The sequence below is a fragment of the Pseudomonas sp. EB271-G4-1 genome (assembly GCF_058791355.1).
In genome coordinates, this window is the sequence record NZ_JBYTEO010000025.1 from 11,072 (window position 1) to 68,742 (window position 57,671).

Annotated in this window: 52 protein-coding genes (1 of these 52 cut by a window edge); 33 read left to right on the forward strand and 19 right to left on the reverse strand. The window is 58.4% G+C overall.

Going from position 1 to position 57,671, the window contains the following annotated elements; translation table 11 throughout:
- Positions 1–224 precede the first annotated feature (224 nt).
- Complete coding sequence (locus tag AC3WWR_RS14310; RefSeq protein WP_033043465.1) at positions 225–1,109, forward strand: sugar nucleotide-binding protein; 885 nt, start codon at positions 225–227, stop codon at positions 1,107–1,109.
- Positions 1,102–2,031: an NAD-dependent epimerase/dehydratase family protein gene (locus tag AC3WWR_RS14315; protein ID WP_033043466.1), complete on the forward strand. Its 930-nt coding sequence runs from the start codon at positions 1,102–1,104 to the stop codon at positions 2,029–2,031. The genes AC3WWR_RS14310 and AC3WWR_RS14315 overlap by 8 nt, the downstream gene beginning before the upstream one ends.
- A 160-nt stretch (positions 2,032–2,191) precedes the next feature.
- Here the strand turns inward: AC3WWR_RS14315 and AC3WWR_RS14320 are convergent, their stop codons facing one another.
- From AC3WWR_RS14320 to AC3WWR_RS14340, 5 genes are all read right to left on the reverse strand, one after another.
- Complete coding sequence (locus AC3WWR_RS14320) at positions 2,192–2,890, reverse strand: OmpW/AlkL family protein (protein WP_020796267.1); 699 nt, start codon at positions 2,888–2,890, stop codon at positions 2,192–2,194.
- Between the two features lie 144 nt (positions 2,891–3,034).
- Positions 3,035–3,550 carry a DUF3299 domain-containing protein gene (locus AC3WWR_RS14325; RefSeq protein WP_020796268.1) on the reverse strand — a complete coding sequence of 172 codons (516 nt, stop codon included), beginning with the start codon at positions 3,548–3,550 and terminating at the stop codon, positions 3,035–3,037.
- A gap of 10 nt (positions 3,551–3,560) precedes the next feature.
- On the reverse strand, positions 3,561–4,826 hold the full coding sequence (locus tag AC3WWR_RS14330) for an ABC transporter permease (protein WP_020796269.1): 1,266 nt from the start codon (positions 4,824–4,826) through the stop codon (positions 3,561–3,563).
- Between the two features lies 1 nt (position 4,827).
- Complete coding sequence (locus AC3WWR_RS14335; RefSeq protein WP_033043467.1) at positions 4,828–5,538, reverse strand: ABC transporter ATP-binding protein; 711 nt, start codon at positions 5,536–5,538, stop codon at positions 4,828–4,830.
- Between the two features lie 137 nt (positions 5,539–5,675).
- Positions 5,676–6,260, reverse strand: a complete 585-nt coding sequence (locus AC3WWR_RS14340) for a DUF2796 domain-containing protein (RefSeq protein WP_033043468.1) — start codon at positions 6,258–6,260, stop codon at positions 5,676–5,678.
- A 136-nt stretch (positions 6,261–6,396) separates the two neighbouring features.
- On the opposite strand from AC3WWR_RS14340, the gene AC3WWR_RS14345 reads away from it, so the two are divergent.
- Positions 6,397–6,735 (forward strand): hypothetical protein, encoded by a 339-nt coding sequence (locus AC3WWR_RS14345; RefSeq protein ID WP_020796272.1) that lies wholly within the window; start codon positions 6,397–6,399, stop codon positions 6,733–6,735.
- A 107-nt stretch (positions 6,736–6,842) separates the two neighbouring features.
- On the opposite strand, the gene trxA is transcribed toward AC3WWR_RS14345, so the two are convergent.
- The 3 genes from trxA to AC3WWR_RS14360 form a co-directional block, all read right to left on the reverse strand.
- Entirely contained in the window at positions 6,843–7,715 is an 873-nt protein-coding gene (gene trxA, locus AC3WWR_RS14350; protein ID WP_008065763.1) for a thioredoxin, read from the reverse strand.
- 128 nt (positions 7,716–7,843) lie between these two features.
- Positions 7,844–8,497 (reverse strand): class I SAM-dependent methyltransferase, encoded by a 654-nt coding sequence (locus tag AC3WWR_RS14355; protein WP_033044777.1) that lies wholly within the window; start codon positions 8,495–8,497, stop codon positions 7,844–7,846.
- Positions 8,494–8,952, reverse strand: coding sequence for a YbaY family lipoprotein (locus AC3WWR_RS14360; protein ID WP_020796274.1), 459 nt, complete (start codon positions 8,950–8,952; stop codon positions 8,494–8,496). The genes AC3WWR_RS14355 and AC3WWR_RS14360 overlap by 4 nt, the downstream gene beginning before the upstream one ends.
- Positions 8,953–9,079: 127 nt before the next feature.
- On the opposite strand from AC3WWR_RS14360, the gene nrdR reads away from it, so the two are divergent.
- The 12 genes from nrdR (at position 9,080) to AC3WWR_RS14420 (ending at position 17,858) form a co-directional block, all read left to right on the forward strand.
- Positions 9,080–9,544 carry a transcriptional regulator NrdR gene (nrdR, locus tag AC3WWR_RS14365; protein WP_003228656.1) on the forward strand — a complete coding sequence of 155 codons (465 nt, stop codon included), beginning with the start codon at positions 9,080–9,082 and terminating at the stop codon, positions 9,542–9,544.
- The gene (gene ribD, locus AC3WWR_RS14370; protein ID WP_020796276.1) at positions 9,541–10,674 is read left to right on the forward strand and encodes a bifunctional diaminohydroxyphosphoribosylaminopyrimidine deaminase/5-amino-6-(5-phosphoribosylamino)uracil reductase RibD; all 1,134 of its coding nucleotides are present in this window, start codon (positions 9,541–9,543) and stop codon (positions 10,672–10,674) included. Before nrdR ends, ribD begins: the two co-directional genes overlap by 4 nt.
- A 47-nt stretch (positions 10,675–10,721) precedes the next feature.
- Positions 10,722–11,387 carry a riboflavin synthase gene (locus AC3WWR_RS14375; protein ID WP_020796277.1) on the forward strand — a complete coding sequence of 222 codons (666 nt, stop codon included), beginning with the start codon at positions 10,722–10,724 and terminating at the stop codon, positions 11,385–11,387.
- 31 nt (positions 11,388–11,418) lie between these two features.
- Positions 11,419–12,510: a bifunctional 3,4-dihydroxy-2-butanone-4-phosphate synthase/GTP cyclohydrolase II gene (ribBA, locus tag AC3WWR_RS14380; RefSeq protein WP_020796278.1), complete on the forward strand. Its 1,092-nt coding sequence runs from the start codon at positions 11,419–11,421 to the stop codon at positions 12,508–12,510.
- A gap of 91 nt (positions 12,511–12,601) precedes the next feature.
- Complete coding sequence (gene ribH / locus AC3WWR_RS14385; protein ID WP_003228649.1) at positions 12,602–13,078, forward strand: 6,7-dimethyl-8-ribityllumazine synthase; 477 nt, start codon at positions 12,602–12,604, stop codon at positions 13,076–13,078.
- The gene (gene nusB, locus AC3WWR_RS14390) at positions 13,075–13,575 is read left to right on the forward strand and encodes a transcription antitermination factor NusB (protein ID WP_008000432.1); all 501 of its coding nucleotides are present in this window, start codon (positions 13,075–13,077) and stop codon (positions 13,573–13,575) included. The genes ribH and nusB overlap by 4 nt, the downstream gene beginning before the upstream one ends.
- A 28-nt stretch (positions 13,576–13,603) precedes the next feature.
- Complete coding sequence (gene thiL / locus AC3WWR_RS14395) at positions 13,604–14,569, forward strand: thiamine-phosphate kinase (RefSeq protein WP_020796279.1); 966 nt, start codon at positions 13,604–13,606, stop codon at positions 14,567–14,569.
- A complete protein-coding gene (locus tag AC3WWR_RS14400) occupies positions 14,566–15,069 on the forward strand; it encodes a phosphatidylglycerophosphatase A family protein (RefSeq protein ID WP_020796280.1) in 504 nt (167 codons plus the stop codon). Before thiL ends, AC3WWR_RS14400 begins: the two co-directional genes overlap by 4 nt.
- A gap of 23 nt (positions 15,070–15,092) precedes the next feature.
- Entirely contained in the window at positions 15,093–15,830 is a 738-nt protein-coding gene (locus AC3WWR_RS14405) for a substrate-binding periplasmic protein (protein ID WP_033044775.1), read from the forward strand.
- Positions 15,831–16,024: 194 nt separating this feature from the next.
- The gene (ribA, locus tag AC3WWR_RS14410; protein WP_008059515.1) at positions 16,025–16,642 is read left to right on the forward strand and encodes a GTP cyclohydrolase II; all 618 of its coding nucleotides are present in this window, start codon (positions 16,025–16,027) and stop codon (positions 16,640–16,642) included.
- On the forward strand, positions 16,639–17,058 hold the full coding sequence (locus tag AC3WWR_RS14415; RefSeq protein ID WP_020796282.1) for a hypothetical protein: 420 nt from the start codon (positions 16,639–16,641) through the stop codon (positions 17,056–17,058). The genes ribA and AC3WWR_RS14415 overlap by 4 nt, the downstream gene beginning before the upstream one ends.
- Positions 17,058–17,858 (forward strand): cobalamin-binding protein, encoded by an 801-nt coding sequence (locus AC3WWR_RS14420; protein ID WP_033044774.1) that lies wholly within the window; start codon positions 17,058–17,060, stop codon positions 17,856–17,858. The genes AC3WWR_RS14415 and AC3WWR_RS14420 overlap by 1 nt, the downstream gene beginning before the upstream one ends.
- 54 nt (positions 17,859–17,912) lie before the next feature.
- On the opposite strand, the gene AC3WWR_RS14425 is transcribed toward AC3WWR_RS14420, so the two are convergent.
- From AC3WWR_RS14425 to AC3WWR_RS14440, 4 genes are all read right to left on the reverse strand, one after another.
- On the reverse strand, positions 17,913–19,796 hold the full coding sequence (locus AC3WWR_RS14425) for a TonB-dependent receptor domain-containing protein (RefSeq protein ID WP_033044773.1): 1,884 nt from the start codon (positions 19,794–19,796) through the stop codon (positions 17,913–17,915).
- A 173-nt stretch (positions 19,797–19,969) separates the two neighbouring features.
- A complete protein-coding gene (gene dxs / locus AC3WWR_RS14430) occupies positions 19,970–21,868 on the reverse strand; it encodes a 1-deoxy-D-xylulose-5-phosphate synthase (protein WP_020796285.1) in 1,899 nt (632 codons plus the stop codon).
- 91 nt (positions 21,869–21,959) lie between these two features.
- A complete protein-coding gene (gene ispA, locus AC3WWR_RS14435; RefSeq protein ID WP_020796286.1) occupies positions 21,960–22,847 on the reverse strand; it encodes a (2E,6E)-farnesyl diphosphate synthase in 888 nt (295 codons plus the stop codon).
- Positions 22,844–23,086, reverse strand: coding sequence for an exodeoxyribonuclease VII small subunit (locus AC3WWR_RS14440; RefSeq protein ID WP_007970180.1), 243 nt, complete (start codon positions 23,084–23,086; stop codon positions 22,844–22,846). The genes ispA and AC3WWR_RS14440 overlap by 4 nt, the downstream gene beginning before the upstream one ends.
- Positions 23,087–23,550: 464 nt before the next feature.
- Here AC3WWR_RS14440 and AC3WWR_RS14445 point away from each other — a divergent pair, with 464 nt between their 5' ends.
- From AC3WWR_RS14445 to AC3WWR_RS14480, 8 genes are all read left to right on the forward strand, one after another.
- Positions 23,551–24,339 carry a YfaP family protein gene (locus tag AC3WWR_RS14445; protein WP_033045477.1) on the forward strand — a complete coding sequence of 263 codons (789 nt, stop codon included), beginning with the start codon at positions 23,551–23,553 and terminating at the stop codon, positions 24,337–24,339.
- Positions 24,340–24,375: 36 nt separating this feature from the next.
- Positions 24,376–26,103, forward strand: a complete 1,728-nt coding sequence (locus AC3WWR_RS14450) for a DUF2138 domain-containing protein (protein WP_492598813.1) — start codon at positions 24,376–24,378, stop codon at positions 26,101–26,103.
- Complete coding sequence (locus tag AC3WWR_RS14455) at positions 26,088–26,738, forward strand: DUF1175 domain-containing protein (RefSeq protein ID WP_033045475.1); 651 nt, start codon at positions 26,088–26,090, stop codon at positions 26,736–26,738. Before AC3WWR_RS14450 ends, AC3WWR_RS14455 begins: the two co-directional genes overlap by 16 nt.
- On the forward strand, positions 26,735–31,297 hold the full coding sequence (locus tag AC3WWR_RS14460) for an alpha-2-macroglobulin family protein (RefSeq protein WP_492598814.1): 4,563 nt from the start codon (positions 26,735–26,737) through the stop codon (positions 31,295–31,297). The genes AC3WWR_RS14455 and AC3WWR_RS14460 overlap by 4 nt, the downstream gene beginning before the upstream one ends.
- A gap of 1 nt (position 31,298) precedes the next feature.
- Complete coding sequence (locus AC3WWR_RS14465) at positions 31,299–32,930, forward strand: DUF2300 domain-containing protein (protein WP_492598815.1); 1,632 nt, start codon at positions 31,299–31,301, stop codon at positions 32,928–32,930.
- A gap of 3 nt (positions 32,931–32,933) precedes the next feature.
- Entirely contained in the window at positions 32,934–33,746 is an 813-nt protein-coding gene (locus tag AC3WWR_RS14470; protein ID WP_492598816.1) for a YfaP family protein, read from the forward strand.
- A gap of 319 nt (positions 33,747–34,065) precedes the next feature.
- Complete coding sequence (locus AC3WWR_RS14475) at positions 34,066–36,366, forward strand: ATP-dependent nuclease (RefSeq protein ID WP_131672099.1); 2,301 nt, start codon at positions 34,066–34,068, stop codon at positions 36,364–36,366.
- The gene (locus tag AC3WWR_RS14480) at positions 36,363–38,252 is read left to right on the forward strand and encodes a UvrD-helicase domain-containing protein (protein ID WP_131672098.1); all 1,890 of its coding nucleotides are present in this window, start codon (positions 36,363–36,365) and stop codon (positions 38,250–38,252) included. Before AC3WWR_RS14475 ends, AC3WWR_RS14480 begins: the two co-directional genes overlap by 4 nt.
- A 306-nt stretch (positions 38,253–38,558) precedes the next feature.
- Here AC3WWR_RS14480 and AC3WWR_RS14485 read toward each other — a convergent pair whose 3' ends face one another.
- A complete protein-coding gene (locus AC3WWR_RS14485) occupies positions 38,559–39,470 on the reverse strand; it encodes a LysR family transcriptional regulator (protein WP_131672097.1) in 912 nt (303 codons plus the stop codon).
- A 133-nt stretch (positions 39,471–39,603) separates the two neighbouring features.
- Between AC3WWR_RS14485 and AC3WWR_RS14490 the strand changes: the two genes are divergently transcribed.
- On the forward strand, positions 39,604–40,635 hold the full coding sequence (locus tag AC3WWR_RS14490; protein WP_131672096.1) for a Rieske 2Fe-2S domain-containing protein: 1,032 nt from the start codon (positions 39,604–39,606) through the stop codon (positions 40,633–40,635).
- Between the two features lie 181 nt (positions 40,636–40,816).
- Positions 40,817–42,010: an FAD-dependent urate hydroxylase HpxO gene (hpxO, locus tag AC3WWR_RS14495; protein WP_131672095.1), complete on the forward strand. Its 1,194-nt coding sequence runs from the start codon at positions 40,817–40,819 to the stop codon at positions 42,008–42,010.
- A gap of 790 nt (positions 42,011–42,800) precedes the next feature.
- On the opposite strand, the gene AC3WWR_RS14500 is transcribed toward hpxO, so the two are convergent.
- From AC3WWR_RS14500 to AC3WWR_RS14510, 3 genes are all read right to left on the reverse strand, one after another.
- Positions 42,801–43,883 (reverse strand): BMP family ABC transporter substrate-binding protein, encoded by a 1,083-nt coding sequence (locus AC3WWR_RS14500; RefSeq protein WP_131672094.1) that lies wholly within the window; start codon positions 43,881–43,883, stop codon positions 42,801–42,803.
- 81 nt (positions 43,884–43,964) lie between these two features.
- Positions 43,965–44,963 (reverse strand): isopenicillin N synthase family dioxygenase, encoded by a 999-nt coding sequence (locus tag AC3WWR_RS14505; protein ID WP_131672093.1) that lies wholly within the window; start codon positions 44,961–44,963, stop codon positions 43,965–43,967.
- Between the two features lie 95 nt (positions 44,964–45,058).
- Positions 45,059–46,006 carry a LysR family transcriptional regulator gene (locus tag AC3WWR_RS14510; protein ID WP_131672092.1) on the reverse strand — a complete coding sequence of 316 codons (948 nt, stop codon included), beginning with the start codon at positions 46,004–46,006 and terminating at the stop codon, positions 45,059–45,061.
- Positions 46,007–46,375: 369 nt separating this feature from the next.
- On the opposite strand from AC3WWR_RS14510, the gene AC3WWR_RS14515 reads away from it, so the two are divergent.
- From AC3WWR_RS14515 to AC3WWR_RS14535, 5 genes are all read left to right on the forward strand, one after another.
- Positions 46,376–47,461: an apurinic/apyrimidinic endonuclease family protein gene (locus AC3WWR_RS14515; protein ID WP_131672091.1), complete on the forward strand. Its 1,086-nt coding sequence runs from the start codon at positions 46,376–46,378 to the stop codon at positions 47,459–47,461.
- A gap of 52 nt (positions 47,462–47,513) precedes the next feature.
- Entirely contained in the window at positions 47,514–48,362 is an 849-nt protein-coding gene (locus AC3WWR_RS14520) for an aromatic ring-hydroxylating oxygenase subunit alpha (RefSeq protein ID WP_131672090.1), read from the forward strand.
- Positions 48,363–48,385: 23 nt separating this feature from the next.
- On the forward strand, positions 48,386–50,143 hold the full coding sequence (locus AC3WWR_RS14525) for a Rieske 2Fe-2S domain-containing protein (RefSeq protein WP_232964657.1): 1,758 nt from the start codon (positions 48,386–48,388) through the stop codon (positions 50,141–50,143).
- Positions 50,144–50,153: 10 nt separating this feature from the next.
- Entirely contained in the window at positions 50,154–50,798 is a 645-nt protein-coding gene (locus AC3WWR_RS14530) for a glutathione S-transferase family protein (RefSeq protein ID WP_131672089.1), read from the forward strand.
- Positions 50,799–50,918: 120 nt separating this feature from the next.
- Complete coding sequence (locus tag AC3WWR_RS14535) at positions 50,919–51,908, forward strand: isopenicillin N synthase family dioxygenase (RefSeq protein WP_131672088.1); 990 nt, start codon at positions 50,919–50,921, stop codon at positions 51,906–51,908.
- A 94-nt stretch (positions 51,909–52,002) separates the two neighbouring features.
- Here AC3WWR_RS14535 and AC3WWR_RS14540 read toward each other — a convergent pair whose 3' ends face one another.
- Together AC3WWR_RS14540 and AC3WWR_RS14545 are read right to left on the reverse strand one after the other, a co-directional pair.
- Positions 52,003–52,803, reverse strand: coding sequence for an outer membrane protein OmpK (locus AC3WWR_RS14540; RefSeq protein ID WP_131672087.1), 801 nt, complete (start codon positions 52,801–52,803; stop codon positions 52,003–52,005).
- 364 nt (positions 52,804–53,167) lie between these two features.
- Positions 53,168–54,511: a nucleobase:cation symporter-2 family protein gene (locus tag AC3WWR_RS14545; RefSeq protein WP_131672104.1), complete on the reverse strand. Its 1,344-nt coding sequence runs from the start codon at positions 54,509–54,511 to the stop codon at positions 53,168–53,170.
- Positions 54,512–54,827: 316 nt separating this feature from the next.
- On the opposite strand from AC3WWR_RS14545, the gene AC3WWR_RS14550 reads away from it, so the two are divergent.
- Positions 54,828–55,490, forward strand: coding sequence for a GntR family transcriptional regulator (locus tag AC3WWR_RS14550; RefSeq protein WP_131672086.1), 663 nt, complete (start codon positions 54,828–54,830; stop codon positions 55,488–55,490).
- 333 nt (positions 55,491–55,823) lie between these two features.
- Here AC3WWR_RS14550 and AC3WWR_RS14555 read toward each other — a convergent pair whose 3' ends face one another.
- Positions 55,824–56,720 (reverse strand): AraC family transcriptional regulator, encoded by an 897-nt coding sequence (locus AC3WWR_RS14555; protein ID WP_492598817.1) that lies wholly within the window; start codon positions 56,718–56,720, stop codon positions 55,824–55,826.
- A gap of 138 nt (positions 56,721–56,858) precedes the next feature.
- Between AC3WWR_RS14555 and AC3WWR_RS14560 the strand changes: the two genes are divergently transcribed.
- On the forward strand, positions 56,859–57,602 hold the full coding sequence (locus tag AC3WWR_RS14560; RefSeq protein WP_492598818.1) for an SDR family NAD(P)-dependent oxidoreductase: 744 nt from the start codon (positions 56,859–56,861) through the stop codon (positions 57,600–57,602).
- A 34-nt stretch (positions 57,603–57,636) separates the two neighbouring features.
- On the forward strand, positions 57,637–57,671 hold the 5' portion of the coding sequence (locus tag AC3WWR_RS14565) for a VOC family protein (RefSeq protein ID WP_492598819.1). Its footprint extends 367 nt past the window's final position; the window shows 35 of its 402 coding nt (coding positions 1–35); it begins with the start codon at positions 57,637–57,639; its stop codon lies off the right edge, out of view.

Genomic DNA, 57,671 nt, shown 5'->3' on the forward strand with positions numbered 1-57,671 from the left:
GGTTCGCTCCCACATTGGGCCGGTGTACACAATTTCATTGTGGGAGCGAGCCTGCTCGCGAAGAGGCCAGTAGCTGCACTACAAATCCCGGACATCTACACTTTACGGATGACGGTTGCGCACTAAACCCGCAAAATGCAACGATTCCGGCAACTATCGACGACATTGCCCGCGGGCGCCGTCGATTAAGCCATCGTTCCAATCAGACTGGGCCTGCTGACTCTATGCGAATGCGCCTTATGTTACTGGGCGGCGGAAATGCCCTTGGGCAGGCGCTGATTCGCCTCGGTGCGGAGGAAGACATCGGTTTCCTCGCCCCCCGCCCACCTCAAGACGGCTGGGATGCCGCGAGCCTGACGCAACTGCTCGACGACACCCGTCCGGACGCGTTGATCAACCTCGCCTACTACTTTGACTGGTTCCAGGCGGAGGCGGTCAGCGAACAGCGCCTGGCCGGGCAGGAGCGGGCGATCGAGCGCCTGGCCGAACTGTGCCAGCATCACAACATCGTCTTGCTGCAACCCTCGAGTTATCGCGTGTTCGACGGCTCCCGGGCGACAGCCTACAGCGAAAAAGACGAGCCGCAGCCGCTGGGCCTGCGTGGCCAGGCGTTGTGGCGAATCGAACAAAGCGTGCGCGCCACCTGCCCGCAACACGTGCTGTTGCGTTTCGGTTGGCTGCTCGATGACAGTCCCGACGGCACCCTCGGGCGCTTCCTCAGCCGCGCCGAGCAGTCACAGGAGCTGTTGATGGCCGACGATCGCCGTGGCAATCCGACACCGGTGGACGACGCGGCCCGCGTGATCATTTCGGTGCTCAAGCAACTGGACTGTGGCGCGCCGCTTTGGGGCACCTACCACTACGCCGGGCATGAGGCGACCACGCCACTAGCCTTGGGGCAGGCGATTCTCACCGAAGCACGCGCCCTGCATCCGCTGGCCGTCGAAGCTCCGACCGCCCAGGCTCACGCCGCGCGACCGGACGCCGCCGAAGAACCGCAGCACGCGGTACTGGCCTGCAAGAAAATTCTGCACACCTTCGGAATCAAGCCACGCGCCTGGCGTGCGGCCCTTCCGGGTCTTTTGGACAGGTTCTATCGTCATGGCTGATCGCCCCGTTTTGATTACCGGAGGGGCCGGTTTCATCGGCTCCCATCTCACCGATGCCTTGCTCGCCAAGGGCTATTCGGTTCGGATTCTCGATGATCTGTCTTCCGGTAAACGCAGCAACCTGCCGCTGGACAATCCCAAGGTCGAGCTGATTGTCGGCGACGTGGCCGATGCCGCCCTGGTCGCCCGAGCGGTGGCCGGTAGCGGTGCCGTGGCGCACCTGGCGGCAGTGGCATCGGTACAGGCGTCCGTGGACGATCCGGTGAAGACCCACCAGAGCAACTTCATCGGCTCGCTGAATGTCTGCGAAGCCATGCGCCAGTCCGGGGTCAAGCGCGTGCTGTTTGCCTCCAGTGCCGCAGTGTATGGCAACAATGGCGAAGGCGAGTCGATCGGTGAAGACACGCCCAAGGCACCGTTGACGCCCTACGCATCGGACAAGCTGGCGAGCGAGCAATACTTCGATTTCTACCGGCGCGAGCATGGGCTGGAACCGGTGATTTTTCGCTTCTTCAACATCTTCGGCCCGCGCCAGGATCCGTCCTCGCCGTATTCCGGGGTGATCAGCATTTTCAGCGAGCGCGCACAGAAAGGCCTGCCGATCACCGTGTTTGGCGACGGTGAGCAAACGCGGGATTTTCTCTACGTCGAAGACCTGGTCGATTTGCTGGTGCAGGCTATCGAGAAACCCCAGGTGGAAGACGGCGCGGTAAACGTCGGCTGGAACCAGGCGACGAGTCTCAAGCAAATGCTTGCAGCCCTCGAGGTGGTCGTTGGCAAGCTGCCCCCGGTGAGCTACGCCCCGGCACGCTCCGGCGATATTCGTCATTCACGGGCCAACAACCAGCGTTTGCTGGAACGCTTCAGAGCGCCCGAGCCGACGCCGTTGAGTGTCGGGTTGGCGCGGTTGCTGGGACAATAGAAAAAGGCGCCGGTTGAGGCGCCTTTTTTGTTGCCGATCGTTCTCACGCTCTGCTTGGGAATGCCTCAATGGACGCTCTGCGTCTGCTCTTGGGACGCGGAGCGTCCCTGGCTGCATCCCACGCTGAGCGGGGGAACGATCATCACCACCACGTGAATGTTTAGAACTTGTAACCCAGGCCGACCATGTAGATAAACGGATCCGCATCCACGTTCACCCGTGCCCGGGTGCCCGGCGCGATGGCGTTGTTTTCCACGGTCGCACGCGTGTCGATGTCGATGTAGCGCATCTGCGCGTTGAACAGGATGTTGTCAGTCAGCATGTAATCGGCACCTACCTGCCAGGCCACGCCCCAGGAGTTTTCGGTCTTGAAGTTGCTGAAACCATTGGCGCGCGCTTCGCTGCTCAGGTGTTCGTCATACATCCAGGTGTAGTTGACGCCTGCACCGACATAGGGCTGGAACGCGGACTTGGGGTCGAGCGGGTAGTACACCAGGCTCAAGGTCGGCGGCAGTTGATTAAAACTGCCGAGTTTGCCGTTGGCTGCGCTCAGGGCAGTGCCCTTGAGTTTTACGTCATGCTCGAACGGCGTGGCCGCCAGCAATTCGATGCCAAGGTGATCGGTGATCATATAGGCGAAGTTAAGGCCCAGTTGTGTGTCGCTGCTCAGCGTCGCCTCGCCGCCCAGGTCGGCACCGCTCAATGGGCCCTGATCGACCTTGACGCTGGAACTGTCGGTATTCGGATCGACGGTGATCGCGCCTGCACGCAAGAGGATGTCGCCTTTTTCGTGAGCGTGGGCGAGCGGGGCCGCGAGCGCGAGGGCAAACAGCGAGGCGCCGAGCAAGGACTTGTTCATGGGGGCTCCAGAGGACGTTAAAAATGTTCGATGTCCAATGGTAAGTCGGCTAACGATTTGGTCTTTTGATGCAGCTCAATGAAAGTGGGATGAGATTGTTTTTTGGGGAACCTGTGAGGGCCTCTTCGCGGGCAAGCCTCGCGCCTATGGCAATTCATACAGGTAAATCTTGTCCGCCTCCATCTGGTAACCGGCATCCGCCAACTCGCTGGTGGACGCTTTTACCTGCAACGCACCTTCGATCCAGTACGGCTGATACAGCTCGTCGAGCTTCACGCCCACTTCGCTTTTGACATGCACGATCTGGTTCGACGGCGGTGGCGGTACGTGAATACAGGCGCCGAAATACGGCACCAGCAGAAACTCCGTGGTGCGACCTTCTTCACTCACTTCCAGCGGCACGATGTAGCCCGGCAAGCGAATGTTCTGCCCGTCGAGGGCCTTGACCACCGGCGCGTTGGGCATGTCCTGCTTCGCGGCCGGTGCCGATTCGGCAGCCAGTGCATCGCTCATCTTCGACAGGTCATGCAGCGGCGTCATGTTCGGCACTTCCGCGGCCGCATCCGGCGGGATCATTTCCGACCAGGTCAGCTCTTTCGGCGCAGCCGCCCACAATGGCAGGGCGACCAGCATCAACAGCGCAAAGACAGCGCGGGGCATTTCAACATCCTCATAAACGAATCGACAGGCCATCGGCCAGGGATTGGCGATAGGCGCGCCAGGCAGGCACGCTGCCCATCAGCAACGCAGCGATCAGGATGCCACCGAGTAGCGTCCATTCATATTCACTTGGCCATGCCAGTGGCAGAAACAGGCCGTAATTGGCTTGCACGTAACCCTGTGCCGCAGCGATGCCGATGTAAAGCAGCGCCACGCCGGCAACCACACCGGCCAGCGCCAAGGCAAACGCTTCCAGTACCAGCAGCGTCGCGACATGCCAAGGTCGCGCACCTACCGAACGCAGGATCGCCATCTCCCGGCGGCGTTCGTTGAGGCTGGTAAGAATCGCCGTGAGCATGCCGATCAACCCGGTCAACACCACGAACAGCGACACCACGAACAAGGCTTTTTCCGCGGTGCTCATCAAGCTCCACAACTCTTGCAGCGCAACGCCCGGCAAGATCGCCAGCATCGGTTCGCCGCGGAATTCGTTGATTTCGCGCTGCAAGGCAAAGGTTGAAATCTTGCTGTTCAGGCCGAGCATGAATGCGGTGATCGCTTGGGGCGTCAGGTCCATGTTGCGCGCCTGATCGGCGCTGATCCGCCCGTTGCCCCGGGCCGGCACACCGTTGTGCCAATCAACGTGAATGGCCTCCATACCGCCGAGGCTGATGTGCAGTGTGCGGTCCACCGGGGTGCCAGTACGCTTGAGAATGCCGACCACGGTGAAGGGCTTGTCGTCATGCTTGACCAGGCTGATCACGGCCACACCGTGGGCCAGCACCAGCTTGTCGCCGAGTTTGTAGTGCAATGCGTCGGCCACTTCGGCACCGAGCACCACTTCGAACGGATCGGTGGCGAAGGCACGGCCATCGGCCAGTTCCAGGTGTTGCTGGCGGCCGTACTGGTAGTGTTCGAAGTACGCCTCGGTGGTGCCCATCACCCGATAACCGCGATGGGAGTCGCCGAGTGACATCGGGATGGCCCACTTCACTTTCGGGTTGTTGGCGAAGTGTTCGAAGCTGTCCCAGCGGATATTGTTGGTGGCGTTGCCGATGCGGAACACTGAGTACAGCAGCAGGTTGACCGAGCCGGAACGTGCGCCGACGATCAGGTCGGTGCCGCTGATGGTGCTGGCGAAACTGGCCTTGGCCTCGGTGCGCACCCGTTCCACAGCCAGCAGCAGGCACACCGACAGGGCAATGGCGAACGCGGTGAGGATCGCGGTGAAACGGCGGTTTGACAGGCTGGCCATGGCTAGACGAAACAGATACATCTCAAACCTCGAAAGACGTGGCGGCGCGATTGAGTTCGGCCAGCGACAGGTGGCGGTCGAACAGCGGCGCCAGGCTCTGGTCATGGCTGACGAACAACAGGCTCGACCCGGCTTCGCGGCATTCGGCGAACAGCAGGCGAATGAAGTTCTCCCGGGCGTCGTAGTCGAGGGCCGAGGTCGGCTCATCGGCGATCACCAGTTCCGGTTGACCGATCAGCGCGCGCGCGGCGGCCACTCGTTGTTGCTGGCCGATGGACAGGGAGTCGGCGCGGCGAGCGAGGATGTTGTCGTCCTTCAAACCCAAATGCGCGAGCAGGGTGGCGGCGGCCTGATCGATGCTGCCGTGGCGCTGTTTTGCCCGCTCGGCGCGCAGTTTGGAGAAGTGGCAGGGCAGTTCGACGTTCTCGCGCACTGACAGAAACGGCAGCAGGTTGAACTGCTGGAAAATGTAGCCGGTGTGATCGACGCGAAAGTGATCGCGGGCGCCGGCAGAGAGTGCCGTCAGCTCTTGGCCGAGCAGGCGAATGCTGCCGCGATCGGGCTTTTGCACACCGCCGAGCAGGCCGAGCAGGGTGGTCTTGCCGCTGCCGCTGGGGCCCTTGAGGAACAGGGTTTCCCCCGGTTCCAGGCGAAACGCCGGGATATCCAGCAATGGCGGATGACCGGGCCAGCTGAAGCCCAGGTCGGACAGTTCGATGAGTGCTTGGGTCATGGCGCCGATTTCATGAATGTTGATTAACCTGTGGGAGCGGGCTTGCTCGCGAAGGGGGGAGTGTCAGTCGACTTCTATGTTGCATGACACACTGCCTTCGCGAGCAAGCCCGCTCCCACATTGGTTTTGCAGTGAATTCAGAATTTGAGGGCGGCAGCCTTTGCCGTCACTTCAACCCCTTGCTGCCCGCTCGGGCCGATCAGTTGTACCTGAATTTTCTGGGTCGCCGGGAATGTGTTGAAGATATTCGCCAGGTCCAGGTTTTTCAGCGCAGCGGGTGTAGTGCAGGTGAACTGGTAGCGGGCGTGGATTTCGCTGTGATCGTGGTGATGCTCGTCCTTGGCATCTTTGTCGTGATCGTCGTCGGCGTCCGGCTTGTCACCGAAGAGGGGGCTTTGCAGTTTCTGAGAAGCCACCCCACAACCGGCTGCTGTCGGCAGGTTGAACAGCGTCAAGGGTTTTTCAAGCTGACTGCGGACTGCGGCGACCTTGGCCTTGTCAGCGTCGGTGGCGGCGGCATGCTCGAATCCCACCAGATTCATCGCCGGACTTTCCAGCTCCAGCTCCAGGGTCTGGCCGTCCAGCACCGCGTTCAGGCGCCCGACGCCGTGCTCGTGGGCGCCAAGGCTGCCGTGCTCATGGTCGTGATCATGTTCGTCGGCGGCATGGGCCACAGCCAGCGGCAACATGGCAAACGGCAGGGCGAGAAGCAGGCGGCGCATGGCGAGTCTCCGAAAGACAAGATGAAAAAAATGTTATGTAATCTTATAACGTTTGTGCGCGGATTGTGACTGCCAGCTTGGCGTTGCACAAGCCCCATGGGAGCATGGGCATGAAGAAATGTTCGGGAGCTGACTCATGTTGCGAATTCGCGGAAACATCGGCGACTGGCCGGTGGATTTGACGCTGGAGATGGATGACGCCGATTGGGCGCGGCTGGGGGCGCAACTGCAGGTAGAAAAAACCGAAGTCAGTGCACCAGCGGCGAAACCGCTGAATCAAGACGATGCGCTGTGGCAGGTTGCCAGGGATTTGCTGCGCAAGGCCGGGCAATTGAGCGGGCCGGACTTGCTCGATCAACTGGAAGGGCTGGCCGGCAGTGCGGCGGCGGGCAAGCGCCTGTTGGTGCGCTTGCGTCATAGTGCGGATGTAAAAGTCGAGAGCGGCGGCGATACGCCGATTTATCGCTGGCTGTAGGAGCGAGCATGCTCGCGATGGACGTAATGCTTGGCGCGTTTCTACAGACAGCACGCGTCATCGTTGACGTCCATCGCGAGCATGCTCGCTCCTACAGGACGGGGCTGTTAATACAGTGCAGCAAAGAGCTTGCGGCGGTAGGTCGTCACTAACGGATGATCGTTACCCAGCAGTTCGAACACCTGCAGCAAGGTCTTGTGCGGCAAACCTTCGCTGTAGCTGCGGTTGCGGATGAACAACTTGAGCAGGCCATCCAGCGCCGCGTCGTACTGCTGGCGCGCCAGTTGTTGCACGGCCAACTGGTAGACCGCTTCATCGTCCTGTGGGTTTTTTGCCAGGCGCGCTTTAAGGTCGGCGGCATCCGGCAAATCCTTGGCCTGGCCGAGGAACTTGATCTGCGCCTTGGCGCCGGCCAGGGCGGCCTTGTGCTCATCGCTCTTGACCGCGTCGAGTACGGCTTGCGCCTCGCCCAGCTCACCGCGCTCGGTGAGGCAGCGGGCGTAAAGAATCAGCGCCTTGGCATTGGTGTTGTCTTCGCCCAGCAGCACTTTCAGCAGGGCTTCCGCATCGGCGAAGCGGCTGTCATCGAACAAGGCCTGGGCCTGTTCGAACGGATCGGCGGCCGCCGGTGGCGGCATTTGTACATGGGGCTCGAGCAGCGCCCGCACGGCCGACTCCGGCTGCGCACCGGCAAAACCATCGACCGGCTGGCCATCCTTGAACAGCACCACGGTCGGCAGGCTACGAATACCGAAGCGGGCGACGATGTCCTGTTCGAGGTCGCAGTTGACCTTGGCCAGCAGCAGTTCGCCCTGATAGCTCTCGGCAATGGTCTGCAGCATCGGCATCAGGACCTTGCAGGGGGCACACCATTCGGCCCAGAAATCCACCAGCACCGGTTTGTGAAAGGAGTTCTCGATCACCGACTGGTCGAAATCGGCAGTCGTGGCGTCGAAGATGTACGGCGTTTGCTGACTCATGGGGGATCTCTTGGAAGCGTGAATGTGCTCACTATAAGGGCTGGCGCAAAAGATCGCAGCCTTCGGCAGCTCCTACAGGATCGGGTTTACACACGGTCAATGTAGGAGCTGCCGAAGGCTGCGATCTTTTAACGGTTTGCGTGGTAGAGGCTCACATGCCGAAACTCTTCGGGTTCACACAGGTCCGGCAAGGTCATGGCCTCCAGCATTTCGATGCGCCGGTACAGCGGATGACGAAAATCGCGCACCCGCGAGTCCGCCACCAGCGCTTCGCGGCCACGACTGAGGAACTCATCGAGCAGCGGCAAATTCGCCCGGTCGTACAGCACATCCGCCACCAGGATCAGGTCAAAACGGTCGTCTTCGGCGAAAAAGTCCGTCGAGTAAGTGAGCGCTACGTCATTGAGTTCGGCATTCGCCCGACAGGCGGCAATCGCCAGCGGGTCAAGGTCGCAGGCCACTACTTCCAGCGCCCCCGCCTTGACCGCGGCAATCCCCGCGACCCCGGAGCCGGCACCGAAATCCAACACCCTTTTGCCTTCGACCCAATGCCGGTTCTGCGCCAGATACCGAGCCACGGCCAGACCGCTGGCCCAGCAAAAACTCCAGTACGGCGGCTCATGCAGAATGCGGCGGGTCTCTTCCGGGCTGAAGGCGCGGTCCATGTTGTCGCCATCGATCAGCCACAGCTTCAGATCAGTCTCCGGCAGCCCGCAGGCGACCAGTCGCGCATCGCCGAGCAATTCACCCAACGCCTGTTGCAGGTCCAGCGGCGTCTTCATGGCGCTTTGACAAATTGCAGCTGGCCCAGCGCCTGGGTGGTCGGCTGATAGATCCGCTGTGACGGCAGGTGCAGGATCAGTTGGCCGGACTGGCTGGCGCGGCCGCGCAGTTCAACGCGGGCACCGGCCGGGAACGATTCTGGATTGAAGCGCAGATGAAACGGCAATGCCTGGTTGGTGCCGATCAGGTTGGAACTGGCGAGCAATTGTTGCGGACGGTCCTTGTCGTCGATCACCAGCAGGGCCAGCTCGACTTCGGCGCCATCCGGGATGCCTTGCAGGGTGCCGCTCAATTCACGTTGATGGGCCGGCAAAGGCCCGAGGTTGGCCGACTCTCGGGCTTTTTTCTGCGCTTGTTGTGGCGCCGGGCCAGGCGTTGGCGGCTGGGGGGCATCGCTGCTGCAAGCCACCAACAGGCTGAAAAGGCTGAGCAAAACGAGCGGTCGTAACGGCATTGGCAGCTCCGGAAGGGTGAAATCCATGGATCCAGTGATCATCCCGTCTGTATACCGCAAACCCTATGTCTTGTCTTGCCACCCGGATGCGCTACCATGGCCCTCCCTTTTTTTGTTGCCTGCCACCATGCACTGTCCCTTCTGCGGTGCCAACGACACCAAGGTCATCGACTCGCGTCTGGTCGCCGAGGGCGAACAGGTACGCCGCCGGCGCGAATGCCTGGCCTGCGGCGAACGTTTCACGACGTTCGAAACCGCTGAACTGGTGTTGCCGCGCCTGATCAAAACCGACGGCAGTCGCCAGCCGTTCGACGAAGAAAAACTCCGCGCCGGCATGCAGCGTGCGTTGGAGAAGCGCCCGGTGAGTGTCGAGCGCCTCGAATCGTCGCTGGTGCACATCAAACACAAACTGCGCGCCACTGGCGAACGCGAGGTCAAGTCCCTCGTGGTCGGTGAGCTGGTGATGGCCGAGCTGCAAAAGCTCGACGAAGTCGCCTACATCCGCTTCGCCTCGGTGTATCGCCGCTTCCAGGACCTCAATGAGTTCCGCGAAGAAATCGATCGCCTGGCCCGGGAACCGGTGAAAGAATGACCACGCCAGCAGAACTTGCCATCCTCGACGCCCATTACATGGCCCGCGCGCTGGAACTCGCGCGCAAAGGGCATTACACGACACACCCCAACCCGAGGGTCGGCTGCGTGATCGTGCGTGACGGGCAGATCGTCGGCGAAGGCTGGCACGAGCGCGCCGGTGAACCCCACGCCGAAGTCCACGCCTTGCGTGCCGCCGGTGAGCTGGCCCGTGGCGCCACCGCCTACGTGACCCTCGAACCCTGCAGTCACCACGGTCGCACGCCTCCGTGCGCCGATGCGTTGGTGAACGCCGGTGTGGCGCGGGTCGTGGCGGCGATGCAGGACCCGAACCCGGAAGTGGCCGGACGTGGCCTGCAACGCCTGGCCCAGGCCGGCATCGCCACTGAAAGCGGTGTGCTGGAAGGTGAGGCGCGCAAGCTCAATCAGGGCTTCCTCAAGCGCATGGAACATGGCTTGCCGTTCGTGCGGGTCAAGTTGGCCATGAGCCTGGACGGTCGCACGGCGATGGAAAGCGGCGAAAGCCAATGGATCACCGGGCCCGCGGCACGTTCGGCGGTACAACGCCTGCGTGCCCAGGCCAGTGTGGTGCTGACCGGTGCCGACACCGTGCTGGCAGACAACGCCCGCTTGACCGTGCGCGCCAATGAGCTGGGCCTGGATGCCGATCAAACCGCTTTGGTCATGAGCCGTCCGCCGCTACGCGTACTGGTCGACGGGCGTCTGCGCGTACCGTTGGATGCCCCGTTCTTCAAGGCCGGCCCGGCGCTGGTCGCCACCTGTGTAGCGGTGGAAGAGCAATACGCCAATGGTCCGGAATGCTTGATCGTGCCTGGCTATGATGGTCAGGTCGATCTGCGCCAGCTACTGGTCGAACTCGCCCACCGTGGCGTCAACGAGGTGCTGGTAGAGGCCGGTCCACGGCTGGCCGGTGCTTTCGCTCAACTCGGTTTGGTGGATGAGTTCCAGATTTTCATTGCCGGCAAGTTCTTGGGCTCTTCGGCACGACCGCTGCTGGACTGGCCGCTCGCGCAGATGAAGGATGCACCCGAGCTCAAAATCACCGAAATTCGCGCGGTGGGCGATGACTGGCGAGTCACCGCCATTCCTTCACCGGCAGCGAGCGTATAATTTCCGGCCATCGCTATAGCGCTGGCTCTGTTCTCGAGGAGAACCCCATGTTCACCGGCATCATCGAATCCATCGGCAGTATTCGTGCATTGACCCCAAAAGGCGGAGATGTGCGGGTGCATGTAGAAACCGGCAAGCTCGACCTGAGCGACGTCAAACTGGGCGACAGCATCGCGGTCAACGGCGTGTGCCTGACCGCCGTTGAACTGCCGGGCAATGGTTTTGCGGCTGACGTCAGTCGTGAAACCCTCGACTGCACCGCCATGAATGACCTCAAGAGCGGCAGCCCGGTCAATCTGGAAAAAGCCCTGACTCCGACTACACGCCTGGGCGGGCACCTGGTCAGTGGCCACGTCGACGGCGTGGGCGAAGTCGTTGCCCGTACCGAGAACGCGCGTGCCGTGGAGTTCCGCATCCGCGCGCCGAAGGACCTGGCCAAGTACATCGCCCATAAAGGCTCGATCACCGTCGACGGCACCAGCCTGACCGTGAATGCGGTCGATGGCGCCGAGTTCCTGCTGACGATCATTCCGCACACCCTGAGCGAAACCATCATGGCGTCTTACCAGCCAGGCCGCCGGGTGAACCTGGAAGTGGACTTGCTGGCCCGTTACCTGGAGCGTCTGCTGCTGGGCGACAAGGCCGCTGAGCCAACTACCGGCAGCAACATTACCGAAAGCTTTCTCGCCGCCAACGGCTACCTCAAATCCTGAAACTCAATTTCTAAAAGAATGGGGGTGCCTTGTGGCGCTCAATAGCATCGAAGAACTGGTTGAAGACATCCGCCAAGGCAAGATGGTCATCCTCATGGATGACGAAGACCGCGAGAACGAAGGCGACCTGATCATGGCCGCCGAGTGCTGTCAGGCCGAACACATCAACTTCATGGCCAAGCACGCCCGTGGCCTGATCTGCATGCCGATGACCCGCGAGCGCTGTGAACTGCTCAAGCTGCCACTGATGGCCCCACGCAACGGCTCCGGTTTCGGCACCAAGTTCACCGTATCGATCGAAGCGGCCACAGGCGTCACCACCGGCATCTCTGCCGCCGACCGTGCGCGCACCGTGCAAGCGGCTGCCGCCCGTGATGCCAAGGCTGAAGACATCGTCAGCCCCGGCCACATTTTCCCGCTGATGGCCCAGGCCGGCGGCACCCTGGCCCGCGCCGGCCACACTGAAGCCGCGTGCGATCTGGCGCGCATGGCCGGTTTCGAGCCGAGCGGGGTGATCTGCGAAGTGATGAACGACGACGGCACCATGTCCCGTCGTGCCGAACTGGAAGCCTTTGCGGCTGAACACAATATCAAGATCGGCACCATCGCCGACCTGATTCACTACCGGATGATCCACGAACGTACCGTTCAGCGGATTGCCGAGCAGCCTCTGGACAGCGAACTGGGCCAATTCAACCTGGTGACCTATCGTGATTCCGTGGAAGGTGACGTGCACATGGCCCTGACCTTGGGCAATGTCTGCGCCGAAGAACCGACCCTGGTGCGCGTGCACAATATGGACCCGCTGCGCGACCTGCTGATGGTCAAGCAGCCGGGCCGCTGGAGCCTGCGCGCCGCCATGTCCGCGGTTGCCGAGGCCGGCAGCGGCGTGGTGCTGTTGCTCGGACACCCGCTCGATGGCGACGTGTTACTGGCGCATATCCGCGAAACCGCAGACCACGCGGCGGTGAAAAAACCGACCACCTACAGCACCGTGGGAGCCGGTTCGCAGATCCTGCGCGACCTCGGCGTACGCAAAATGCGCTTGATGTCGGCACCGATGAAGTTTAATGCGATATCCGGTTTCGATCTGGAAGTTGTAGAATACGTGCCCTCCGAATAATGACCGGTTGTTTCCGGCCTTGAATTCGCGGTTCAAATATCACTGAGGGGCGCGTACGAGACGCGTCCCGGCTCTTTAAGAGATCTATCGAATGACCCTGAAGACCATCGAAGGTACCTTCATCGCCCCTAAAGGCCGCTATGCTTTGGTAGTAGGCCGTTTCAACAGTTTCGTCGTTGAAAGCCTGGTCAGCGGTGCTGTTGATGCCCTGGTTCGCCATGGCGTGAGCGAAAGCGACATCACCATCATCCGCGCCCCTGGCGCCTTCGAAATTCCGCTGGTTGCGCAGAAAGTCGCTCAGAAGGGCGAGTTCGCGGCAATCATCGCCCTGGGCGCGGTCATTCGTGGCGGTACTCCGCACTTCGAATACGTGGCTGGCGAGTGCACCAAGGGCCTGGCCCAGGTGTCCATGGAGTTCGGCGTACCGGTCGCTTTCGGCGTCCTGACCGTCGATTCCATCGAGCAAGCCATTGAACGTTCCGGCACCAAGGCCGGGAACAAAGGTGCCGAAGCTGCCCTGTCCGCTCTGGAAATGGTCAGCCTGCTGGCGCAGTTGGAGGCCAAGTGATTAGCGACGAAAGCGATCGTTTCAACCCGCGCGATCCAAAACCTGCGGATGCTGGCAAGCCATCGAAAAGCGTCAAGCGTCGCGAAGCCCGTCAGCTCGCGACTCAGGCGCTGTACCAATGGCACATGGCCAAGCAATCGCTGAACGAGATCGAAGCGCAGTTCCGGGTCGATAACGATTTCACCGATGTCGATGGTGCGTATTTCCGCGAAATCCTGCACGGGGTTCCGCAGTTCAAGACCGAAATCGACACCGCGCTCAAGCCTTGCCTGGACTTGACCATCGAAGAGCTGGACCCGGTTGAACTGGCGGTTCTGCGTCTGTCCACCTGGGAGTTGCTCAAGCGCGTCGACGTACCGTATCGCGTTGTGATCAACGAAGGCATCGAACTGGCCAAGGTCTTCGGTTCTACCGATGGCCACAAGTTCGTCAACGGTGTGCTCGACAAGCTGGCCCCGCGTCTGCGTGAAGCTGAAGTGAAGGCGTTCAAGCGCTGATTGGCGCTTGGAATGTCGACACGAAGCCATGGGCGAGTTTGAGCTGATCCGCAATTTCTTCGCCGCCGCGCCCTGTGCGCAGGGCGGCGAAGGCGTTGCCCTCGGAATTGGCGATGACTGCGCCTTGCTGGCTGTCCCTCCCGGGGAGCAGTTGGCGATTTCTACCGATACCCTGGTGGCCGGCGTACATTTCGCCGACCCCTGCGATCCATTCCTGCTCGGTCAGCGCTCGCTGGCCGTGGCGGTGAGCGACTTGGCTGCCATGGGCGCCACGCCCGTTGCCTTTACCCTTGCCCTGACTTTGCCGACGGTGACCGCCGATTGGTTGCAGGCCTATGCCCGTGGTTTGAACCTTATGGCTTCGAGCTGCGGCGTGGCGCTGGTGGGCGGCGATACCACCCGCGGGCCGCTGAGCCTGACCATGACGGTGTTCGGGCGCGTGCCGGGCGGTTTGGCCCTGACCCGCAGCGGTGCGCGGCCGGGCGACCTGCTGTGTGTGGGCGGCGACCTTGGCAATGCCGCCGGTGCCTTGCCATTGGTGCTCGGCCAGCGCACGGCCCAAGCGCGCATTGCCGAGCCGCTGCTGGCGCATTACTGGTCGCCGCAACCGCAGCTTGGATTGGGGCAGGCGCTGCGTGGCAAGGCCACTTCGGCCATGGATATCTCCGATGGTCTGCTCGCTGATTGCGGGCATATCGCGCTGGCCTCGAAGGTCGGCATCGAAGTCGAGCGGGATCGCTTGCCGCTGTCGCAAAGCCTGGTCGATTTTCTTGGACTGGCGCACGCACAGGTTGCGGCCCTGAGTGGCGGCGACGACTACGTACTGGCTTTCACCTTACCGTCTGTCGAATTGCCGCTGTTGCTGGCCGACGGCTGGCCGATCCATGTGGTCGGGCGGGTGGTAGCAGGGCAGGGCGTGACGCTGCTGGACGCCGACGGCAAGGACATCACCCCGCAAACCCGGGGCTACCAACATTTTCGGGAGACACCGTGACAGATCACCCCAATCAGGTTCCGGCGGAGTTCGTACCGCCATCGGTCTGGCGCAATCCCTGGCATTTCCTGGCGTTTGGCTTTGGCTCCGGCACCTTGCCAAAGGCTCCGGGCACCTGGGGGTCGCTGGTTGCGCTACCCTTTATCCCGCTATGGCAGATGTTGCCCGACTGGGGCTACTGGTTGATGCTGGGCATTACCATGCTGTTCGGCTTCTGGCTGTGCGGCAAGGTGGCCGATGATTTACGGGTACACGACCACGAAGGTATCGTCTGGGACGAGATGGTCGGAATGTGGATCACCCTGTGGCTGGTGCCGGAAGGTTGGCAGTGGCTGCTGGCAGGATTTTTGATGTTTCGCTTCTTCGACATCCTCAAGCCGTGGCCGATTCACTGGGTTGACCGGCATGTGCACGGAGGCGTTGGCATCATGCTCGATGACGTGTTGGCTGGAGTGTTTGCGTGGTTGGCGATGCAGGGGCTGGTATGGATTTTCGCCTGAGGGATTAATTGGGAGAACTAGGGATGGCTCGACGCTGGTGGGTAGCGATGGTGATGGTGCTGTTCGGTGCGCTGGTCCAGGCGGAGGAGGCAATCACCGCGCCGTCCGTGATTCATCTGGCCAGCGAAGACTGGGAAGACTATACCGCTGCCGACGGCCACGGCCTCGGCTGGGACGTGTTGCGCAAAGTCTTCGAGCCGGCGGGGGTCAAGCTGGACATCCGCAGCGAACCCTATGTGCGCTCGATGGGACTGGCCGAGCGGGGTGAAGTCGATGCATGTGTCGGTTCCTACCATGAAGAATCCAGCGATGTGCTTTATCCGCACTGGAACTTCGATACCGACCATATCTACGCCCTGGGCCTGGCCAGCAGCCCGCAACCGACCCCGCAAACCCTGGGTAATTACCGTCTGGCGTGGGTGCGTGGCTACGATTATCAACATTATCTGCCTAATGTCCGCCGCTACAACGAAGTACTACGTCGTACCGGCATCGTTTCGATGCTGACGCAGAACCGCGCCGACTTCTACATAGACGCACTGACCGAAGTCGATTGGGTGCTCAGTCGGGCGAAGGATCCTTCGCAGTTTCGCCGCACGCATATCGCCGAATTACCGTTGTACCTGTGCTTTGCCAAGACCCCGGCGGCCCGCAGCCTGATGGCGTTGTTCGACCAACGCATGGCGCAGTTGGTTAAAAGCGGCGAGCTCAGACCGATCTTCGAACGCTGGAAGCAACCCTACCCGTTCGATGAGGAATAACCTGTAGGAGCTGCCGCAGGCTGCGATCTTTTGATCTTAAAATACAAAATCAAAAGATCGCAGCCTGCGGCAGCTTCTACAGAGATCAAACTTTTTGATAGTTATGGCCGATAATTCAGCCTAAGCGTCGGTTGGAACCTGCTGTTACAATGCCGGCCTGCGAATCTTCAGACTTTTAGATCAGGAGCACACCGGTGCCTGTCGTTTTTGTCGCCGCTTCCAAGCTGCCAACGCCTTTTGCGCAATTCATCATGCACGGCTTTCTCGATGAGGCCACCGGCCGCGAGCACGTCGTGCTGAGCCTGGGTGAGATCGCCGATGGTGCCCCGGTACTCGGTCGGTTGCACTCCGAGTGCCTGACGGGCGACGCCTTGTTCAGCCAGCGTTGCGACTGCGGCTCGCAACTTGAGGCTGCGCTGCAGGCCATCGCTCGTGAAGGTCGGGGCGTATTGCTGTATTTGCGCCAGGAAGGCCGTGGCATTGGCCTGCTGAACAAGATCCGCGCCTATGAGCTGCAGGACGGCGGTGCCGACACCGTTGAGGCCAACGAGCGCCTGGGCTTTGCCGCCGACCAGCGCGATTACGCCATGTGCCTGCCGATGCTTGAGCACCTGGGGGTGAAATCCCTGCGCCTGATGACCAACAACCCACGCAAGGTCAAAGCCTTGACCGACATGGGCATCGCGGTTGCCGAGCGCGTGCCGCTGCACACGGGTCACAATCCGCACAACAAACTCTACCTGGCAACCAAGGCCAGCAAACTCGACCATATGATGGGCAATGAACATCAGGGCGAGGTAGACCGGGCGTGACCCGCGGCCAGGTACGGCGGCGGCTGTCCGTCAATTGGTGGCAATACCTGGCGTTGGCCTTGTTGCCGCTGTTCGTGATCAACGCAGTGTTCGGCCAGGGTGAAGCCATACTGCCGGTGCTGGCAATGCCGTTGTTCATCGCCGGTGTCGCCTCGATGTTTGTCAGCCTGAAGTTTTTTGGCGGCTATAAACATGCGTTGATCGCCACCCAGAAAGCCCTCGATACCCCTGAAGAGCCTGATGCATGGATCCGTTTGGCGGCCAAGCGGCGCACGGCGTTCCTCGCGGCTGGCTTGCCGGCCTGGATCGGTGCATTGGCGGTGTTTGTCGGTCTCGAAGCGGTGCCGCTGATGCTGCTGGCGCTGTCGACCGCGGTGCTGTTCTACCTCTACCGAATTCCACGTCAGCTCGGTTGATGCGCCCTGTCTGGCTGGCGGTTTTGCTGCTGGTGATCAGCGGCTCGGCCATGGCGGTGGAGCGGGTTGTCAGCCTCGCTCCGTCCCTCACTGAGATGGTCGTCGAACTGGGTTCGGCCGACTTGCTGGTCGGCGTGCTGGATGCCGGTGAGCGTCCCGCCGAACTCAAGGATTTGCCCTCCGTGGGGCGCTACGGTCAGCTGGACATGGAGCGTTTGCTCAGCCTCAAGCCTGATTTGTTGCTGCTCTGGCCTGGCAGTGTCGGCCCGGCCCAGCGTGAACAACTCAAGCGCTTGAACATCCCGACCTACGTCGCTGAACCACATGATTTCGCGCAACTCACCGCACAGATCGAAGCCATTGCCTCGCAACTCGGGCGGCCTGAGCGTGGGGCGGTATTGGCCAGCGAATTGCGTCAACGCCTGGCGCAGCTGCGTCAACGCTATCGGCGGGAGCATCCGTTGCGTGTGTTCTATCAAGTCTGGGATAAGCCGCTATACACCGTGGGCGGAGGGCAGATCATCAGCGCTGCGCTTGAAGTCTGTGGGGCGCAAAACGTCTTCGGCGACCAGGCACTCCCGGCGCCGCAGATCAGTGTCGAAGCGGTCCTGCAGCGCGATCCCGAGGTGATTCTGGCCGGTGATCAGGCGCAACTTGATGCGTGGAAGGCGTGGCCGCAGGTGGCGGCGGTGCGGCAGGGGCAGTTGCGGCTGGTTACGGACAAGGGCCTGGAGCGGCCGAGCGGGCAGATGGTCGAGGCGACGGCCAAGTTGTGCCGCGAGATTGCACCTGACCGCTGAGACCGAGGTGCGGCCTTCGCGGGCTTGCTCGCGAAGAGGCTAGCCCAGAGACCATCAGAGCTCAGGCGTCCAGGTCACCCCAAACACCCACGCCCGACCTTCCTCGCGATATCCGTACTGGCTGCCTTCATGGCTGTACAGTGCCCGGCTGTAACCCTTGTCCAGCAGGTTGTCGACCTTAAGCTCCAGGCTGATCTCTCGATTGAGTGCCCAACTGCTGCGCAACCCCAGCAACCCATAACCACCCAATGGCTGTTGATTGTTCAGGTCGTCATAGCTGCTGCTAACAGCTTGCCAACTGGCGCCCAGGCCCAGGCGGTCGAACTGTCGATCCAGATCCCAGCTCAATGTGCGACGTGCGCGACGGGCCAGGGTATGCCCCGTATCGCGGTCACGCGGGTCGATAATCGCCACGCCGAGGTTGCTCTGCCAGCCGAACAGTTCCTGTCTTAATGTCGCTTCAAAGCCGTTGATGCGTGCCGACGCCACGTTCTCTGGCCGTGAGTTGCTGCCGAAGATGATCGCGTCTTCGAGGTCCGTACGGTACAGCGAGGCCTCCAGGCGACTGCTCTCGGTCAATTGGCTGCGCCATTGCAGTTCATAGCTTTTCGAGGTCTCGGGTTTAAGGTCCGGGTTGCTGAAGTCGGGGTAGTACAGGTCGTTGAAGGTCGGCGCACGGAAACCTTCGCTGTAGGTCAGCAGCACGTCGTTGTCGGGGTTTAGCGGCAGGGTGAAGGTGCCGCTCCAGCTGTTCTGGCCGCCGAACTGTTGGTTCTGGTCGCGGCGCAGGCCCAGTTCGGTAGAGAAGCTGTCAGCCTGATAACGATGCTGGATAAATGCCGCGCGGTTCCAGCGACTGTCCTCGTCGAACGGCGTGCTGCTGTTGACGCGGTCTTCGTACCAGTCGCCGCCGAGGATCAGGCTGTTGCGCTGGTTGAGTGTCAGGTCGTTCTGCCAGTTCACCGAGTCTCGATAGGTATTGAACACGCTGCGCTCATCGCTGAGCTTGTCGAACGTCTTCTCGCGGTTTTCGCTGTGGCCGAACTCGACGCGGGTTTTCCACAGGTCGTTGACCTGTGCGTCGATGTAGCTGCTGACACTGCTCACGTCGAATTCGTTGTAGGGCTGCTGCTGGATTGACTCGAACGTGTTCAGGTCGAAGCGACCGAACGGATTGTCGAATTCGCTTTTACCACGGTTATCCAGCAGGTTGGCGCCGATCTCGACGTCGTCGCTGAGGGCGTGACTCACGCTCAGGCTCAGGGATTTGTTGCGGTAGGCGTCGTGATCACTGTCGCTGGGATACGACTCATGGGTGCGATCGATCCCGGCGGTTTCATCCAGGCTGGCGCCGAGGTTGAAGCGGGTCTGCTCATCGCCCCCAGACAAGCCGAGGCTACGCTCCCAGGTCTGGTTGCTGCCAAACCCCATATGCAGCCTGGGTTGCAGGCCGGGGTCGCTGCCACGCCGAGTGAAGATCTGGATCACCCCGCCAATCGCATCGCTGCCGTAGATCACCGAACGGGAGCCGCGCAGCACTTCCACGCGCTCGACCTGGTCGATGTTGATGTGTTGCAGGTTGCTGTCGCCGGAGGACGAGTTGCCGATCCGCTGGCCGTCCACCAGCACCAGGCTCTGGGCCGACTGCGTGCCGCGAATGTAAATTCCCGGCAGGCTGCCGCGCCCGCCGGTTTGTGCCACTTGCACCCCCGGTACACGGCGCAGCAGGTCAGTGACGCTGTTGGGTTGCAACCGGTCGATGTCTTCGCGGGTGAAGACCGTGTTGGCGGCGCTGCTGTCGTTGCGCGCCTCGACCTGGCGGTTGGCGCTGATCAGTACGTCGGGCAGCTTCAGGGCCTGGTCGCGTTCGAAGGTGTCAGCCAGCACTGGGCCGGCTGGCAGCAGGGTCAGCGTCAGGGCGAGGGGGGAGAGTTTCATCGACAGTCCGTTGGTGCTTGAGGTGTACACAATTTTGATAGCGCCACAAACCACTGTGGGAGCGGGCTTGCCCGCGAAGGCGTCGGCACATTCAACATTGATGTTGGATGTGTCGGCCTCTTCGCGGGCAAGCCCGCTCCCACAGGGGGGAGTGTGTATAGCGGTTTAGCGGTTTAGCGGTTTAGCAGTTGCAGACGCTCGCGGATCGAAGCCTCGATCCCGGCTTCATCCAGTCCACACTCAGCCAGCATTTGCGCCGGCTTGGCGTGTTCGACATAAATGTCCGGCAAGCCCAGGTGCAGCATCGACTTGAGGATATTCTCGCGAGCGAGAAATTCGCTGACCGCACCGCCGGCACCACCCATGATGGCGTTTTCTTCGACGGTCACCAGCAGCTCGTGGCTGCCAGCGATTTCGCGAACCAGCTCTTCATCCAGCGGTTTGACGAAGCGCATGTCGACCACGGTCGCGTCCAGCGTCTCGGCGACTTTCAGCGCCTCGGCCAGTTGCACGCCGAACACCAGCAAAGCGACGTTGCTACCCTGGCGGCGAACCACGCCCTTGCCGATTTCGATCGGCTCGAGGTCTTTCTCGATGGTCGCATTCGGGCCGTTGCCGCGCGGGTAACGCACGGCGGCCGGGCCGTTATACAGATGACCGGTCGAGAGCATCTTGCGCAGTTCGTTTTCGTCGCTCGGGGTCATCACCAGCATGCCGGGGATGCAGCGCAGGAACGACAGGTCGAAGCTGCCCGCGTGGGTCGGACCGTCTTCGCCCACCAGGCCGGCTCGATCGATGGCGAACAGCACGTCGAGGTTTTGCACCGCGACGTCATGCACCAACTGGTCGTAGCCGCGTTGCAGGAAGGTCGAATAGATCGCCACCACCGGCTTCGCGCCTTCGCAGGCCATGCCGGCCGCAAAGGTCACGGCGTGTTGCTCGGCAATCGCCACGTCGAAGTAGCGCAGCGGGAAGCGCTCGCTGAAGGCCACCAGGTCCGAGCCTTCCTTCATCGCCGGGGTGATCCCGACCAGGCGCGGGTCGGCAGCCGCCATGTCGCACAGCCACTCACCGAACACACCGGAGTACTTCGGCCCGCTGGCTTTCTTCGGAGGGTTGGCCGGCGCATCGACAGGTTCGAGCTTGGTGATGGCGTGGTAACCGATCGGGTCGACCTCAGCCGGGGCGAAGCCTTTGCCTTTCTTGGTGACGATGTGCAGGAACTGCGGGCCCTTGAGATCACGCATGTTGCGCAGGGTAGCGATCAGGGTTGGCAGGTCGTGGCCATCGATCGGGCCGATGTAGTTCCAGCCCAGCTCTTCGAACAGCGTGCCGGGCACCAGCATGCCTTTTGCGTATTCTTCGGTGCGACGGGCGATTTCCCAGGCGCCGGGCAGGCGCGACAGGACTTTTTTGCTGCCCTCGCGCATGCTCGCGTAGGTACGGCTGGAAAGGATCTTCGCCAGGTAGTTCGACAAACCGCCGACGTTGCGCGAGATCGACATGTCATTGTCGTTGAGGATCACCAGCATGTTGGCGTCCACTTCCGGCGCGTGGTTCAGCGCTTCGAACGCCATGCCGGCCGTCAGTGCGCCGTCGCCGATCACGGCAATCGCCTTGCGATCACTGTTTTGCAGACGGGCGGCAATCGCCATGCCCAGGGCTGCGCTGATCGACGTGCTGGAATGGCCGACGCCAAAGGTGTCGTACTCGCTCTCGGATCGACGCGGGAAGGCGGCAACGCCGTCCTTCTGGCGCAGGGTGGCCATGCGCTCGCGACGACCGGTGAGGATCTTGTGCGGATAAGCCTGATGACCCACGTCCCACACCAGCCGGTCGTCCGGGGTGTCGAAGACGTAATGCAACGCGATGGTCAGCTCGATGACGCCCAGACCTGCACCGAAATGCCCACCGGTCTGACCGACCGTGTAGAGCAATTCCAGGCGCAACTCATCGGCCAGGGTTTCCAGCTCGGCTTCGCCTAACCGGCGCAGGCCGTCCGGCGTGTTCGCGCGGTCGAGCAGGGGCGTGGTCGGGCGCTTGCGGGGAATCTCATGAAACGTCGTGGGCATCAGGCGAATCGTTATAGGTATAAAAGATGCGGCAGTTTACCTGATGCATCGGCCCCTGCCCACGCGTTGGTCTTTTTTGGCGGATTCGCCGTCAGTTGCGTCGCTCGACGATGTAGCGGGCCAGTTCACGCAGGGGCTCGGCAGCCGCGTCAAACGGTCGCAGCGCATGCAGCGCCTGATCGCGCAGTTCCAGGGCATAGGCCTTGGCGGCGTCCAGGCCCAGCAGTGCCGGGTAGGTCGGCTTGTCGCGGGCAATGTCGGCGCCTTGGCGTTTACCCAGGGTTTCGGTATCGCTTTCGACGTCGAGAATGTCGTCCTGAACCTGGAATGCCAGGCCGATGGCCTGTGCATAAGTCTGCAGGGACTTGAGTTCGTCCTTCTCGGCGCGACCACTGGCCAGGGCGCCGAGCTTGACGCTGGCTTCGATCAGCGCGCCGGTCTTGTGCCGGTGCATGTATTCGAGCGCCTGTTGATCGAGCTTCAGGCCTACCGAGCCAAGGTCGATGGCCTGGCCGCCGACCATGCCCGCCGGACCTGCCGCCAATGCCAGTGTGCTGACCATTTCAAGACGGATCTCGGCGTCGACGTTGCTCAGGCGCGGGTCGAGCAGGGCGCTGAACGCCAGGCTCTGCAAGCCATCGCCAGCGAGGATCGCGCAGGCTTCATCGAATTTCTTGTGCGTAGTCGGCTGGCCGCGACGCAGATCGTCATCATCCATGGCCGGCAAATCGTCGTGCACCAGCGAATAGGCATGGATAAGCTCCACCGCGCAGGCCGCGCCGTTGGCCTGCTCCGCCTTGCCGCCCAGTGCTTCGCATGCAGCGTAGGCCAGCAATGGGCGCACCCGTTTGCCGCCGTTCATCACGCTGTAGCGCATGGCGTCGTACAAGCGCACCAGCTCAGGGCCTGGCGCGATGAACAGGGTTTCCATGGCGGCGTTGACGCGGGCCTGGCTGGTCGCTGAATACGCTGCAATCATTCTGGTTGATCCGCGTCGAAGGGTTCCTCGGCCAACTCGCCATCACGCTCGAGCAACACTTGAACCTTTTGCTCGGCCTGGGCCAGCGCCGCCTGGCAATCGCGGGTCAGGCCGATGCCTTGCTCGAAAGCGGCCAGCGAGTCTTCCAGCGATAATTCGCCATTCTCCAGACGCTCTACCAGCGTTTGCAGGTCAGCGAGGGACTGTTCGAAATCCAGTGCAGCTTTTTTGCGGGCCATGGCGGCGATTTCCGGTTGACGTTAAACCGGCGCGACACTAGCAGATAGGGGGTTTATGGGCAAATGAGCGGGGTGTTTCAGCCACCGTTTCCTGAGAGGAACCAGTCCTGTGGCGAGGGGATTTATCCCCGTTGGGCTGCGAAGCGGCCCCTGACGTCTGTTCCGACTGTATGCGTTGTCCGGATTTACGACTGCTTTGCAGCCGAACGGGGATAAATCCCCTCGCCACAAAGTGAGTGGCGATTCGGCTCATTTTGTGAGCCGAATAGGAACGGTAATCGGCTCATCGTGACTCTCCCCGCAAATCCGGACGCATCCGATTGTTAAAAAACACCCGCACGTCTAACCTTCCCGCCATCGACGACCCGCTATTCATGGGTCTTTCAGACGAAACGCAGTACCCACATCTGTAACGCGCCGAGGATCAGGCGCAAGGTTTCGTCATGCATGGCAGGAGGCATCACATGCGCTCATTTCTTTTGCTGCTGATCGGCTGGGCCTGTGCGCCCGCCCTGGCCGCGCCCAGTGCCGAGCTGTCGGAGCCGGTGGGCGGCTGGCGCTTCAACGGTTTGCTGGACCGTACGGAAAGCCCGCAAGTCGCCTATCCCACGCCACCCATCGACCGTGGTGTGCAGCGCAATCGCACGATGATCCAGGGCCAGCTCAAGGCCATCGGTACCCAGCGCGGACCCCACACGATCGCAGTCAACGGTAATCCGTTGAACCTGTACACCGACGATCAGGGCCGGTTTGCCCGGCCCTATGCATTCGGAGCCGGCTCCAACAGCGTCGAAGTGCGCAGCGCCGAAGGCCAGTCGCTCAAACGCGTGCAATTCTATGAAGCCAACAATTTACGCACGCCCGCACGGATTCGCGTGGTGCTGGGGTGGGACGATCCAAAAGCCGAACTTGACCTGCACATCGTCACCCCCGACGGCCAGCACGCGTTCTGGGCACGGCCGGCGATGAGCAATGGTGGTGGCCTCGACCCGGACGGCGTCGACGGCCCCGGCCCGGAAATGTTCACCATGACCGCGTCGCTGCATGGCACCTATCTGGTTTACGTCAACTATTGGGGCAACTTCGGTAGCGGCGGCTATAACTTCGATGAGACCAGCAATCAGAACGAGGTCATTACGTCGCAAATCAACCTGGTGCTCAACGAAAACACCGTCGACGAAAAACGCGAAACCTTCATCGTGCCCCTGCGCGCAATCGGTGACCTGCTGCTGGTCAAGACTTTCAACTATTAAGCATCCCGCTCCACGGATGAATTCGGGTTTTGTGAAATGAGCGATGACACTGATTCCCCGGCCGCTGTAACACCTGGCCCCAAGCCGTCCCGCTATTGGGCAGGAAAAAATGTCCGGGCCATTGTGATCGGGCTGTGTCTGGTCGTGGGCGTGGCTGCTGGCATGGGCTGGCTGATGCTGAAAAGCAAAGCCCCGGCCCCGCAACTGGCGGCGGAAAAACTCGGCATGAGTCGCCCCGATGGCTTGCTCGAGACCCACTCCTTGAGCCAGTTGCCCAGGGACCTGCTGGCGGTACCGTTCCTAAAGGAAACCCTGACCGAAGATTTCGTCTTCTATTACGAAACCCACGCCGATCGCCTCGGGCTGATCGGCAGCTTGCGGCGGATCATCTACGAGCATGAGCTGAAGTTGCAGGACACGCTGATCGAGCAGCTGTTCGATCAACCGGCGGACGTTGCGTTGTGGCGCGGGGCGGATGGCAGGCTCAAGGATTTCCTGCTGGTGATGGATCGCGGTGGCCTGGCCAAGGTGCTGGAGCCGCTGGCCAAAGTGGCGCTGGATGATTCGCAGTTGAGCAAACTCGCAGACGTGAAAGTCGGCAACGACGACGTGGCGCTTTATCAGCTCAGCTACAACGCCAGCAAGGCGCTGCTGTTTGCCTCCCATGGCGACAAACTGGTGGTGCTGTCGAATCCAACCAAACTCTACGATCCGCAAAGTGGAGCGACGCAGGAGTCGGGCAGTGTCTCGAACCAAGCCATCGCCGCACTGCTCAACGGCGACAAACTGTTCCCCGAAGCGTTTGGCTTGCAACCCCGCGCGCCGGAAGTGAAGCAGCGACTGTCGGTGAATGCCAGCGTGCTCGTCATGGGGTATCAGCGCTTCATCCCGAATTTCGCCGGGTTGCGCTTCGACATGGATGACAAGGGCTGGCACAGCTTCCTGGCCATGGATGAACTGGACGATCAGCCGGACTTTGATTTCAAGCCGATCTGGCAAGCCATGCCGATGGGCGCCAGCGCTTGCGTGGCCGTGCCGCTGGCTGCCGAGCAACAGAAGCCGCTGCTGCTCAAACTCGGTGCTGACGAGACTGCGGCCCAGGCGTTGACCGAGCACATGGCCGGTGCGGCGGGCCTGTGCTGGTACGCCGATTCGCGGCTGTACACACCACTGCTGGTCGCCAGCCTAAAGGATGAAGACAGCGCCAGCCTCGATGGCGAACTGGGCAGGCTGTTCGGCTCGATGGTCGGCGCTTATGAAGGCAAGGTCGATGAGCATGTGTTCCCGGTGATTGAGAAACAGCAAGGTGACAACCGCCAGTGGCAGCGTCAGGTCAGCTCCCGTTTCGGTCCGTATGCGGCCAAGGATGCCGCGAATCCCGATGCGATCACCGGCCAGGCTTTCATGAACGTCAGCCTGGCGCGCCACGGGTCGACGCTGTTGTTTTCCCTCGATGACAAACTGCTGGACAAGGCCCTTGGCACCCTCGACAAACGCTTCCCGCCGATGGCCGACGTGGTGCCCAAGGACCTGCTGATGCCGGTGTACTTCGGCCCGGACGCCATGGCGCAGTTGATGCAGCGCGAAACCCTCGACAGCCTGCCGCAAGACATGGAACCGGTGTTCTACAACGCGGCGCAAACCTACCTGATCCCCAAATTGCGCAAGCTCGGCGGATACGGCAAGTACGCCCTGACCCTGCCCGAGGGCACCGAACCCGATGGCCACTGGCAATGGCTGCCGCTGCAATGGAAAGCCCTGTGAACGTACTGATCCGCAGCCTCGGCGTGCTCGCTTTGCTGTTGAGCGCGGGCGCCCGAGCGATCGAAACACCGGCGCTTGATCCGCAGCAATCCCAGGTGTTCCGCGCCTGGTTCGTCCGCATCGCGCAGGAGCAACTGAGTCGGGGGCCGAGCCCGCGCTGGTATCAGCAGGACTGCGCGGGCCTGGTGCGTTTTGCCGCCAACGAAGCGCTGAAAGTCCATGACGACAAATGGCTGCGCAGCAATGGCCTGTCCAACCGCTACCTGCCGCCGGAACTGGAGTTGAGTGCGGGTCAGCGCGGGCTGGCCCAGCAATGGCAGCAAGGTGGTGGCAAGGTCGGGCCCTACGTCAATGCGATCAAGCTGATCCAGTTCAACAGCCAGCTGGTTGGCCGCGATATCGCACAGGCGCGTCCCGGCGACCTGATGTTTTTCGACCAGGGCGACGACCAGCACCTGATGATCTGGATGGGCCGCTACATCGCCTATCACACCGGCACCACTACTCCCACCGACAACGGCATGCGTTCGGCAAGCCTGCAACAACTCATGACATGGAAGGACACCCGATGGATACCCGATGCAGCCAACCCCAACTTCATCGGCGTCTATCGACTGAATTTTCTCTCCCAATGATGGGTGCCCGCATGCTGCGTTTTCTGCCTCTGCCTCTGCTGTTGGCGTTGGTGCTTCCATTTTCGACGGTCAACGCCCAAGACGCTGTCGAACCCAGCGGCTATACACCGGTGGCCGGTGAAAGTTTTTTCCTGCTGGCCGACAGCAGTTTTGCCAGCGACGAACAGGCGATGGTCCGCCTTGAAGCGCCGGGTCGCGACTACCGTCGCTTGCGCATGGAACCCTATGGCGGTGCCGACATTCGGGTGTACCGCATCGACAAGCCGCTGGACTTTCTCAAGCGCCAGAAGAACCTGCACCGGGTCGTCAGTGACGGCCAGTTCAAGGGCGAAGGCCTGTCGAATACGCTCGCCTACTTGTGGGACACCTGGTACCGCAAATCTCGTCGGGTCATGCAACGGGCGTTTTCCTACGAGTCGCGTAAACAAGTCACCGAAGAAGTGCCGGAATTGAAGATGGGCAACGCCATGGCCGCGCCAACGCCCTACGACGCGCAGCCACAATTCGCCCTGATTCCGGGCCTGCCGGTGGTCAGCCAATTCCGCTACCCGCTGTGGCAAGCCAAACCGATCCAGCCGCCTGAAGGCGTGAACCTCGCCGGGTCTTCCAGTGAGTTCGTCAGTGTGGCGCCGGGCAACGTCTACATCCCGTTGGGCAACTTGAAACCAGGCCTGTATCTGGTGGAAGCGCTGATCGGCAAGTACCGCGCGACCACCATGGTCTTCGTCTCTAACACCGTGGCGGTCAGCAAGATTGCCGGGGATGAACTGCTGGTGTGGGCTGCGCGTAAACACGAAGGCAGTTCGGTGCCCAAGGTCAACGTGCTGTGGACCGATGGCCTGGGTGTGATGAGCAGCGGTGCAACCGATGCCGATGGTTTGCTGCGCCTGAAACACGTCAGTCCCGAGCGCTCATTCGTGATTGGCGAGGATGAAGAGGGCGGCGTTTTCGTCTCGGAGAACTTCTACTACGACAGCGAAATCTACGACACCAAACTCTTTGCTTTCACTGACCGCCCGCTGTACCGACCGGGGGATTGGGTGTCGCTGAAAATCGTCGGGCGCGAGTTCAAGAACGCCCGGGATTCGGTGCAGCCCGTCGCAGCCGACGTTAACGTGACCGTATTGGATGCGACCGGGACGGCGCTGCAATCCCTGGCCTTGAAGCTCGACTCCAAGGCCGGTACCCAAGGCCGTTTCCAGTTGCCCGACAATGCTGTGGCCGGTGGGTACGAGTTGCGTTTCAACTATAAGGATCAGGCCTACAGCAGTGCCTTTCGCGTCGCTGAATACATCAAGCCGCACTTCGAAATTTCCCTGAACCTGGCCAAGCAGGATTACCGCACCGGCGAACCGATCAAGGGCAACCTGGTGCTGCTCTATCCGGACGGCAAGCCGGTGGCCAACGCCAAGTTGAGCCTGAGCCTGCGTGCCCAGCAATTGTCGATGGTCGACAACGAGCTGCAATACCTGGGGCAATTCCCGGTGGAACTGACCAGCACCGAATCGACCACCGACGCCAAGGGTAATGCCGTTGTCGATTTGCCAGCCGCCGAGAAACCGAGTCGCTACATGCTCACCGTGTTCGCCAGCGATGGCGCGGCGTATCGGGTCAAGACCACCAAGGAAATCCTCATTGACCGCGGCGCGGCGAATTTTCGCCTGAGTGCGCCGCGGCGCTTCAGTGCGGTGGGCGACAAGGTTGCGTTCAGCTACGTCAATCAAAGCGAGCAGAGCGCAGCGGTCACGCCTGCCAGCTACGGCTGGGTACGCCTGGAGGATCAAAGCACCGGCGAGGGCAAGCTCGCGGCAACCGACAAGGGCTTCAGCCTGGCCTTCGAGCGTCCCGGTACTTACAACCTCTCGCTCAAGGATGACCATGGTCGCACCCTCGGTGCCACCGGCCATTCTGTCACCGGCGAGGGCGTCAAGGCGGTACCGGGAACCGTGGAAATCGTCCTCGACAAACCCGAGTACAAGGCTGGCGATGAAGCGCTGGCGCTGATCACTTTTCCCGAGCCGATCAGCGATGCGCTGCTGTCCCTGGAGCGCGACAAGGTCGAGGCCACGGCGCTGCTGTCCAAGGGCGGCGACTGGCTGAAGCTGGAAAAACTCAGCGACACTCAATACCGCGCACGCATTGCGGTGCAGGACAGCTTCGCGCCGAACCTGACGTTCTCGGTGCTGTACACCAAGGGCGGCCAGTACAGCTTCCAGAACACCGGTATCAAGGTGATCACGCCGCAGATCGAAGTGGCCATCGCCACTGACAAAGAGACCTACCGACCCGGTGAAACCGTGTCGGTCGACCTGAGCACGCAGTTCGCCGGCAAGCCGATCCCGGCGCATCTGACGGTCAGTGTGGTCGACGAGATGGTCTATGCCTTGCAGCCGGAAATCGCGCCGTCCATCGACCAGTTCTTCTACCATCCGCGCCGCAACAACGTGCGCACCAGCGCCAGTCTGTCGTTCATCAGTTACGACGTCGCGCTGCCTGGCAGCCCTGGCGCGCCGGGCAAGGCCAACCGCAGTGAGCGGGGCGTCAAGGTGCTGGAGCGCCCGCGTCGCGAAGACGTCGACACCGCGGCCTGGCAACCGGAGCTTGTGACCGATGCCAGTGGCAAGACCCGCTTCACTTTCAAGATGCCGGACTCGTTGACCCGCTGGCGCATCACCGCCCGGGCCATCGCCGATGGCGGCCAGGTCGGGCAGAAGAAGCAGTTCGTGCGCTCGGAGAAACCGCTGTACCTGAAGTGGAGCGGGCCGACTCGATTCCGCGCCGGCGACAAACCGGATCTTGGTGTGTTTGCTTTCAGCCAGGCGCAAAACCAGGTCAAGGCCGAGCTGGTGATTCATTACGCGGGCAGCGAACAGCGGGTTCCCGTCACGCTCGACAGCGGCATCAACTACATACCGCTGCCGGCATTCGGGCTGGTCAATGGCGAATGGAGCGCGGAACTAGTGCAGGACGGTAAAACCGTCGATGCCTTGACCGTGCACCTGAGCGCAACCGGCGAAGGCTGGCAAGTCACGCAAAGCCAACGCCTGGACGTGGTCAGCGCAGATACACCGTTGAGCCTGCCTGCGGATGCATCGGATATCCGCTTGCGTCTGGATGACAGCCCGCAAGCACTGTTCCGTGCTGCCCTCGATGATCTGCTGAGCTATCCGTACGGCGGCGTCGAACAGACCACCAGTCAATTGCTGCCGTTGAGCATCGCCTATCCAGCCTTATCGTCGAACCCGCAGGTCCGCGATCGCTTGCGCCTGATCATGCAGAACAGCCGCCTGCGCCTGGTGCAAATGGCCGGCCCTTCGGCGAGCTTCACCTGGTGGGGCCTGGACGGCGAACCGGATGCGTTTCTTACCGCCTACGCCTATTACGCCGACTGGCACGCCAGCCGGGTAATGGAGCTGAACTTACCCCCAGAGCACTGGCAGCGAGTGTTGGAGGTGTACGCGAAACAGGCGAAGAATACGCCGCTGTTGCAACGGGCGCTGATCCTGTCGTTCGCCAGACAGATGCAATTGCCGGTCGAGACTTTGCTCAGCGGATTGATGGAGGACCTGATGCGCGCCGGTGAGGGCAGTGCCGCAAACGTCATGGACGTGGCTGGCGATAGCCTGGTCATGACTGATCCGGATTCGGCGCTGGGCCTGGCTGCTGCGCGCGCATTGACCGCCTCGCTGGCGGGGCAATCGAAGGTCGCTCTGCCCGCCGCATTCAAGCGGCAATTGGCTGACGCACAGCAGCGACTGGCCACCAGCTCCGAGCCTTTTGCCGAGGCGCTGAGTGCATCGCTGCAGCCGTTCGATCAGGCGCATGCACAAGCGTTGTTGCTTCGGTTACTGCCACAGCAATCCACGCTGGAACGTGCGCTGGCACTGACCTGGTTACAACGCAACATCGAACAGGCGGCGCCGGCTGTGACCTTGAAACCGGGTGACGGCTGGAATCAGGAGCAGGGCGCAACCGGTGAAATCTATTGGACATGGCAAGGCGCACAGGTCCCCGGCGTCTTGTCGCTGAGCGGTGCTCAGGAGCGTCCACTGAACGCCGCGTTGAGCTTCCAGAGCAAACAGTCAGCGGTCGATCCGCTGCCTGTGACCATCACCCGTCGCCTGTCGCGACTGGTGCCGGGCGATGAAGCCTTCACCTTCAAGCTGCAGCCTGTCGGCAGTGCTCCCTTGTCCAGCGACAACCTGTATCTGGACGAAGTGATCCTGACCAGCAAAGCCGCCAGACCCTTGCGTTACGGCCTGCTCGAAGTGCCGCTGCCACCGGGCGCGGATGTCGAACGCACGACCTGGGGCATCAAGCTCATGGGCAAGGCCGGGACCGAACCTTCTGCGCTGGAGAAGGCCCGTTTCGAGCCCGGACAAATGGCCTATGCAGTGCCGGTGGATGCCTTGAGCGGCGAACTGCGTTTGCGTCACCTGGTGCGCTTCTCGCAGAAAGGCCAGTTCAGCCTGCCGCCGGCGCGTTTTACCCAGGTGTACGCGCCACAGCATCAGGCTCAGGAGCAGAAACCGGCGCTCGGTCAGCTGACGGTTCACTGATATGTATCGGCCTTGGGTCTGGTTGCTGCTGTGTCTGATTCCCGCGCTGGTCAGTGCGCAGGAAGATCCCTTGCGCCTGGCTTTCAAGGATCAGTTGCTGACGTTGAGCCGAACGCAGGTGCTGTCGCGCGAACCTTTGCCCGACAGTTTGCAGGCGCCCCTGGGCAGTGTCTGGAAGTTGTTTGTGTACGCCTGGCTGGTGGACACCGGCGCGCGTGAGCCGGCGTACGAGTGTCGCGGGCAGTCGAAGGAAGAAGTCTATTGTTGTACCGCCGGTGGCAAGATCGATCGGGATCAGGCGTTGGTGAAATCCTGCGGGCTGTATTTCGAGCCGGCGCGATTGGGTATCGATGTTTCTGGTTGGCGGGCGTATTGGCAGGTACGACAGTCACCGCAGTGGCTGCTGGATTTGCCGTCATTACAACCAGCCACCCGGGTTTCGGTGGTGGAATTGTTGCGCATGTTGGCGCTGATGCCGGCGCAGGACCAGGCGCGTCGCGTATTGCTGGATGTGCTATTGAACGCGGCGGATGGCAACGTCGTGGGCGAACTCGGCAGCCGCTTGCGGGTGAAGACTTGGAGCTGGCTCGGGGATCGGGATACAGCGTCGCGTCAGGGTGGATTCGCCGGTTGGACGACGGATGGCACGCCGATCTGGGCGGGAGGACGCGGAACCAGCCAGCGGGTTCTGCGCGATTACGCCCAGGCGTTGTCCGTGGTGCTGCCCACGTCCTGGCCGGTGGAGGCGGGGAAGTGTGTCGAAGTCGATCTTTTCTCCCGCTATCCACTGCAGCGGGTCATGTCAGGTGACCGTGTCATGTCGTCCGGCCTGTTGCGGGGCGATTACCGGGTCGAGTTCGTCAACGGCAACCAACTGGATATCCACAGTGACGGCGACCTGTTTTTACTCAACGACAGCCCTTCACCAAAACTGGTCGCCCGCCTCGATCGCGAAGAGTACGTCGCCCGAGTCCTGCAGCGTGAAGCCAGTGCCGAACCCGTTGAGGCCGCCAAGGCCCTGGCCGTGGCCATCCGCACCTACCTGCTGCAAAACGCCACGCGCCGCGGTGATTGCCTGAGCATCGACGACAGCAGTCAGCACCAGCGCGTCGCCCCACGCCCAGCCACGGCGCAGGTACGCAGCATCGCCGCCTGGACCAGCGACCTGGTGCTCACCGGGAGCACCGTGACCTACCACTCCAATCAGCCAGGCCTCGACAGATTGTCCTGGCAACTTGCCGTGGACCAAGCCAACGCCGGCCAGCGCTACGACGCCATCCTGCTCCACGCATACCCGCGCGCCAGCCTCAGCCGCTGGGATAATCCTGTTGCTTCCTGCGAGGCGCTGCCCGCCGCGCAAGACTGGCTGCAAAAGCAACGCCGCGGCTGGCGCCCCCGTCTTGAAAGCGAAGCCGGCTACAACGAAGTCAGCACCTTCGCCGTATGTCGCCTGGCCTTCGGCCGTCCTTTCGTCGACCGTGAACGCCAGCGCATCTACGCGCGCGGCGTGCTTTCGCTGCAGGACCGCCTCGACCTGACCCACGAATACCTGCACCTGGCCTTCGAAGCGCACCCCAACGGCCAGGATGAAACCTACATCGAAGGGCTCGCCCGCCACCTCTTGCTGGAATAGGCCATGACAGATCGTTATCCACAGGTCTTGCTGCTGCTCTGCGCGCTCGCCCTGTTATCCCCGGCAACCGCCGCCGACAGCGTCAAACTCGACACCCCCTCTGGCGGCTGGCGAACCGGCGCCGCCGAAGGGGAAGGCGAAAATTTTCGGCAGATCGTCAACTACCCGGCCTCATCGGTGAACACCCCGGCGGGACAGGCAAACACCGCGCGCATCAAAGGGCAGATCAAAGCCGCGCCGAAGAACGGCGAACCCGGCCGACTAATCGTCAACGGCGTCAGCATGCCGCTGAAAATCGATACCGCGGGAGGCTTCGATCGACCGTTCTCATTCCCCAGTGGCAGTAACAGCGTCGAAGTCCGCAGCCCCGACGGCCAGCAACACCGCCGCGTGCAATTCCTCAACGCCAGTGGTGGAGCAACTCCAGCCAAACTACGCGTGCTGCTGGCCTGGGACAGCGACGGCACCGACCTTGACCTGCACCTGATCACCCCCGACGGCGCCCACATCTGGTACGGCGACCGCGCCGTGGCCAACGGCGCCGCACTCGATGTCGACGTCACCACCGGCTACGGCCCGGAAATCTTCGCCATGCCGGCGCCGATCAAGGGGCAGTATCTGGTGTATGTGAATTACTTTGGCGGTGGGTACCGCAGCGATGAAGAAGGGCAGGAGGATGCGGTTCAGCCGTTGACGACGGCGCAGGTGACGGTGATTACGGAGGAGGGGACGCCGAGTGAGAAGATGGAGACGTTTCTGGTGCCGATGCGGGCGGTGGGGGAGCTGACGTTGGTGAAATCGTTTAGTTATCCGTGAGAGAAAGGGGCGGATGACATTATTACGGGCATTAAAAAGCCGGCTTGTGGGCGGCGTTATTTTAGATATTTTCCTAGGTTTTATTGGGTTTTAGCGCAGCTAATTATTCTGTCCCCCCAATTGTCCCCCCATCCTGATATCGCGTGTTTTTTATAGCTGCGGTTCTCAGCTTTCAGGCTGCATGCTTCGGGGACAGCCATTGAGACAACTGTTATTCCGTTCTCGTGCCTAATCAGATAATTTGGCTCAGTCGCAAGCAAAGGCGATTTGAAGGATCAGGGCTCCAAACCGAGCCGTCAACAGTTGCAGGGGGCGACCAATGTACTTGAAGAAGCTGTGCATCAAAAATTTTCGTCGGTTACACGACGTTGTTATCGATCTCGCATCCGATATTTCGATTTTTGTTGGAGCAAACAATAGCGGCAAGACTTCGGCCGGTCACGCTCTCCAGCTTTTTACGGGTAAGGGCAAGTTTTCGCTCCACGATTTCAGTTCCGATCTTTGGCCGCATTTTGTTGCGTTCGGCGAGGGACGTGCGAATGCGACCCTGCCTACAATGTCGATTGATATCTGGTTTGAGATCGGTGCGGCTGATGTTCACCGCGTCATCGACCTGCTTCCCAGCTTGGCATGGCAGGGTTCTCTTGTCGGCTTGCGTGTAGCCTTTGTTCCGATCAATCCAGAGGTAACGCAAACCAAGTACCGAGAGATCAGAGAACGCGCTTTGGCAGCTGTCGCCAAAGAGCAGCGTGTAGAGGCTCCCTTCGATCCTTTTCCCAAGGATTTGCAAGACTATCTTCGCGATAAGCTTAATGACGAGTATGAGTTGCGCTACTTCGTGCTTGATCCGGCACGTTTTGATGCACATATGGCCGCTGAGCCAGGCTATGAACCCGTTGCGCTAATACCTGGAAAGGGTCGGAGCGGTCGTGAAATATTGAGCTCACTTATCCAAGTGGACTTCCTCCACGCGCAACGCCATCTTTCGGACAGTCCAGGAGGGGCGCGGGCAGAGGACCTCTCACGGGTTCTCAGCCGCTTCTATAGTCGGAATCTTGAGCAGAAGGCGGATGATGTCGATGCGCTCAGAGCACTCGCAAACTCCGAGATTATGCTTAATGAGCACCTTCAGCGGGTTTTCGAGCCGACGTTAGAAAGCCTATCGAAGCTGGGCTACCCGGGCCTGAGCAACCCGCGGCTAATTATTAAATCCGCGCTCGATCCCTCCGTAATCATGAATAGCCGCGATGGTGCTCGGGTTCACTACGCCCTAGGAGCTTTGGAGAACGGTATTGAGCCACCTACGCTTCCAGATCGCTACAACGGCCTAGGTTTCAAGAACCTTATTTTCATGGTCGTTGAGTTGTTGGATCTTCATGCGCAATGGTTGGCAATTGAGGAAAATCGGCCGCCATTGCATTTAGTTTTCATTGAGGAGCCGGAGGCTCACCTTCATGCACAGCTACAACAGGCGTTTATCCGCAAGGTTCTGGATATCCTAAAACTCAGTGCAGAGGACGCTTCTCACTGCAACAGCCAAGTCGTGCTAACTACCCATTCGGCTCACATTTTGTACGAGCGCGGCTTTCGACCGATAAGGTATTTCAGGCGTAGGGGCCAAGCTGGGGATCGCTCGGAAGTACTGAACCTGTCGGTTTTTTACGAGCAGACCGATGACGGGGTTCGGAATTTTCTGGAGCGCTACCTCAAGTTGACTCATTGCGATCTGTTCTTTGCCGATGCCGCAGTGCTGGTCGAGGGCAATGTCGAACGCTTGCTTCTCCCGCAGATGATTGAGACCGCCGCACCTCGGCTTCAGTCAGCCTACCTCACCATTCTCGAAATTGGCGGCGCATTTGGCTACCGGTTCAAATCGTTGATCGACTTTCTAGGGCTTACTGCACTGATCATTACTGATCTTGATAGTGTTGTTGGTCCTGCGGCAGTTGAGGCTGAGGAGGTTGTTCCAGAGCACGTTGCAGTACTCGAGGCTGCCAATGATGGAGGCGATCAGGACGCGGAAGATAATCAGGTAGAAGACCTTGAGGATGACGATCAAATTGAGGGCGCGGCTCCTAAACCCGGCAAAGCTTGTATCGCGGGGCATCCCGATGCGGTGACTTCAAATCAGACGTTGATTCAGTGGCTACCAAAATGCGGAACTATTGCTGAGCTTTTTGCAGCTAGCCCAGAAGACAAGACTCAGGAGCGAGTAGACGAGAGCACTTCATTGGTTCGTGTGGCCTACCAATCCCCTATCAATGTCACATGGGGAGTTGAGACTAAGGCGTTAGCCGGAAGGACGCTTGAAGAGGCGTTTGCTCTGGAAAACCTTGTTTGGTGCCAGGATAAGGCCCGAAACGAATTGAAGCTGAGGATTCCGCGTGCAGCCGATAAAGACTTGAACTCTTTGGTCGAACGTATACATAAGCGCGTAAAGGGTGACAGTTTCAACAAGACCGACTTCGCACTCGGACTGTTGGCTCAGGACCCTAACACCTGGCAGGTCCCGACCTATATTGCTGAGGGGCTCGCTTGGCTTGAAAGTGAAATAGCCCCCCAAGCAGAGGACGCTCAGAATGAGGTTGAAAGAGATGCTGCGGAAGAGGGTGCAGCATGACTAGCCGTGTAGGAAAGCCTGACACACAGGCTGACATTGAGCTCCGTGAATGCCTAGATGAACAGCCAGCGAGGTCCTTCGTCATGGTCGCCGGCGCTGGTGCTGGTAAAACCACGTCACTAATCAAAGCGCTCCAACATCTTGCTGTCACCCGTGGATCAGCTTTACGTCGAGCGGGTCAGAAAATTGCGTGCGTTACCTACACCGAAGTCGCAGTGCGTGAGATCTGGGGAGATGTGGGAAATGCGCCACTGTTCCACGTTTCGACTATCCATAGCTTTTTGTGGTCAGTAATTAGTCAGTTTCAGGTCGATATTCGGCATTGGGTTGCTGATCGAATTCGCGAAAAAATCTCGGTAAAACAAGAACACCACGATAAGCCCAGAACACAACAAAGAACCAAGGACCGCCTTATTCTGGAGATTGCTGAGCTAGAAGTTGAGATGGCTTGTTTGGACCGGGTGCCACAGTTTACCTACGGAATGGGAAGTGACTACGTTGCCGGCATATTGGGGCACGACGATATTTTGAAGTTGGCTCCTGCCTGCATCGAAGCTCATCCGCTCTTGCGCCAGCTCATCGCTAACCGCTTTCCTTATATTTTCGTAGATGAGAGTCAAGATACCAACCCGATTGTGGTTGAGGCATTAAGGCGTATCGCTGTCGAGCAACCAAATATCTGTGTTGGTTTTTTTGGCGATCCAATGCAGAAAATCTACATGACTGGCGCAGGACCGATAGTACTGGAACATAGCTGGCGCGAGATCACCAAACCTGAGAACTTTCGATGCCCAACCTCGGTTCTTGATGTTGTGAATGCGATTCGCGCAACCGGTGATGGCCTTGAGCAAACTCGCGGTCGGACTATCGAAGTGGATGGAATATTTCAGCCTGTCGTCGGGTCGGCCCAGATTTTCGTGCTTCCAGCAGATGAGCACCGGACTGAGCGCCTCGACGCTATCCGACGGTGGTTGCGACAGGCTACCGACGATCCATTATGGTTGAGTGACAATACTGACGCAGATGTCCGTTTGCTAGTACTAGTCCATCGAATGGCTGCTGCACGCTTAGGGTTCCCCAACCTCTATGCTGCGCTGCACGATCAGGCGCCCGATAGTCTGAAAAGTGGCCTTGAGGACGGCAGTGCGTGGCCTCTCCGAATGCTGCTAAAGACCATACTGCCAATAGTCCTTGCGGCACGGGCAGGTGATCAATTTACGATTATGGATTACCTGAAGGCAGAGTGCCCATTGCTGCAACCCGAACGCATTCGTAACCAGGATGCCCCTACAATTCTTCAAGCACTTCAAAACGGTGTGAATATCCTAGTCGATATGCTTGGGGAAGAATCGAACACGACAATCAAGGAAATCCTGACCCACGTTAGAGGGAACGAAATGCTCTTGCTGGATGAGCGCTTCAATCCGTTTCTTGAGCCAGAGCCAGTCGATGACGGTAGCAGCGGATTCAAAAATTTGGTTGCTTTCTTAGAATGTGGAGCAACCGAACTTTGGGCGTATCGAAAATATATCGAGGAGGAGTCTCCCTTCGCGACGCAGCAAGGTGTGAAGGGGGCGCAGTTCGAGCGTGTCCTTGTGATCTTGGATGAGGAGGAGGGCTCGCATAGCCATTTCTCATATGGAAAATACTTCGAATTCGTTCCCCTATCTGAAAAGGACGAGGAGAATATCGAAGCCGGAATTGATTCAGTCTTGGACCGCACGCGAAGGCTCTTCTATGTTTGCTGTTCTCGTGCAGTGAAGGATTTGGCGGTTGTAATCTTCACTCCAGAAGTCGCTCAAGCTCGCGCTGCAATTGAGCGGGTGGGCCTATTCCCACCGGGTGCGATATTTGGGCTTGATGAGCTTCGTGCGGCGTTAAATTGATGTGATGTGGCTAGCGCCCCTTACGTGCGGGGCAATTGCACAGACTTGTCCACCCATTTGGATTCGACCTGACCAATCATTTACATCGGATTTGACCATCACGCTGCGTGGTCATGACCGGCAGAGAACGACCCGAAGCTGCTGGTGGCGACGGGCAGAAAACGGCCAGAAGCGGTCATTCTTTATGGGCCGGGCTATGAAGAGCCGTAGTCTCCAATCAACAATGTGATTTCTGGTGTGCGAACATATCTAAAAATGCCTGTCGCACCGAGCCCGAAAGCCGCGGTAACTGGCTAATGGCTGCAGCTATTGAGATCGCATCAGGTCGGCCATACGTTTCTGTAGATCCGATAACGCCAGAAGCGCCGCACGAGATAGTTGGCGATGCGGAGCTACGCAAATGGAAAGAACTGGATGGCTGACGTGGATGCCGTCAAGAGGGACGAAGGCAATGGTTTGCGCTTCTACTTCGCTTGCGACATCCAACCAGGACAGAATCCCGACACCCACCCCGGCGCGGATTAACGATCGCATCATGCGCAGATCGTTGCACGCTACGCGCTGCCGAACATCAAGCCTCAGATGATCGTGAAGCGCATGTATGTGCTTTTGTACGACCAGAGGAGCTGCTGGGAAGATCACTGTTTCATCTTGCGTGTCGCTCAGCCGTAGGCTCTTCCTACCTGCCAAGGTATGAGTAGTAGGCATGGCCACTCCCATCTTGATCACCGTGCTAGCAGTCACCAATAGCTCAGCGCCCGGTATAGCATCTAATACGAAGCCAAAGTCGACCTCCGCGGAGGCGATCATTCTTGCGACTTTCTGGCTGTCTGCAACCTTCATCCCGAATGTAAGGCCCGGATACTGCTGCATCAGCGCCGATACGGCTTCAGCCACCATTCCTTCGCTGAGCGCATCGATCAATCCAATGTCGATATGACCGCGGCGCAGGCCTTGCATCTCGTCAATCTGCTCACGAGTGCGAGCGTAATCTTTCTGCCACTGGCGGGCATTAGCCAATACCAGCTCGCCCGCGGACGTAAGCCTCAAACCGCTTGGGAGACGTTCAAATAAAGGTACCCCAAGCTCTTCCTCGACCTTGAGAATCTGCCGATCTATAGCCGAGGCAGAAACGTGCAGAACCTCAGCCGCTCGGCGAATGCTGCGGTGTTGAGTGACCTCGAGAAAGTATCGGGTGAATCGTGAGAATGGGAACATGTGTTGTATTTTTTGCAACGCGATGATGAGAAATCGATGTTTGAGTTCATCACGCCATGCTCTTAAAGTCCATATCGAAGCGCCTTAGAGCGCACTTTCAGACTGTGATGGCAGCTTACGAGGCTCACTTCCCATGATCAAAGACCGTACTCTTCCACTCAATTGCACCTTTGTTGAAAGTGACTGGCGCATTCTCGCCTCACACTGGTACCCAATTGCTGAGTCGATCACCGTGGGCGAGGAGCCGATCAAAGCGATGCTTCTCGACGAGCCGCTAGTGATTTACCGGATAGGCGAGGAGCTGGTCGTGGCGCGAGACGTATGCCCGCATCGTGGCGTTCCGCTGAGTATGGGGAAAAGCGACGGCCAAGGCGTAGTTTGCCCGTACCACGGCTTGCGCTTCGGTCACGGAGGCAAGTGCAACAAAGTTCCGGCAAGCCCCAATGGATCAATCCCAAGCCGTATGCAGCTTTATACGTATCCTGCGGTTGAGCGTTATGGGTTGATATGGACGTGCCTCGATCCGCAGAACGGCCAAGTCGATATACCGAAAATGCCTCATTGGGAAGATGTTGGATTTCAGCAGATTGTTTGCCCGGCTTTCGACGTTAAGGCATTTGCGGGGCGTCAGCTTGAAGGCTTCCTCGATGTGGCTCATTTTGGCTTCGTTCATACGGACACTTTTGGCAATCCGAACAACGTTGAGGTACCTGCCTATCGCCCCGAAGAAACACCCCATGGTTTTGAAGTTCGCTATCTCAGCTCGGTCGCAAACTACCCGATCGGTGTAGAGGCTGACGTCCCTGCTGACTTCACCTGGTTGAGACATTTCGAGGTACATCTGCCGTTCACGGCTACCCTGACAGTGCACTTTCCGAACGACGGTCGGCTGGTCATCATGAACGCCGCTTCCCCCGTGTCTGCTAAATACACGCGAATGTTTGCCCCGATCGCGCGTAATTTTGACAAGCATATTTCTGTAGAGGACGTTCATAGTTTCAACTTCCAGGTATTTGAAGAGGATCGCCTGATCGTCGAAGCTCAAAAACCGGAGCGGCTGCCACTCGATCCCTCCCTGGAAGTACACATTCCGGCGGACATGAGTTCTATCGCTTACCGCAAAGGGCTGCGTAGCCAAGGACTGAGCCAGTTTTTCCTGAGCTAAGAACGCAACTGGTTTAACAACATGACAGCCGTGGGGAGCATGCGTGGCTTCCTCCCACACATTTTAAGGGGCGAACCACTAACCAGTCTGGTGAAGGGTCTCTCAATTCATACACAGGCGTATACCCTGGGGCATCCTGCCTAAGCGATCTCTTCATCTCTCCATCTTTGGTACGTTCGCAATGACTCTTACTGTTTCTAACTCAAGATACTTAGATATCGTCATCATCGGTGCAGGCATCGGTGGCCTCACAGCCGGTATCGCCCTGCAACGTCATGGGCATCGCGTACGCCTGTTCGACAGGGTTGCAGAGCTGACACCTGCAGGCGCAGCGATCTCGGTCTGGCCCAACGGCGTAAAAGTCCTAGAAAAGCTTGGTCTGGGGGATGAGATCAAGAGCGTTAGCGGCACTATGGATACTATGAGTTACATCACCCATACAGGTACCCTGCTAACTCGCTTCGGCCTCGGACCGCTATACGAGTCCGTAGAGCAGCGCGCTTGCCCCATCGCCCGTACGGCCTTGCAAAAAGTTCTGCTGAATGCCTGCGGCGCTGATAACGTCACCCTTGGCGTGAGCTGCGATAGCGTCGAGTCTCACGAGAACGGAGTGCTAGTAACGCTCTCCGATGGCCAGCGCATCCAGGCCGACCTTGTGGTGGCTGCTGACGGCACCCACTCGCGGCTGCGCAACTATGTGGCCGGCTGCGAAGTAGCGCGTGACTACTGCGGCTACGTCAACTGGAATGGTCGCGTGGACGCTAGCGACGATCTGGCTTTCGCTACCGAGTGGACCCAGTTCGTCGGTGATCACAAACGCGTATCTCTGATGCCTATGGGCAACGGCCAGTTTTACTTTTTCTTCGATGTACCACTTCCCGCGGGAACCGCCAATGTGCGCGACAGCTACCGCGAAGAGCTGCACAGCCATTTCGAAGGCTGGGCTCCTCCGGTACAAGCCCTCATTGAGCGTTTGGATACAGCTATCATCAGCCGCGTAGAAATCCACGATATAGCGCCAATCACCAGCTTCGTCAAAGGCAGGGTAGTTCTGCTTGGCGATGCGGCGCACCCCATGGCGCCTGACCTCGGCCAAGGCGGCTGTCAAGCTATGGAGGATGCCTGGGTACTTGCCAAGTGCCTGGAGCTAAGAGGCACCGATGTCGCAGCCGCGCTCGACCTTTACAACAACGCTCGTGTCGATCGCACCGCGCAGATCATGCTGCGTGCCCGTAGTCGGTCAGAGGTGACCCACGGGGGTAGTCCGGCGCAGACACAAGCTTGGTATCAGGAACTTGCGCAGGAGACTGGGGAGCGGGTGATTGCGGGAATCGTCAAGACTTCGCTAGGGGGCGGGGAAATGTTACTCGGCTGATCCGGAAGTGGCCGATTCTGCCTGCGCAATTTGGCGCTACACAGGTAATTGCTTGGACTCGACCACCTATTCGCATACCAGTAGCGCCTCGAGAATGCCAGCTATGGCAAAAAGCTTACACGCGCTCGGGTAAATCTGCCCTATACGCCGTGATAGCGAAGTAGCAATCTAAAGCCATCAACCGCAGCGCAGGGAGCGCTTCGGAAGGTTACGGATGACCACCAGAGCTTGGATGCTGCCGACAGGATGTTGGGCTGGCTTTGATGAGAAAAACGACCCGCTTCGGCGGGTTTTTTTTGGCGGTATTTTGTTGCTGATTGGGGCGGCATGCAAAATTTCAGGAACCTTTTAGGTGAATGTAGCTAACGCTCAATACGTTATTTTTTCCGATAAACTGGCCTTCTAAGAGTCCGGGTTAGTCACCTCCTGGAACGGCGTTTGGAGGTGGATCTATCCGGATACTTCAGGGTAGCCATGTGCCGAGCCTGTATTAGCCTCAGTTATCTTCAAAAGGAAAGGCGTCCTGGCACACCGAAAAGATGCAATTCTCTCAGGCAGCCAGGTACCGGATCATAGCGTCCCACGCTTGCGCCGTATGCAGCGCAAGCGGATGTGTGCGAGCCACCCAGAGGACGCAAAGTGATGAGGTGACTTTCGCTGGACGCTTACTACAATTAGGCAGCTGTCAGCGGTCTCTCATGAAAAAGCCTCGTGCAACTATAGCTGCACGAGGCTTTTTCATGGTTTCACGATGCTAACGGTAGACGTGCATTGCGCTCCTCACCCTTGATTAATTCGGCAAATCTGCAGTGATACCTTGGACGTAAAAATTCATGCTGGCGAGATCGGCATTGCTGGCTTTTACCCCTTCAGCAATTCGAACTTGGCCCGTCTGGTCCAGCAGTGGTCCATTGAAGGGGTGGAAGGCTCCAGTCTTGATGGATGCGATAATTGCCTGAGCTTCAGCCTTGTAGGCTGCAGGGACCAGATCGCTGACCGGCATATGCAGTGCGTCGTCAGAGAGGCCGCCCCAGTAGTCCGCTTCCTTCCAGGTGCCATCAAGTACCGACTGGGTGGTACGTATATAGAATGGCGCCCAGTCATACACAATCGACGTCAACACAGAATGCGGGCCAAACTTGGCCATGTCTGAGGCATAACCCACGGCAAACACACCTCTTCGCTCTGCTGTCTGAATCGGTGCTGGGCTCGCGGTGTGCTGGAAGATCACGTCGGCGCCTTGATCGATCAGTGCATTGGTGGCATCTGCTTCCTTACCAGGATCGAACCATGCGTTCAACCAGATGACCTTAACCTGCGCCCCTGGGTTGTACTTGTTAAGGGCCAGTTGAACTGCGTTTATATCACGTAGGACTTCGGGGATTGGAAACGATGCGACATAACCAATCGTCTTCGTCTTGGTCATCTTCGCGGCAAGATAGCCTGCGACGTAGCGTCCCTCATACGAAGTCGAGAGGTAGGTACCGAGATTCTTGCCGCGCTTGTATCCCGTGGCATGCTCAAACGTAACCTTTGGAAATTGCTTGGCAACGCTCGCCATAGGATTCATGTACCCAAAGGACGTACCGAATATCAGGTCGTAGCCACTCTTCGCCATGTTGCGGATGACTCGTTCTGAGTCGGCTCCATCGGCGACGTTTTCCACAAACGTTGTCTGGATCTTGTTTCCCAGTGTTTGTTCGAGTAGCAACCTCGCCTGCTCATGCTGATAGGTCCAACCGTGATCCCCAACGGGGCCGGTGTACACGAAACCCACTTTCAGCGGGTCCGCGGCGTAGCTCGCAAAAGCTGCCGTCAAGCCCATACCAGTGACCATCCCCAGTAGCCATTTTTTAAGCGCAAGTGTTTTCATCGTCGCCAAAAGCTCCGTGCGGGGTATTGTCAGAAGGGCTGGATCAGGGCCAGCGCGATCGCGCTGGCCGTGCATACCGCATTACATGGCGTAGGTTTTGCGGAACATGTTTTTGTAGTGGTCCTCGACGGTGATCATCGGGTACTTAGGCGACTCTCCTGGAGCCAAGCATTCTTGGATACATTCGATCTTGTGATCAACGTTTCCAGAATAGAAATAGGGCACTGAGTAGCGCTCGTTCCCTGACAAATTGACCACCCGATGCAAGGTTGAGCGGTACAGATCATTGGTCCAGCGTGCAATCAGGTCGCCTATGTTCACCACGTAGGAACCAGGCACAGGCATTGCCCAAATCCAGCCGTCACTTTCCTGATCCCAAACCTGCAACCCCGAATTATCGTCCTGTAGCAGTAGCGTCAGGCCGCCCCAATCGGTGTGTGCTCCGCAACCTTTTTCACCAGGTGCTGCCGAAGGCGACTGGGGCGGATAATGGAGCAACCGCAAGGTCGTCATCGCGTCGTGGCAGAAGCCGGCAAAGTGCTGCTCAGGAAGACCCAGGGACAACGCGACACCTTGCATCAGCAGTTGCGCTACAGCCTCCAGCTCCCATTGGTACTGCTCCATCGTCGCACGAAACTCAGGCAAGGCTTCTGGCCAGAGGTTTGGACCTTGGTTGAACTTACCGTCCAACACATCAGGGTGGTCCAGTGGTTTATCCTGCCCGATATAAAATCCCTCTTTGACATCGGCAGGCGCCCCGGCCTCAAGCACCTGATTGCGTAGCGGCTCGTAGCCTCGATTTGCTTGAGAGAGCGACTTATCAACCTTGGCTTTTTCTTCGGATGCCAGTGCAAACAGCTTCGCTGCCTGGTCGATGACTCGCTGCTGGAGGTCCGAAGATATCTCGTGACCGGTCACATAAAAGAACCCTTTATCGCGGCAAGCCTCACCGATCTGCCGGCCTACCTTGGCGCGTACAGCGTGGTTCGATGAGCGCAGTCCGGACATATCGATGATCGGCAGCGATGCCGCAGTGTCGGAGATTTCAATGGTTGTTGGTACGAGTTGAGCGTTTGCCATGGGAGCAACTCCTGCTTGAATACTTTTAGTGTCATCGGTTGAGCCGCATACGAAAAGCATCGAATATCGCTCTAGCTGATGCTTTTTTGGCAGCACTAGCCAAGAGCCCCGTAATCAAGGGCCTCTTGGCGCTCGCGGAGCAAAATCTCATCTGCGAGAATTCTGGCAAAGGCGTCAACAGCAGTCGGGATGTAACGTCCTGCCCGCATATACAACCCAAGATCGCAAAAAACCCCGCCGCCATCCGTGAGCGGCAGCATCTTGAGCAGCATCGCCTCCAATTGCGCCTCAATACCAAATCTGGTCTGGAAGGCGATGCCACGGCCCCGGAGCACCATCTGCTTAGCAAGTTCGAGTGAGCCAGACTCTATCCGGGCTTTGCCTGGAATATTCGCTGCCTTCAGCAGGGCCGCCAATCGGTGGCGAGTCGATAACTCAGGTTTGCCAAGGATGAGATCATAATCGGCGCATGCACCGAAACTGACTTGAACTCTTGCGCCCAATGGATGCCCTGGGGGCACGATTGCTCCAAGTCGAAAATGCCCGAGTGCGAGCTGCTGAAGTTCTTCGTGTCTGGGCAGCGCAAACGCCAAGCCAAGGTCAGCGTCTCCCGTCACGATAGCGTCAGGAATGCCTTGGGCGCCGCATAGCGAAACCCCAATGGTCACCCTCGGATAACGCTGATGCATTATCTCCATCACCGTTGGTAAGAGGTCGACCGCGAGCGTCTCTACCGTTACCAGTTCTACATGCCCAGCACGCAGCCCCTCCATCGCGTCAAACTCTGCGCGCAACCTTTCAACGTCATGCAGGACCACACCAATGTGACGCGCGAATAATTCGCCGGCGGGCGTCAATCGGAGTCCGGAATTGAGCCGATCGAACAGGGGCGCACCAATGTCATCTTCGAGCTTAAGTATCTGACGGTTTACCGCTGATGAGGCGACATTCAAGCGCCGCGCGGCTTCGCGGATGGACGCGCAGCGGCGGACCATGTCGAAGTAGGTGACCGCAACTGAGTGAAACTTTAAACGGCGAGCCATTGGTAATACCTGAAATCACTATGCGGGCTTAGAGATCTTCAGCCCAAGCGATGCTAGGGCAAAGACTGGAGTTAGCACGCTTGTCCAAGCAGACATCCGAATTATCACCGCACCAATCTGAGTCGCAAATGGAGAGCAGCGCACCTCTTTGGAGCTGTGAGCCTAGTCAAACGTCTTTGGACCCTTTCATCAAAAAGTTGTCCGAGCAGTCAAATAAAGGGCTGACCGTACCAATCAAGTGAATTGGCACAGGACGTGCTTTGACATCGGTACAACTGGTATACCAGATTGAATGTCTGGAAAGCCATAAAATCTGATAATGACGGCCAATGGCTTTTGACTCTGGCTTGCGCGATAGGGGATCAACACATGAAAAAGATGTTCAAGCTGGGATGTGCCGGCCTCGGCATTCAAGCGTCGTCCGTGGAGCGACCGGTTTCCCTGGTTGAACTGCCCATCCTCGAGCAGTTCAAGCTGGTGAAGGAAGCGCAAGTCTGGGACTTTATCGACCGTATCCCGAACAACCGTCAGGAGCTGGACGAGTACATCAAGGGCAGCCAACTCTACGATCTGCCGGTTCTGTCAGGCAGTGGCTGCTACACCTTGGGGCTCGATGAGGCACTTATCAGGGAAAACCTAGATCTCACCGTTGAAGTAGGCGGCAAGTACCACAACTTCATGGTTTGGGCCAAACACAAGGACGGGCACTACGTCACCAATGAGGAAGTGGTTGCCTGCTACCTCGACGCCTATGAGTACGCTACCAAATCTGGGGTGATCATTACCTTCGAAAACCACGTCGACATGTGGTCTGAAGACTACCGGCGGGTGCTGGAAGTAGCCGATATGGTGGAGGCTCGCGGTGTGCCATTCAACATGGCCATGGATTACAGCCACTGCATTTTCAAGATTGAAAACGAGGTCGAGCACGCAGTTTCACAGATGCGCGGAGATAACGAGGCCATCGCGATGCTTGACCCGTTCAATTCCGACAGCTACGCAGATCAATGGCTTAGCCGCAACCTAGTGCATTGGGCGCAGATGAGGCCAGCGGCACCCAACGGCCCATTGAATTGGTGGGGCTTTGAGACTGGCCCTTGGGATGCGAAAGGCATTGACCGCCCAGGTCGATCTATTCAGTACCCATTCGAGCGTCCGGCCAAGGGGGAATGGCACACCGATATGTGGCATGCGCACAAGTTGGCTTGCACCAAAGAAGTGACCCGCAAAGTCATCGACGCGTATCTGCAAAGTGACGACACCTCACTGTCGCTGATGACCATCGACAACATCAATCTGAACGCCTACGGCTTAGGCTGGAAATACAACATGTTCGCTGACAGCTGCGCCTACGCGAACTTCGTTCGTGAGCTGTATGCCGAGCGTGCAGCTGTCCATCAAGCCCGCAGTGCTGTTTCACCTACCGAATTCGTTGCCCAGTACCGGGCTCAATAACCCTGACTGGCCCGGTGATTCCACAGTGCGCCGGGCTGCAGAAGGCATTTCCATGCACGTAGAAAACAGCTTTGTAATCGACGACTGGTATCCCGTCGGGGCGCTGGCCGAGACAGTCAGCGGCCGGAAGTACCACACTCGAATTTTGGGTACGGCGATCTGGTACCAACTTACGGATGACGTTGTATCCGCCGGGCTGGCAGATCACACGGCGAAGCTAGCGTCCAAGAACATTTATGGTCTGCTTTGGGTGTCGCTGAGCGATAACCCTAGGGACGTCATCGCAATACCGGAGTTCGCGGAAGCGGACCGCAGAGTAGTCAGCGCCGGCTCGATCCGAGTAGCTACGTCAGGGCTGAGGGTCATCGAGAACTTTCTCGACATGGCGCATTTTCCGTTTGTTCATACCGACATTCTTGGCGCGGAGCCCCTGACTGAGGTCGCCGCTTACGATGTAGAAATAGATGAAGCGGCTGATGAAATTCTAGCGGTCAATTGCCGTTTCCCGCAGCCCAAGGGATCAGCCGCTGCGAGTGAGCCGGTGGAGATGCAATACGTCTACCGGATAGCTCGCCCTTTCATTGCCATCCTCTACAAAACATGTGTGATCGATGCCAACCGCTTGGATGTGCTTGGACTTTTCGTGCAGCCGGTGGATCAGGAGAGCTGCATCGCTCACACGATCATGTGCTACCTGGACGACATCAACACCGACAAACAGCTACGCGACTTTCAGCAACGCATTTTTGGGCAGGACATCATGATCCTGATCAACCAAGTCCCCAAGGCCTTGCCCCTTGATCCAAGGCATGAAACGCCCGTGCGAGCGGATGCACTCTCTAGTGCCTATCGACGCTGGCTTAAAGACAGAAACGTGACGTTCGGCACCACCCGTGGGTGAGCTCTATTAGCAGGTGATGAGATATGGTTTCGTTGAATCAACAATGGCACGTGATTGCCAGCTCCGAAGATTTGCCATTCAGGCATGTGTACCAGACACGTCTGCTTGGTCAGGAGCTTGCCGTCTGGCGTGACGACGCCGGTGAAGTTAACGTATGGGAAAATCGCTGCCCCCATCGTGGTGTGCGGTTAAGCCTGGGCTTGAATGTCGGCGACCAGCTCAAATGCCAATACCACGGCTGGAAATACGAGAGCGGCTCGGGGCAGTGCTCGTTTGTACCGGCACATCCCGGAGCAAAACCTAGCACTGCATGCGTTCGCACGTTCCAGTGCGCGGAAGTAGACGGTGTGGTTTTTGCTCGGCTTGAGGCCGCTGGATCTGGACGCAAACCGAACAACTCCGCACCGATCGATGCGAGCGTAGCGAGCAATCTACGAAGCCAAACTGTATCCCTGAACGCCATTGAAGCGGCTGGCTTGCTACAAGAAGCAGCTACATTATTTGCCCCTGTGTTGGGGGGGAGTGCCGATAAGATTCAAGTACTCGCGACCGGTCTGATAATCGATCTGACGTGCGCTGGGCTATTGGACAGCCTGCGGCTGTTCGTGCAGCCGGAGTCAGATGGACGAGCAGTAATACACGCCCGTCTTTACTCTAACCGTCCCATCTCATTGCAGCGTAAATGGACTTTCATTGAGATCCTGGGAAAGCTGTTCTTGCCTGCCAAAGAGAGCACCAGCAGTGTTGCGGCTCTCCCTATCCGACTGATTGCCTCTGATGCAACACCTCAGGCAGAAACGAGCAAGCCTGCGGCGAGCCAGCAGTTCTGGTGCACCGTTACGTCGCGCCGTAGTGAAACCCCGGACATTGACTCTTACTGGCTTACGCCTGACGAACCGCAAGAGCTCGATCTCGAACCGGGGATGCATATCAGCGTACTCACGCCATCCCGACACCTGCGCCAGTATTCATTAGTGAATACCCCCGAGGAACGGGACGTATTGGTGATCGGAGTCAAGCACGAAGTGAACTCACGGGGCGGCTCACGCAGCATGCACGCCGACGTGCAAGTAGGTACTCGAGTCCAGGTTTCACTGCCGCGAAACCAGTTCATCCTTCAGCCACCTGGCCGTACAGCATTGCTGATCGCGGGGGGAATCGGGGTCACACCGATCTTGGCGATGGCTTTACATTTGCAGCACGTTGGGCGCCCCTATAGCTTTCATTATCTGGCGCGAGGCGAGCAACATGTCGCCTTCCCAGATCGAATCGCCACCTTGGCGAGCGGCCATCCACCTTATCTAGGGTTGGATGTGCCTGGGACCCAACGCACGATTACCGAACTGCTGGAGTCGGTTGATAGCGACAAGCACGATGTGTACGTTTGCGGCCCGCAACAGATGATCGAGTTGGTGGCTGCGGTTGCTCAGCAAGCGGGTTTTACCCCAGAGCATATTCACTTCGAATACTTTGGTTTGACGCCTTCCACTGGCTCAATACCCGTCACAACAACGACCGAGTATCAGGTTGCGATCAATTCCACAGGCCAGGAGTTCACCGTTGAACCGGGGCAAACACTTCTAAAGGCGTGTCTGGATCACGGCATAACAATAGATTACTCCTGTGAGCAAGGCGTCTGCGGGGCTTGTGTTACCTCTGTTATCAGTGGCGATTTGAAACATGAAGATGTCTACCTTTCGGCTAAAGAGAAGGAAGGCGGGAAATTAATAATGCCATGTGTATCAGGCTGCAATTCTAAGAAGCTGGTGTTGAATATTTAATCGGTGCCCCATGTTGAAACTTTATGATTTCGAGTTGTCCGGAAATTGCTTCAAAGTCCGATTAATGATGTCGATCCTCGGTCTCGTCTATGAGACCGAGGTCGTAGAATTTTATCCAGGACGGGAGCATAAAACTCCAGCGTTTTTGCAAATCAATCCGCTGGGACAGTTGCCGGTGCTAGAGGATGGGGAAAAAACCATTCGTGATTCCCAGGCGATTTTGGTTTATCTCGCTGCGATGTATGACTCGACGCATCAATGGTATCCGGTCAATCGCCCCGACGTATTAGGAGATATCCAGATCTGGCTAGCATTTGCCGACAGCCTAACTGGTTCCATTTCGGCAGCGCGGTTGCACGAACTATTCATGTACGACTTTGATGCCGAGAGTTGCCGTTCTCGCGCCTACGATCTTTTGGATGTCATGGATAAACATCTTTGGATGCAGCGGCAACGGGGCTTCACTTACCTATGCCCGATGACACATGCGACGGTTGCTGACATCGCCTGTTTTCCATATGTCGCGATGGCGGACGAAGCGGGATTATGCCTGCAAGATTATCCATCCGTGCGTTTGTGGTTGGACGAAGTTAAGCGCGTTCCTGGATTTACAGTAATGTCAGGAATTTTTCCTGCTGGAGACGCAGCGCACTAATCAGGATTGGCAACGAGGAAGCGTCGAGCGGAGCATCGGCGCCCTGAGAATACTTGCTGAACCGATCAACCTTTAAGTACTGCCTTGCTACTATAACCTTTGGCTGAATGAGGCTTGGAAATGGTCATTTACACCCCGCCATCTGTGGCAAAGAACATTCCCGTTATCGATTTGCTAGACAGCTTTTCCCACGACCTCGAAAAGCGCAAGGCAGTAGCTTGGGAAATTCATAAAGCGGCTCGACAAACCGGTTTTTTTTACATAAAAAACCACGGGGTTCCATTAGAACTGCAACAGGCGCAATTTGCGGTAGCCAAAGATTATTTCCGCAGCCCGCTTGAAGATAAAATGCGAATCAACTCTAAGAACTCGAGTTGCCTGCGTGGCTATGAGCCTCTTGCGGCACAAACCCTGGACGAAGGTTCACCACCCGATTTAAAGGAAGGTTTCCTTCTGGGGCGAGAGTTAAACGAGGCGCATCCTCATGTTATGCGCAGGACTCCCTACCATGGCCCCAACCAGTGGCCGGAAGGAAGTCCAAGATTTCGCCAGCATACCGAAGATTACATGCGCTACATGGATCTCCTCGGCCGCAAGCTGGTTCGCTTGCTGGCGTTATCGTTGCAACTTCCTGAGGAATTCTTTGACGAAGGTCTCAAGGAGCCGATGATTATCACTCGTATGCTTCACTATCCAAGTCAGCCGGCCGATGCGCGTGAAAATCAGCTGGGTGCCGGCGCGCATACTGACTGGGGTCTAATCACTCTGCTGCTGCAGGATGAAGTAGGTGGTCTGGAGGTTCGCAATGCCGATGGTGAATGGCTGAAAGCACCTTACATTGATGGTACTTTCGTAGTGAATCTGGGAGACATGGTTCCGTTGCTGACGGACGGCCTGTATCACTCCACCATGCATAGGGTCTTCAACGCCCGACAAGACGCGGCCCGTTACTCGATCCCGACTTTCTTCGATCTGGATTACTACTATGAAGTTGAAGTCGTACCGTCACTTCGCAAACCTGACACAACCTACCCTGCACCTATCACGGTAGGGGGGCACATTGCTGCAATGTTCGACAAGACGTTCGGCGTGAACCAAGCCACGGCATAATCACGCACCGCAAAAGAAAGGCCACCTTCGGGTGGCCTTTTTATTTTGTGTCTGCAGAACTATGGAGGGCGAACTCCTGGTTCGCCCTCTATAGTTAAAAATAATATTTCACAATCAGACTGGTGACATTCTGATCGGTGTTGTATTCCTTCGTGCTTTCGATAGCGTACTTGTTAGACCAATTATTGTACTCAATGCCAGCATAAAAGTGCTTCGCTTCATAACCTAGGTATTTACCAATGTCGTATTTCACCTGTGGATTGAAAAGCAGGTTGCGATGGTAGGTCCCCTTATTGTTGACTACCCAATCCAAATAACCGTCGATAACAAGGTCGGAGCGTCCGATTGGAATTGTATAAGCCCAGCTTGGAGTAATCTGCCATTGGCCATCGGGGGCGGCGCCGCCATCTGGTTTGCGGTAATAGAAGTTTATCTGGAAATAATCGAAGCCTGGAAGCGCGAGATCAAACCCAGGGCCTAGCAGATAATTGACCTGATCGTGTGCGCCATTCCGGTCGTTCTTATCCCATTCAATGCTTGTTGCAATTAGCACATCCTTGATCGGACCGAAGGCAAGGTTACTGTTGAACATTTTGCCAAGTGAAAGACGCGGGGCCGCCTCACTGTAGATAGAATGATGCCCGTCATTATAGGTCCCGCCTCCAGGATACCAGTTATTATCCATGAAAAAATACACGTCGCCCCACGACCAATCGCTGAAATGTTCATAGGTTATGGTCTGAACAGTCTGGGCATCAACTTTGAATTCTTTGCCATATTGGTAAGTAAGGCTGTCGCTATGCCAATTCATACCTGCAAATGCAGATGATGGAAGACATGCCATTCCCAGCAGCCCAGCAGCGCCTACCGCAGCGACTAATTTATGAACTTCCATTCTGCCTCCAGTATATAAAACTGACCGAGTGATCAGCTATTTATATATAGCAAGTATGGGGCCAGTTAAACGTTCTATTGCGCAGAGTTTACAGGCAAAATCAACACATAAAAGAGTGTTTTTGCTCTGTACGAGAGCATATAACTAAATGGCGGGGTATTACGGTGCGGGATATTTATCTCTCAAGCAACCTGATGGTGCGCCCGCGCCCCATAATAATCGGCTGTTTCAGAGGTAAAAAAAAGCGACCGATAACGGTCGCTAAGCGCAATCCTGACTTGGGAGCATTAAGGCAGGCACCACTTCATTTCTTTGAAACGTTAATCAATACTTTCTTACTGCACGAATCAGTTCGAATCCATTATTACAGAACTTGCGATTGAGCAGGAGCTGACTCGGATCCTTGACGTGATGGTGCTGCCCCTAGTCCATTGAAGAACAAATTTAGACTGGTGGCGACGATAGCGGTTAGTAAAATAGGGCTTTCAAGAATAGGCCCTAACACAGACGGTAACTTGCTGAAGAAGTGCGGAGATACTACTGGCAGCAGACCTATTGCAAGGCTGATTGCCACGATATACAGGTTGCCTACTTTCTTGAAATCTACCCGAGCCAGGACTTTCATCCCACTGGCAGTCACCATGCCGAACATTACAATGCCCGCACCACCCAACACATAGGGAGGTATGGAGGCGACGAAATACGCGACCTTCGGAAATAATCCAAGCACGATCAGTATTATCCCGGCACAGGCGCAAACCCAACGGCTGCGCACCCCGGTGATGCTGACTAAGCCTATGTTCTGCGCATAGGAGGTATAAGGAAACGTGTTGAATATGCCGCCAATCATGGTGCCTGCAGCATCGGCACGAAAACCCCGGACCAGCGTTCTTTCGTCCATTGGTTTCTCAACGATCTCGCCTAAGGCGATGAACATTCCCGTTGACTCGATGAATGTAACCAGCATCACGATGCACATGGCTGCTATCGGCCAGATATGAAAGGTCGGTACGCCGAAATGAAAGGGTTTGATAAGCCCGAACACCGGTGCTTCCTGAATCCCCTCCAGGCTTACTAAGCCGGCCATCGCTGCCACTGCGAACCCGAATACCAGCCCTAGAAGTACAGAGATGTTATTCAGAAAGCCTTTGGCATACCGCACAATTAGCAGAATACAGACCAACACTGCAGCAGCGATACCAAGATAGAGGGGACGACCAAAATCCGGATTTCCAAAGCCTCCGCCAGACCAAGCGGCGGCTACGGACATCAGCGAAAGTCCAACCGCGACGATCTCTGTTCCCGTCACCACGGGCGGAAAAAAACGCAGTAGCTTACCCACCAGTGGCGCGACAGCCAGGCCGAACAAACCAGCAGCGATGGTAGCCCCAAAGATCCCCGACAAGCCCACTGTAGGGTCGGAACCAATCGCAATCATGGGGCCGATAGCTGTGAACGTTACCCCCATCATCACAGGCATGCGAATACCTATAGGACCTACACCGAGCGCCTGAATGATGGTGACGATCCCGCACGCGAATAGGTCGGCGTTGATTAGAAAGGCGATGTCGGCCTTAGACAACCCAAGCGCCGCACCCAGCACCAGTGGAATCGCCACGGCACCTGCGTACATCACCATGACGTGCTGGCATGCCATTAGGAGCGTTGGAATGAAGCGCACATTATTTCTGGATGGAAAGTTCTTCATACGGACCTGCACTGTGGGGCTCCCTGGTTATGGCAACGGCAGGAGCTAGTAGTCGAAGAGCACTCTGAAAAGCCAGATCGAGTTTCTGGTATACCAGTACATATCGTACGTAAGCATCCTTCATGCCAGATCTCAAAGCTGTCTGGTTGATCAGGTTTTTGAGGGCTGCGCTGCAAATCCAGGTCGGGCTTTTTCGACCAAAATGCCCCTCTTCGGACCATTTTTCTGCAGATGCTCCCCAAGACGGTGCCAAGCCCGCCGGAGAAGGCGGTGTGATAGGCTACCCGGCTGCGAATATCCATCGATAGCTGGTGCCATGCTTACTCATAAAATTGTTTCCGCTATTTCAGACGCCATCTATCATCGCCGACTACCACCAGGGACCAAGCTGAACGAGAGGGACATTGCAGATCTGTTCGACGTTAGCCGCACCGTTGTAAGGCAAGCGTTGATTCGCTTGTCACAAGATCGGCTAGTCGTGGTCTCGCCTAAACGTTCTTCAACAGTTGCCTGCCCCACCTTCGATGACGCCTACCAGCTTTATCAAATGCTGCTAGTCATGGAAAGCGGAGTCATTGACCAGTTGACCCGCACCATCAGTGAAAAGGATTTGGAAACCCTACGGGCTCATACCCTTAAGGAGCGAGTCGCCTTCGAAACCCACGACCACGATCTTGGCGACCAGCTTGGCCGGCAGTTTCACTCGCTACTCATATCGTTCATGCAGAACGACATCCTGAACCAGATCCATACCCAGCTTCGACGCCAAGAAGCGCTTATCAATGCCTTGTACCGTTCAGGGTTCGACTATTGCCAGCTACGAGATGAGCATTCCCGTCTGGTCGACTGCCTCGAACGTAAAGATGGCGAATCGGCTAAGGCCCTACTGGCCTCGCACTACAATCTGGTGATCAAAGGGTACAAGTTCAACACGGCGGTTCCGCCAGAAATCGACCTCAAAGCGGTACTCGGTTTGTAGTGACGGTGGGGTTCCGAGCTGGGTGGCCTTTTGTAGTTAGAATAGGACAAGGAATACCCCTCGAGCATCACAGGTTTCAGCGGGACGCTAGGACCTCGCGACGCTTCACCTCCACCTCCACCTCCACCTTCACCTCGCGTCTGCAGCTAGCTGCATGAGAGATAGTGGCGGGTATCCCGGGCTTGAATACTTGGTAGCCGTCAATGGGAATGTTCCGTAGCCCGATGCGCAGATAACTAATCTTGCCGACTGAACGATTTTGGCCATGGTCTTTATCAAGACTGGCCGCAGTCGGCCAAAAGCTGCCAGTCACAGTTACCTGTGGTATGCCGCTCATTCGCCTCCAATGACTCTCGCTTGCGCATGGATTTTGCTCGCATCCTGCGACGGGGGAAGCCCAAACACCTTTGCGTAGTCCCGGCTGAACTGGGTTGCGCTTTCGTACCCGACCTCGAATGCAGCGGCCATGACACTCTTTGCATTCGCCACCATCAATGTTCTGGCCTGGAGCAGGCGCACGCGTTTTTGATATTGCAACGGACTGAGGTTGGTCACGGCCTTGAAGTGGCGGTGAAACGCCGAGACGCTCATCGACGCTCGCTCGGCCAAGCGCTCGACGCCGATGGGTTGGGCAAAGTCCTGACGGATCCACTGTACCGCAAGGTTCACTCGGGCCATCGCGCTGTCGGGCGCCGCAATCTCTCGCAGCATCCAGCCAAGAGGGCCCTGAAGCACGCGGAAGATGATCTCCCGCTCGTAGACCGGGGCCAGCGCTGCGATGGCAGCCGGATCGCCCATGAGTCTGAGCATGCGCACCCAGGCGTCCATGAGGTCAGTTGTCATGGCCGCGACTGAAAAGCCGGGCGTGTGATCGAGGCGACTGGCAGGTTTGGGCAGGTCGGCGAACAGCGTGGATAACACAGTTGGGTCGAGCGTCAGGCTGACGGCCAGGTAGGGCTCCCCGGTTTCGGCAGGGTGTACCGAACCCACGGCAGGCAGGTCGATGGACATGACGAAATAGGTCGCGGGGTCATACCGCAGGGTGCGATCGCCCACGGTCATGCTTTTGCTGCCTTGCAGAATAACGTTGACCATCGGGTCATAGACCGCCGCGAGCATGTGCTCGGGGATCTTGCCCTTGACCATGGCCACACGCGGAATACCGGTTTCCGTACGCCGGTTTTCCGCCTTGGCCGCGAGTGACCTGAGTTCGTTCAGTTGATTGTCCATGGCGTGCATGCTGAGGGCAGACGCGAGTGTGCTGCAAGCAAAAAGCAGAAACAGGCATGTTTCGAGCAGGAACGGATGCGCTCCGGTTTGTAAGGCTCAGTACGCTGGGTCCTTATTCGAAGCACAGAGGAACAGTACATGAGCGTAATTGTCATTACAGGTGGGAGTCGCGGCATCGGGGCCTGCGCCGCCGAGCATATTGCGCAGCGCGGTATGGGGGTCATCCTGACCTACAACAGTCACCCAGAAGCAGCCGCTTCAGTCGTGGAGCGTATTGAGCATGCGGGAGGCAAGGCCGTTGCGCTCAAGCTCGATGTGGCTGACGTTACAAGTTTCTCCGGGTTTCGCGAGTCAGTGACACTTGCCTTGCGCGAAATTTGGGGTCTCACCACCCTCAGTGGCCTGGTCAACAATGCCGGGTATGGTCTGTTCAAACCCTTGGCCAGCGTCAGCGAGGCGCAGTTTGACGGCCTGTTCAATGTGCATCTCAAAGGCCCGTTTTTCCTCACGCAGACATTGCTGCCGCTGCTGGCGGACGGCGCGAGTATCGTCAACCTGACCAGCGCGACCACTCGTGTCGCCACGGTGGGTGTTGCGCCTTATGCGGCGTTCAAAGGCGGGCTCGACGTGCTCACCCGTTACATGGCCAAAGAATTTGGCGAGCGGCGGATTCGCGCCAACGCCGTGTCCCCCGGCGCGATCCGTACCGCACTTGGCGGCGGCTTGAACGACGAGTTCGAGGCTTTGCTGGCGGGGCAGACTGCGCTGGGCAGGGTGGGTGAGCCGGAGGACGTCGCGCGCTTGATTACCAGTTTGCTGTCGCAGGACGGTAGCTGGATAAATGCCCAGACCATCGAAGTCGCCGGCGGCTACAACATCTGAGCCGCCTGCAGCTACACCATTTGAGGATTACGCAATGCTGGATCATGTATTTTTGTCGGTAAGCAACAT

Coding starts and splice junctions, on each gene's coding strand:
- AC3WWR_RS14310 (WP_033043465.1), top strand. CDS start 225: ATGCGAATGCGCCTTATGTTACTGGGCGGCGGAAATGCCCTTGGGCAG.
- AC3WWR_RS14315 (WP_033043466.1), top strand. CDS start 1,102: ATGGCTGATCGCCCCGTTTTGATTACCGGAGGGGCCGGTTTCATCGGC.
- AC3WWR_RS14320 (WP_020796267.1), bottom strand. CDS start 2,890: ATGAACAAGTCCTTGCTCGGCGCCTCGCTGTTTGCCCTCGCGCTCGCG.
- AC3WWR_RS14325 (WP_020796268.1), bottom strand. CDS start 3,550: ATGCCCCGCGCTGTCTTTGCGCTGTTGATGCTGGTCGCCCTGCCATTG.
- AC3WWR_RS14330 (WP_020796269.1), bottom strand. CDS start 4,826: ATGTATCTGTTTCGTCTAGCCATGGCCAGCCTGTCAAACCGCCGTTTC.
- AC3WWR_RS14335 (WP_033043467.1), bottom strand. CDS start 5,538: ATGACCCAAGCACTCATCGAACTGTCCGACCTGGGCTTCAGCTGGCCC.
- AC3WWR_RS14340 (WP_033043468.1), bottom strand. CDS start 6,260: ATGCGCCGCCTGCTTCTCGCCCTGCCGTTTGCCATGTTGCCGCTGGCT.
- AC3WWR_RS14345 (WP_020796272.1), top strand. CDS start 6,397: ATGTTGCGAATTCGCGGAAACATCGGCGACTGGCCGGTGGATTTGACG.
- trxA (WP_008065763.1), bottom strand. CDS start 7,715: ATGAGTCAGCAAACGCCGTACATCTTCGACGCCACGACTGCCGATTTC.
- AC3WWR_RS14355 (WP_033044777.1), bottom strand. CDS start 8,497: ATGAAGACGCCGCTGGACCTGCAACAGGCGTTGGGTGAATTGCTCGGC.
- AC3WWR_RS14360 (WP_020796274.1), bottom strand. CDS start 8,952: ATGCCGTTACGACCGCTCGTTTTGCTCAGCCTTTTCAGCCTGTTGGTG.
- nrdR (WP_003228656.1), top strand. CDS start 9,080: ATGCACTGTCCCTTCTGCGGTGCCAACGACACCAAGGTCATCGACTCG.
- ribD (WP_020796276.1), top strand. CDS start 9,541: ATGACCACGCCAGCAGAACTTGCCATCCTCGACGCCCATTACATGGCC.
- AC3WWR_RS14375 (WP_020796277.1), top strand. CDS start 10,722: ATGTTCACCGGCATCATCGAATCCATCGGCAGTATTCGTGCATTGACC.
- ribH (WP_003228649.1), top strand. CDS start 12,602: ATGACCCTGAAGACCATCGAAGGTACCTTCATCGCCCCTAAAGGCCGC.
- thiL (WP_020796279.1), top strand. CDS start 13,604: ATGGGCGAGTTTGAGCTGATCCGCAATTTCTTCGCCGCCGCGCCCTGT.
- AC3WWR_RS14405 (WP_033044775.1), top strand. CDS start 15,093: ATGGCTCGACGCTGGTGGGTAGCGATGGTGATGGTGCTGTTCGGTGCG.
- AC3WWR_RS14420 (WP_033044774.1), top strand. CDS start 17,058: ATGCGCCCTGTCTGGCTGGCGGTTTTGCTGCTGGTGATCAGCGGCTCG.
- AC3WWR_RS14425 (WP_033044773.1), bottom strand. CDS start 19,796: ATGAAACTCTCCCCCCTCGCCCTGACGCTGACCCTGCTGCCAGCCGGC.
- dxs (WP_020796285.1), bottom strand. CDS start 21,868: ATGCCCACGACGTTTCATGAGATTCCCCGCAAGCGCCCGACCACGCCC.
- ispA (WP_020796286.1), bottom strand. CDS start 22,847: ATGATTGCAGCGTATTCAGCGACCAGCCAGGCCCGCGTCAACGCCGCC.
- AC3WWR_RS14440 (WP_007970180.1), bottom strand. CDS start 23,086: ATGGCCCGCAAAAAAGCTGCACTGGATTTCGAACAGTCCCTCGCTGAC.
- AC3WWR_RS14445 (WP_033045477.1), top strand. CDS start 23,551: ATGCGCTCATTTCTTTTGCTGCTGATCGGCTGGGCCTGTGCGCCCGCC.
- AC3WWR_RS14450 (WP_492598813.1), top strand. CDS start 24,376: ATGAGCGATGACACTGATTCCCCGGCCGCTGTAACACCTGGCCCCAAG.
- AC3WWR_RS14455 (WP_033045475.1), top strand. CDS start 26,088: ATGGAAAGCCCTGTGAACGTACTGATCCGCAGCCTCGGCGTGCTCGCT.
- AC3WWR_RS14460 (WP_492598814.1), top strand. CDS start 26,735: ATGATGGGTGCCCGCATGCTGCGTTTTCTGCCTCTGCCTCTGCTGTTG.
- AC3WWR_RS14465 (WP_492598815.1), top strand. CDS start 31,299: ATGTATCGGCCTTGGGTCTGGTTGCTGCTGTGTCTGATTCCCGCGCTG.
- AC3WWR_RS14470 (WP_492598816.1), top strand. CDS start 32,934: ATGACAGATCGTTATCCACAGGTCTTGCTGCTGCTCTGCGCGCTCGCC.
- AC3WWR_RS14475 (WP_131672099.1), top strand. CDS start 34,066: ATGTACTTGAAGAAGCTGTGCATCAAAAATTTTCGTCGGTTACACGAC.
- AC3WWR_RS14480 (WP_131672098.1), top strand. CDS start 36,363: ATGACTAGCCGTGTAGGAAAGCCTGACACACAGGCTGACATTGAGCTC.
- AC3WWR_RS14485 (WP_131672097.1), bottom strand. CDS start 39,470: ATGTTCCCATTCTCACGATTCACCCGATACTTTCTCGAGGTCACTCAA.
- AC3WWR_RS14490 (WP_131672096.1), top strand. CDS start 39,604: ATGATCAAAGACCGTACTCTTCCACTCAATTGCACCTTTGTTGAAAGT.
- hpxO (WP_131672095.1), top strand. CDS start 40,817: ATGACTCTTACTGTTTCTAACTCAAGATACTTAGATATCGTCATCATC.
- AC3WWR_RS14500 (WP_131672094.1), bottom strand. CDS start 43,883: ATGAAAACACTTGCGCTTAAAAAATGGCTACTGGGGATGGTCACTGGT.
- AC3WWR_RS14505 (WP_131672093.1), bottom strand. CDS start 44,963: ATGGCAAACGCTCAACTCGTACCAACAACCATTGAAATCTCCGACACT.
- AC3WWR_RS14510 (WP_131672092.1), bottom strand. CDS start 46,006: ATGGCTCGCCGTTTAAAGTTTCACTCAGTTGCGGTCACCTACTTCGAC.
- AC3WWR_RS14515 (WP_131672091.1), top strand. CDS start 46,376: ATGAAAAAGATGTTCAAGCTGGGATGTGCCGGCCTCGGCATTCAAGCG.
- AC3WWR_RS14520 (WP_131672090.1), top strand. CDS start 47,514: ATGCACGTAGAAAACAGCTTTGTAATCGACGACTGGTATCCCGTCGGG.
- AC3WWR_RS14525 (WP_232964657.1), top strand. CDS start 48,386: ATGGTTTCGTTGAATCAACAATGGCACGTGATTGCCAGCTCCGAAGAT.
- AC3WWR_RS14530 (WP_131672089.1), top strand. CDS start 50,154: ATGTTGAAACTTTATGATTTCGAGTTGTCCGGAAATTGCTTCAAAGTC.
- AC3WWR_RS14535 (WP_131672088.1), top strand. CDS start 50,919: ATGGTCATTTACACCCCGCCATCTGTGGCAAAGAACATTCCCGTTATC.
- AC3WWR_RS14540 (WP_131672087.1), bottom strand. CDS start 52,803: ATGGAAGTTCATAAATTAGTCGCTGCGGTAGGCGCTGCTGGGCTGCTG.
- AC3WWR_RS14545 (WP_131672104.1), bottom strand. CDS start 54,511: ATGAAGAACTTTCCATCCAGAAATAATGTGCGCTTCATTCCAACGCTC.
- AC3WWR_RS14550 (WP_131672086.1), top strand. CDS start 54,828: ATGCTTACTCATAAAATTGTTTCCGCTATTTCAGACGCCATCTATCAT.
- AC3WWR_RS14555 (WP_492598817.1), bottom strand. CDS start 56,720: ATGGACAATCAACTGAACGAACTCAGGTCACTCGCGGCCAAGGCGGAA.
- AC3WWR_RS14560 (WP_492598818.1), top strand. CDS start 56,859: ATGAGCGTAATTGTCATTACAGGTGGGAGTCGCGGCATCGGGGCCTGC.